General features: G+C 51.7%; 49 protein-coding genes (2 of these 49 cut by a window edge). 14 read left to right on the top strand and 35 right to left on the bottom strand.

Translation table 11 applies throughout. The annotated features are described in order from the left end of the window. The 25 genes from J2Z70_RS20570 to J2Z70_RS20450 all read right to left on the bottom strand — a co-directional run. Nucleotides 1–2,111, bottom strand: partial view of an S-layer homology domain-containing protein gene (locus J2Z70_RS20570; protein ID WP_209876323.1) — the 5' portion only. It extends 418 nt beyond the left edge of the window; the window shows 2,111 of its 2,529 coding nt (coding positions 1–2,111); it begins with the start codon at nt 2,109–2,111; its stop codon lies off the left edge, out of view. 159 nt (nt 2,112–2,270) lie between these two features. Then, nucleotides 2,271–3,365, bottom strand: a complete 1,095-nt coding sequence (locus J2Z70_RS20565; protein ID WP_036723538.1) for a toxic anion resistance protein — start codon at nt 3,363–3,365, stop codon at nt 2,271–2,273. A 13-nt stretch (nt 3,366–3,378) separates the two neighbouring features. After that, nucleotides 3,379–4,095, bottom strand: a complete 717-nt coding sequence (locus J2Z70_RS20560) for a hypothetical protein (protein WP_209876321.1) — start codon at nt 4,093–4,095, stop codon at nt 3,379–3,381. A 36-nt stretch (nt 4,096–4,131) separates the two neighbouring features. Then, entirely contained in the window at nt 4,132–5,187 is a 1,056-nt protein-coding gene (locus J2Z70_RS20555; RefSeq protein WP_209876319.1) for an ATP-grasp domain-containing protein, read from the bottom strand. Further along, a complete protein-coding gene (locus J2Z70_RS20550; protein ID WP_209876317.1) occupies nt 5,184–6,020 on the bottom strand; it encodes an HAD family hydrolase in 837 nt (278 codons plus the stop codon). Before J2Z70_RS20550 ends, J2Z70_RS20555 begins: the two co-directional genes overlap by 4 nt. After that, complete coding sequence (locus J2Z70_RS20545; protein ID WP_209876316.1) at nt 6,017–7,171, bottom strand: cysteine protease StiP family protein; 1,155 nt, start codon at nt 7,169–7,171, stop codon at nt 6,017–6,019. The genes J2Z70_RS20550 and J2Z70_RS20545 overlap by 4 nt, the downstream gene beginning before the upstream one ends. Next, nucleotides 7,168–8,460 carry a phosphoribosyltransferase family protein gene (locus tag J2Z70_RS20540; protein WP_209876359.1) on the bottom strand — a complete coding sequence of 431 codons (1,293 nt, stop codon included), beginning with the start codon at nt 8,458–8,460 and terminating at the stop codon, nt 7,168–7,170. The genes J2Z70_RS20545 and J2Z70_RS20540 overlap by 4 nt, the downstream gene beginning before the upstream one ends. Before the next feature lie 76 nt (nt 8,461–8,536). Then, complete coding sequence (locus J2Z70_RS20535) at nt 8,537–9,745, bottom strand: HpcH/HpaI aldolase/citrate lyase family protein (RefSeq protein ID WP_051477877.1); 1,209 nt, start codon at nt 9,743–9,745, stop codon at nt 8,537–8,539. Nucleotides 9,746–9,978: 233 nt separating this feature from the next. Beyond that, a complete protein-coding gene (locus J2Z70_RS20530) occupies nt 9,979–10,722 on the bottom strand; it encodes a TerC family protein (protein WP_036695602.1) in 744 nt (247 codons plus the stop codon). Between the two features lie 27 nt (nt 10,723–10,749). Continuing rightward, entirely contained in the window at nt 10,750–12,072 is a 1,323-nt protein-coding gene (locus J2Z70_RS20525; RefSeq protein ID WP_209876313.1) for a TerD family protein, read from the bottom strand. Nucleotides 12,073–12,166: 94 nt separating this feature from the next. Continuing rightward, nucleotides 12,167–12,748, bottom strand: a complete 582-nt coding sequence (locus J2Z70_RS20520) for a TerD family protein (protein WP_036723550.1) — start codon at nt 12,746–12,748, stop codon at nt 12,167–12,169. Between the two features lie 50 nt (nt 12,749–12,798). Continuing rightward, the gene (locus J2Z70_RS20515) at nt 12,799–13,374 is read right to left on the bottom strand and encodes a TerD family protein (protein WP_209876311.1); all 576 of its coding nucleotides are present in this window, start codon (nt 13,372–13,374) and stop codon (nt 12,799–12,801) included. A gap of 29 nt (nt 13,375–13,403) precedes the next feature. Further along, nucleotides 13,404–14,000: a TerD family protein gene (locus J2Z70_RS20510; protein ID WP_209876309.1), complete on the bottom strand. Its 597-nt coding sequence runs from the start codon at nt 13,998–14,000 to the stop codon at nt 13,404–13,406. A 111-nt stretch (nt 14,001–14,111) separates the two neighbouring features. Beyond that, nucleotides 14,112–14,558: a tellurite resistance TerB family protein gene (locus tag J2Z70_RS20505; protein WP_209876307.1), complete on the bottom strand. Its 447-nt coding sequence runs from the start codon at nt 14,556–14,558 to the stop codon at nt 14,112–14,114. A gap of 257 nt (nt 14,559–14,815) precedes the next feature. Next, nucleotides 14,816–15,547 (bottom strand): amino acid ABC transporter ATP-binding protein, encoded by a 732-nt coding sequence (locus J2Z70_RS20500; RefSeq protein WP_209876305.1) that lies wholly within the window; start codon nt 15,545–15,547, stop codon nt 14,816–14,818. Between the two features lie 5 nt (nt 15,548–15,552). After that, nucleotides 15,553–16,200: an amino acid ABC transporter permease gene (locus J2Z70_RS20495; RefSeq protein ID WP_209876303.1), complete on the bottom strand. Its 648-nt coding sequence runs from the start codon at nt 16,198–16,200 to the stop codon at nt 15,553–15,555. Nucleotides 16,201–16,297: 97 nt separating this feature from the next. Next, nucleotides 16,298–17,113 (bottom strand): transporter substrate-binding domain-containing protein, encoded by an 816-nt coding sequence (locus tag J2Z70_RS20490; protein WP_209876300.1) that lies wholly within the window; start codon nt 17,111–17,113, stop codon nt 16,298–16,300. Between the two features lie 213 nt (nt 17,114–17,326). Beyond that, nucleotides 17,327–18,202 carry an N-carbamoylputrescine amidase gene (gene aguB, locus J2Z70_RS20485; RefSeq protein ID WP_036695594.1) on the bottom strand — a complete coding sequence of 292 codons (876 nt, stop codon included), beginning with the start codon at nt 18,200–18,202 and terminating at the stop codon, nt 17,327–17,329. Between the two features lie 21 nt (nt 18,203–18,223). Further along, nucleotides 18,224–19,252, bottom strand: coding sequence for an agmatine deiminase family protein (locus J2Z70_RS20480; RefSeq protein ID WP_209876357.1), 1,029 nt, complete (start codon nt 19,250–19,252; stop codon nt 18,224–18,226). A 153-nt stretch (nt 19,253–19,405) separates the two neighbouring features. Then, nucleotides 19,406–19,957: a phosphodiesterase gene (yfcE, locus tag J2Z70_RS20475; protein ID WP_209876298.1), complete on the bottom strand. Its 552-nt coding sequence runs from the start codon at nt 19,955–19,957 to the stop codon at nt 19,406–19,408. Between the two features lie 496 nt (nt 19,958–20,453). Then, the gene (locus J2Z70_RS20470) at nt 20,454–21,938 is read right to left on the bottom strand and encodes a glutamate synthase subunit beta (RefSeq protein ID WP_036723565.1); all 1,485 of its coding nucleotides are present in this window, start codon (nt 21,936–21,938) and stop codon (nt 20,454–20,456) included. Nucleotides 21,939–22,231: 293 nt separating this feature from the next. Then, a complete protein-coding gene (locus J2Z70_RS20465) occupies nt 22,232–23,227 on the bottom strand; it encodes a permease prefix domain 1-containing protein (protein WP_209876296.1) in 996 nt (331 codons plus the stop codon). Between the two features lie 5 nt (nt 23,228–23,232). After that, nucleotides 23,233–23,559 carry a PadR family transcriptional regulator gene (locus J2Z70_RS20460; RefSeq protein WP_036723569.1) on the bottom strand — a complete coding sequence of 109 codons (327 nt, stop codon included), beginning with the start codon at nt 23,557–23,559 and terminating at the stop codon, nt 23,233–23,235. A gap of 312 nt (nt 23,560–23,871) precedes the next feature. Beyond that, entirely contained in the window at nt 23,872–24,039 is a 168-nt protein-coding gene (locus J2Z70_RS20455) for an aspartyl-phosphate phosphatase Spo0E family protein (RefSeq protein ID WP_245368397.1), read from the bottom strand. A gap of 273 nt (nt 24,040–24,312) precedes the next feature. Then, entirely contained in the window at nt 24,313–25,704 is a 1,392-nt protein-coding gene (locus J2Z70_RS20450) for a helix-turn-helix domain-containing protein (RefSeq protein ID WP_209876292.1), read from the bottom strand. A gap of 353 nt (nt 25,705–26,057) precedes the next feature. Here J2Z70_RS20450 and J2Z70_RS34015 point away from each other — a divergent pair, with 353 nt between their 5' ends. Together J2Z70_RS34015 and J2Z70_RS20440 are read left to right on the top strand one after the other, a co-directional pair. Continuing rightward, nucleotides 26,058–26,390 (top strand): helix-turn-helix domain-containing protein, encoded by a 333-nt coding sequence (locus J2Z70_RS34015; protein ID WP_209876290.1) that lies wholly within the window; start codon nt 26,058–26,060, stop codon nt 26,388–26,390. Between the two features lie 470 nt (nt 26,391–26,860). After that, nucleotides 26,861–27,355, top strand: coding sequence for a hypothetical protein (locus J2Z70_RS20440; RefSeq protein ID WP_209876288.1), 495 nt, complete (start codon nt 26,861–26,863; stop codon nt 27,353–27,355). A 68-nt stretch (nt 27,356–27,423) separates the two neighbouring features. Here the strand turns inward: J2Z70_RS20440 and J2Z70_RS20435 are convergent, their stop codons facing one another. Next, nucleotides 27,424–27,912, bottom strand: coding sequence for a hypothetical protein (locus J2Z70_RS20435; protein ID WP_209876286.1), 489 nt, complete (start codon nt 27,910–27,912; stop codon nt 27,424–27,426). Nucleotides 27,913–28,391: 479 nt separating this feature from the next. Between J2Z70_RS20435 and J2Z70_RS20430 the strand changes: the two genes are divergently transcribed. Both J2Z70_RS20430 and J2Z70_RS20425 read left to right on the top strand, forming a co-directional pair. After that, nucleotides 28,392–28,913, top strand: a complete 522-nt coding sequence (locus tag J2Z70_RS20430; RefSeq protein WP_209876284.1) for a TetR/AcrR family transcriptional regulator — start codon at nt 28,392–28,394, stop codon at nt 28,911–28,913. Between the two features lie 119 nt (nt 28,914–29,032). Next, nucleotides 29,033–29,875, top strand: a complete 843-nt coding sequence (locus J2Z70_RS20425) for a hypothetical protein (protein ID WP_245368385.1) — start codon at nt 29,033–29,035, stop codon at nt 29,873–29,875. A gap of 199 nt (nt 29,876–30,074) precedes the next feature. Here J2Z70_RS20425 and pulA read toward each other — a convergent pair whose 3' ends face one another. The 3 genes from pulA to J2Z70_RS20410 all read right to left on the bottom strand — a co-directional run bounded on the left by pulA (nt 30,075) and on the right by J2Z70_RS20410 (nt 36,796). Continuing rightward, nucleotides 30,075–32,030: a type I pullulanase gene (gene pulA / locus J2Z70_RS20420; protein WP_209876282.1), complete on the bottom strand. Its 1,956-nt coding sequence runs from the start codon at nt 32,028–32,030 to the stop codon at nt 30,075–30,077. Nucleotides 32,031–32,699: 669 nt separating this feature from the next. Next, entirely contained in the window at nt 32,700–33,326 is a 627-nt protein-coding gene (locus J2Z70_RS20415) for a C39 family peptidase (RefSeq protein ID WP_209876279.1), read from the bottom strand. Further along, nucleotides 33,323–36,796, bottom strand: a complete 3,474-nt coding sequence (locus J2Z70_RS20410; RefSeq protein ID WP_209876278.1) for a PAS domain S-box protein — start codon at nt 36,794–36,796, stop codon at nt 33,323–33,325. The genes J2Z70_RS20415 and J2Z70_RS20410 overlap by 4 nt, the downstream gene beginning before the upstream one ends. 303 nt (nt 36,797–37,099) lie before the next feature. Between J2Z70_RS20410 and J2Z70_RS20405 the strand changes: the two genes are divergently transcribed. The 3 genes from J2Z70_RS20405 (at nt 37,100) to J2Z70_RS20395 (ending at nt 39,745) form a co-directional block, all read left to right on the top strand. Beyond that, nucleotides 37,100–37,924, top strand: coding sequence for a hypothetical protein (locus J2Z70_RS20405; protein WP_209876275.1), 825 nt, complete (start codon nt 37,100–37,102; stop codon nt 37,922–37,924). A gap of 104 nt (nt 37,925–38,028) precedes the next feature. Beyond that, a complete protein-coding gene (locus J2Z70_RS20400) occupies nt 38,029–39,135 on the top strand; it encodes a glycosyltransferase family 4 protein (RefSeq protein WP_209876273.1) in 1,107 nt (368 codons plus the stop codon). A 283-nt stretch (nt 39,136–39,418) separates the two neighbouring features. Continuing rightward, the gene (locus J2Z70_RS20395; protein WP_036723574.1) at nt 39,419–39,745 is read left to right on the top strand and encodes a P-II family nitrogen regulator; all 327 of its coding nucleotides are present in this window, start codon (nt 39,419–39,421) and stop codon (nt 39,743–39,745) included. A 234-nt stretch (nt 39,746–39,979) separates the two neighbouring features. Here J2Z70_RS20395 and J2Z70_RS20390 read toward each other — a convergent pair whose 3' ends face one another. Beyond that, nucleotides 39,980–41,221, bottom strand: coding sequence for a DUF445 domain-containing protein (locus J2Z70_RS20390; RefSeq protein ID WP_076077524.1), 1,242 nt, complete (start codon nt 41,219–41,221; stop codon nt 39,980–39,982). A 297-nt stretch (nt 41,222–41,518) separates the two neighbouring features. On the opposite strand from J2Z70_RS20390, the gene J2Z70_RS20385 reads away from it, so the two are divergent. The 3 genes from J2Z70_RS20385 to J2Z70_RS20375 all read left to right on the top strand — a co-directional run bounded on the left by J2Z70_RS20385 (nt 41,519) and on the right by J2Z70_RS20375 (nt 45,578). Further along, complete coding sequence (locus J2Z70_RS20385) at nt 41,519–42,394, top strand: Cof-type HAD-IIB family hydrolase (protein ID WP_036723577.1); 876 nt, start codon at nt 41,519–41,521, stop codon at nt 42,392–42,394. Nucleotides 42,395–42,668: 274 nt separating this feature from the next. Beyond that, nucleotides 42,669–43,139, top strand: a complete 471-nt coding sequence (locus tag J2Z70_RS20380) for an Imm30 family immunity protein (protein WP_209876271.1) — start codon at nt 42,669–42,671, stop codon at nt 43,137–43,139. A 93-nt stretch (nt 43,140–43,232) separates the two neighbouring features. Further along, a complete protein-coding gene (locus J2Z70_RS20375; protein WP_209876269.1) occupies nt 43,233–45,578 on the top strand; it encodes a UvrD-helicase domain-containing protein in 2,346 nt (781 codons plus the stop codon). A gap of 88 nt (nt 45,579–45,666) precedes the next feature. Here the strand turns inward: J2Z70_RS20375 and J2Z70_RS20370 are convergent, their stop codons facing one another. Then, nucleotides 45,667–46,995 carry a 6-phospho-beta-glucosidase gene (locus J2Z70_RS20370; RefSeq protein WP_209876268.1) on the bottom strand — a complete coding sequence of 443 codons (1,329 nt, stop codon included), beginning with the start codon at nt 46,993–46,995 and terminating at the stop codon, nt 45,667–45,669. A gap of 273 nt (nt 46,996–47,268) precedes the next feature. Here J2Z70_RS20370 and J2Z70_RS20365 point away from each other — a divergent pair, with 273 nt between their 5' ends. After that, nucleotides 47,269–47,985: a GntR family transcriptional regulator gene (locus J2Z70_RS20365; RefSeq protein WP_036723582.1), complete on the top strand. Its 717-nt coding sequence runs from the start codon at nt 47,269–47,271 to the stop codon at nt 47,983–47,985. 92 nt (nt 47,986–48,077) lie between these two features. Here the strand turns inward: J2Z70_RS20365 and J2Z70_RS20360 are convergent, their stop codons facing one another. Beyond that, on the bottom strand, nt 48,078–50,621 hold the full coding sequence (locus tag J2Z70_RS20360) for a hypothetical protein (RefSeq protein ID WP_209876267.1): 2,544 nt from the start codon (nt 50,619–50,621) through the stop codon (nt 48,078–48,080). Nucleotides 50,622–50,644: 23 nt separating this feature from the next. After that, nucleotides 50,645–52,657, bottom strand: a complete 2,013-nt coding sequence (locus J2Z70_RS20355; protein WP_209876266.1) for an S-layer homology domain-containing protein — start codon at nt 52,655–52,657, stop codon at nt 50,645–50,647. A 617-nt stretch (nt 52,658–53,274) separates the two neighbouring features. Between J2Z70_RS20355 and J2Z70_RS20350 the strand changes: the two genes are divergently transcribed. From J2Z70_RS20350 to J2Z70_RS20340, 3 genes are all read left to right on the top strand, one after another. After that, the gene (locus J2Z70_RS20350) at nt 53,275–54,570 is read left to right on the top strand and encodes an ABC transporter substrate-binding protein (RefSeq protein WP_209876265.1); all 1,296 of its coding nucleotides are present in this window, start codon (nt 53,275–53,277) and stop codon (nt 54,568–54,570) included. A 173-nt stretch (nt 54,571–54,743) separates the two neighbouring features. Beyond that, nucleotides 54,744–55,538: a carbohydrate ABC transporter permease gene (locus tag J2Z70_RS20345; protein ID WP_209876262.1), complete on the top strand. Its 795-nt coding sequence runs from the start codon at nt 54,744–54,746 to the stop codon at nt 55,536–55,538. 41 nt (nt 55,539–55,579) lie between these two features. Continuing rightward, a complete protein-coding gene (locus J2Z70_RS20340; RefSeq protein WP_209876260.1) occupies nt 55,580–56,521 on the top strand; it encodes a carbohydrate ABC transporter permease in 942 nt (313 codons plus the stop codon). Nucleotides 56,522–56,648: 127 nt separating this feature from the next. On the opposite strand, the gene J2Z70_RS20335 is transcribed toward J2Z70_RS20340, so the two are convergent. After that, the gene (locus J2Z70_RS20335; protein WP_209876258.1) at nt 56,649–57,233 is read right to left on the bottom strand and encodes a 50S ribosomal protein L25; all 585 of its coding nucleotides are present in this window, start codon (nt 57,231–57,233) and stop codon (nt 56,649–56,651) included. An 84-nt stretch (nt 57,234–57,317) separates the two neighbouring features. After that, nucleotides 57,318–57,671: the 3' end of a DUF1861 family protein gene (locus tag J2Z70_RS20330; RefSeq protein WP_036723585.1), read on the bottom strand. It continues 594 nt past the right edge of the window; the window shows 354 of its 948 coding nt (coding positions 595–948); its start codon lies off the right edge, out of view — the gene reads right to left on this strand; it ends in the stop codon at nt 57,318–57,320.

Below are 57,671 nucleotides of genomic sequence, written 5' to 3'. Positions count from 1 at the left end.
TTAAAATAGACCACTGTAACGTAATTCTGTCCGCTCTTATCTGTCACCGGAAGAACTACTGAATGAATGTCAGCAAAATCAAATTCCCCATAAGGGCTTGGTTGTGCTAAATCCTCTGCACGAACAGGATTGGCTGTAATGTAATACGAGAAGCTGCCTATGCTTCCCTTCAACTCATCCGGGAAACCCATCCAATTCATACTTATTGTCTTGCCGTTGAATTGATTATACCCATCAATAATTACGGATTGAACCAGATCCATATTTTGAAGTGGTCCCGATCTCTTGGCGTCCATAAGAGCTGATACAGCATTCTTAAGCTTAGTCTTGCGTTCTCCCCAATTGAAAGAATCATCAAACGGCAAGTAGGCTCTATAAGCCCTGTTAACTGCATCTTCATCCATTAAAGTTACATTCAAAGGAAGCTCGTCAATTCTTTTCATGGCTGCTTCTAATTTCAGGTCTGTGCTAAGCATCACCTTGCCGGTGTAATAACCCAATGGCTTCATCTCGGAATCGAGGAAAATAATGGTGTATTCATCTTCGTTATATGTTTTGAAATTATATAATGTGTCATAGGCAAACGGGATATAGCCCGGTGATGAAGCACCTACTGCTGTATTAGAGGATACTGTGGCATCAACCACACTGACCCAGCCGTCTCTGTACACTTTACGCGAAGCATGAATGATATCATTCAATTCCAAATTCAGGTTACTGTCCATATAGTACTTCGGGGTAATTGTATATCCCACTGCTCTTCCGCCAAATTGCAAAGCAGCATCTTCCACATCAATAGTATCCCGATAATATACTTGGGAAGACACTGTGCTGAATTTCTCCTGGGTAATAGTCACACCACTGTTCAGTAACATTATACTGCTATAAGCCTCAGTAACTGAGGGCTGCAAATTCACCTTTTGAGTATAGAATCCGGTCACTTCATTAGATGAATTCCGTACCACAACTGAGACATATTTATCGCCTGCTGTGCCAATCCTGCTCTTTGGAATCGAAACACCGGTATATGTCAGCGTCTTCAACGAGTATCCCGTACTAATAGAAGCGTACTGGAGATTGGTAAGCTCCCAGCGGAGATCTCTAGAGCTGATCGGCTTCGCTGTTACATAATAAGTTATCTGGTCATTTAGACTGATAGTGCTTCCAATCACCCTGCTATAATCAACTTCTAGATAAACAGCATTCGTAACTGAATCGTCAGGGCGAGAGGTGATGCTGATATCCAGCGCCGGAAGCTCCTTGACCGGTAATTCATTAACAGGTTCCGGGCTTGGTGTCGGTGTCGGTGTTGGAACCGGCGTTGGTGTTGCCGCCGGAGCCTGGGTTGGTGTCACCTGAGGACCACCGCCCCCGCCACTACCGCCGCCACTTCCTCCCGCAGCTGCAGCAGCAGTTGCAGTTGGTGCAGCTGTAGCTGCGGGAGTAGCCGATGGTGTTACGGCTGGAGCAGGCGTCACCGCTCCCTGTGCAGATTGACCCGTTCGGGAGACTGCCGCATCGATCAGCGCTAAGGATTCTGCACGGGTCAAGGCTTTGACAGGCCCGAAGGTTCCATCCGGATACCCTTTAAGCACCTTCGCTGTGACTGCGGCAGCAACACTCCCTTTACTCCAGTATGCAATCTGGCTTGCATCACTGAATACTTCCAATACCTCTATACTGCCCGCGTCCAGCTTCAGCAGCTTGCTGACTATAACTGCTGCTTCCTGGCGGTTAATCGGAGCATTCGGGCGCATCTCATTGTTGAAGCCCTGGATATATCCAGCCGCTATAGCCTTCGCAACCTCACTATACGCCCAGCTGGTAGACGGCACATCGGAGAAATTCACCTTACTCTGTTCCGTAAAATGATAAGAACGGTTAATGAGCGTCATGAACTCCGCTCTGGTTATGGTCTGGTTCGGTTTAACCGATCCATCCCCGAAGCCTCTAAGCAAGCCGTTATCCAGCCAGCTCTGAATCGTCTGCTGCGCCCAATGTCCCTCATAATCCTTTGTCCCTGCTGACTGGGCTGCCGCTGTCCCCATAGAACCAAACAGCATCCCCGCTCCGACTATACCTGCCAATATTCCCGTTAACTTCCTGATCATCAATACTCTCCCCCTGAATGTACGACTGAACCCATCTCATAATATCTTACCGGAATATATTAGTAAATTAGAAATTTAACAACAAAAAAAGCCCGCCGAATCCATATCAGCAGGCTTGGTGCATTATTCAAGTTATTTTACCGGCCCAGAAGCAAACCCTTAATTCAAAAAGCTGCTCAGCCCGCTCTCCGCCTGCTTCAAAGCCTGCGGCTGTGAGCCTTCGTTAAGCCCGAGCCGGTTGTTCAGCTGGGTGTTGATGGTGGTCATTTTGGACGTATAGTCCTGACAGCTCTCGATGATCCGCCGGTTGGACTGCTCTGAGGTATCCAGGGCGCTGAGCAAGTCGCCAATAGCCTGATTCACGGCTTCCAGCGACATGGACGGCTTGGAGAGCAGCTCCGTTGTCTTCTCTGTCGTCGTGCGCAGCAGCCGCGCATTCTCCTTGAACTGGTCCTCGATGGTCTTGTTGGTGGCTTCGACCGCATTGATGACATTCTCCTGATCGGCCAGGGACATGGCAATCATCGCCGAGACGGTGATCAGGTTAGAGGTCTTATCGATCGCGTTGTTTACGGAATCAATCAGCTTGTCATTATTGTCATTGATGATATCCGTTGCCGCAATCGCCTGATTGTAGAGCAGAATCATCTCAGTCATGGACTGAATCCGCACCATGACCTTGCGCAGCCCCCGCTCCAGATACGCTTTGCGGAATTCATTCTCGGGCTTGGCGATCTCCACCTCGAACAGCTCCTTCAGCTTGTTGCCGAAGGCGATCTTGGTCTGGAGGTTATAGATCTCCTCCATGGAGGTACGCTTCAACTGGCGCATGTTAACGATGCTCTCCTCTAGCGTATCCCGGCCGTCACGCAGACCGGTGATAATGGCATCAATGTTGGTGCGGACCGACTGATATTTGTATACATAATTTTTAAGCGGGCTTTTGCGCAGCATTTTGCCGAAGAAGCTGACATTTTTGCTCTGCTGAAGGGTCTCGCACTCATTGCGCAGCTTCATAATCATATTGGGCACTTCCACCCGCTTGCCGCTCATCAGGTCATTGACGGGGCGGTCCAGCAGCTTCAGCGTCTGGCCTGCCTTCTCCTGCGTCTTCACCCCAAGCTTCCCGATATCATCCATCAGGGAATCCAGTGCCACCGTGTCAGTCTTGGCCACCTGCTCAATTAACTGGGAAGCCTCCTGGACTACCTTCTGCTCATCTTCTTTTCTAAGCTCAATTAACTGCGTGGACATGGCTATCCTCCTCCTATAATTCGGAACTGCTGTAGCGCTGATGAATCAGTTCCGCCTTGGTCTGAAGTTCCATCAGGTCTTTGTGCTCGATCGTCGACGCAATATCGGATATTTTGGCATCGACATCACGCAGACCGTTCAGCAGCATTCTCCGGTTTCTTGTCTTGGCTTCGCCGCCCAGGCGCAGGAACGGGTTGATTACTCCATTAAGGTCCTTCAGCACCAGCCTGCGGACGGTATGGTTAATCTCACCGTTACCCAGCTCCTGCAGCAGCGGAATGACGCGCTGCAGCCTGGCGAACAGCGCCAGCGACTTCTCGACAATTTCATTGTCCAGCGTATCCTTCTGCCCTTCGGAGATGATCATATCCTCCAGGATGCCCAGATACTCCACCACCGGAGCGAACTCTGCTCCGATCTGTATGTCCTCCCTGTGTCCGGCACCCGAATGGGCCGGGGAGGCCTGTCCCGCAGCAGCAGGAGAGGCAGTGGCAGCAGACGAAGCCTGCGGCGCGGCGGAGGATGCCGCCGGAATGGCCTGCGGCTCCTGTCCGGCAGGAATCACCTCTACCGGGAGATTCACTTTGGTGCGCCTGAGCTCCGGCACTGCAAGTGCTGCCCCGATTACCGGAAGCAGCAGCGAGACCAGCTCAGGCAGGAAGCCGCTGGTCAGTACGGCTACAACATAACCGGCACCGGCATACGCCAGTACTTTGAATTTAGCTTGCATTCCTTCTCACCTCTTATGAGCGTGAATGCTACACGCTCAATTCACGGAATCCGTAATGACGGATTCTCCGTTTATTCTCATGATCAGCGGCTGCTCGACATGGCTGGCCAGGACGTTATGCTTGAACGATGCAGGCAGAACCTCGCCGCCGAGCGCGCTTTTGACAGCAAGATAAGGGAAATTGATTCCGGACAGACAGGAGATATGCAGGCCGCCGGACATCCGCGGGTTAATCTCCAGCAGCTTGGGGACGCCACCGCTGTATTTCATCTGGATATTGAAATTGAACGGAATCCGGTACGTCTCAGCCACCCTGCGGGCCACCTCCGCAAGCTCCGGGATATACTCCATCAACCGCAGGCGGCCGCCTGCCTTACGGCGGGGAACTGCGGCCAGCAGCCTGCCCTTCTCATCTGACAAGCAATCAATACTATATTCATATCCCTCCAGCAGCTCCATCACCATCAGGTTAGGGAAGCTTCCGGCTTCATCAAGGATGCGGTAAGCCTCCTCGAAGGAGATCAGCGGAGTCACATGGCCGAACAGCTCCTCCACGGGACTGCGGTCATTATCTATGATCCGGAATCCGAGTCCGCCCTCCGTCTCGGTAGGCTTGAAGCAGACCTTGTGTCCTTTGGCTGCGAGATCTTCATAAGCTTCCCTGAACTGCTCCGCATTACTAACCACATGATAATCAGGAATCGTCATAATCCCGGTGGTCTTCACGCTCTCATAGAACTTGCCTTTGTCCATGATCATCTCCAGCAGATCCAGATCACGGCAGACCAGCACCTTCGTTCCGATCTCATCGAACAGCGAAGCATGCAGCGCGATATCGAGCATATGCAGCCGGGGGATGAAGATATCTATCTCGTTCCGGCGGCAAAAATCAACACAGAACTGCACATATTCAATGCCTTCGAGCGCCGGCTCGGTTCCGGCCACATCCGCGCCTTGCAGCGACATATGGTGGATATCCGGGTGGGTGGCGAAGATTTGCACCGGAATCCCGTCTTCGTTGCTCCGGATGAGATTCATATAGTGATAGGCAACAGAGAACCAGCGGTTGAAATATATATTTACCTTTTTCATGGTGGCGGTCCAACTCCCAATGCTGTCAAATGTGTATAAATCCTGTGAACATACTGCATAATCTCATCCGCGGCAAATACCCCCGGCCGCTTAGTAAACGGATACTCTAAGTGTACTAAACCCGCCTGCTGCTCGGCAAATATTTCTCCGTGGCAGGGAGCTATGGCATAGTCGGCGGCGGCGAGCAGGCTCTTGTCCAGAAGAGAGTCACCGGAGGCGACCATCGGCTCTGAATGCACGGTGCGGCGGACATGAAGAATGGCATCGCTTTTGTTCACCGCCTCCGGCACGATATAGAGCTTGCGCCCCTGCAGGGATACTCTCCAGCCAAGCTCACCCAGCCGTTGAGACATCCGGGCAACCTCCTCAAGCGGCAGCGAATCCCGGTGAACCACGAACGTATAGAACAGCTCATCGCAGTACCGCCGGCTAATGATCCATTCTTCCCGGACAACAGCACGCACGATGCTCTCGGCCTCTTCCGCCGCAGCGGAGCCGCGTTCCACCGCTCTGCCGACAGCCGTCCGCCAATCCTGGTCCACTATCCCGTTCACAAGAATATTGCCGCCATTGCTGGTAATGGCATAATCCGGAATGACCGTCTCCTGGAACAGGTTAATCCGCCGGTACTGGGCAATGGTACGTGTAGTCACCGGCATGAAGACGATCTTCGCCGCCAGCTCTTTCAGTGTAGCCAGAGCCTGCTGTGAGATATACGATACCACCTTGCCGTCAACAACCTCTGCCGGAACCAGACCCGGGGTATCCTCAGGAACGCCTATCGCGCTAAGAGAGTAGATCAGCGTGCGGTCCAGATCGCTGGCGTAGATCATTCACTCTCCCCTTTCAGCGGCTTGATGATTCCGCAGCAGGAGTAGGTCAGCCCGGGATAGACCTCTACCGGCACGCCCCGGTCCTCCGCCAGCAGCAGAATATGCCGCAGGTTGGGATTGTCCAGCCTGTCAACAAGGATTCTCCAGGGCACTCTCCGCAGCAGCACACGTGTCGTCTCCCCCACTCCTGGCTTCACCAGATTGATATTATCGATGCCGAAGGTATCCTGGATACTGCGGATATCGGCCAGCCCCTGCCAGGTAATCTCCGGCGGATGCTCCAGCATCTCCGCAGCCTGCGCAAGTGCCTCTGCTGCTACTTCCGCGAAATACGGGGTAATCGCTTCAACGAATACGTTGGACAGATCACTGTCCAGCCATTCCTTGTAGAATTTGGCCCCGTGGAATTCCTCTGGCCCGATCAGATCATCACGGAGCACTGTACGGCTCATCAGGCCGGACACCGTGGAGTTCAGGCAGGCGCTTGGAATCAGATAATCCTCCCGGGTGCCGTAGGTTCCCGAGCAGTGCCCGGGATCTGCGAGTACCGCCAGATCATCATTTAGCGTAATGCCATATTTCTTATGCATACTCTCACAGGCCTCTATCAGCACCTGCCGGATGGCCCCCTTGCCGGTCCAGCCATCGATGAATTGCAGTTCGGCATCCTGTCCATGCTGCTGTAGCATATAGAGCACCGCATTCTCATCAATCCCCTTGCCGCGGATAATCGAGATGCTGTAATGCGGCAGATCCGCTCCATATTTCTCAAGAATATAACGTTTGATCAGCACCCCGATAGGTGTGCCCGCTCTCGCCAAAGAGACCAGCACCGTATTCGCCGTTCCCCGCCGGGCTACAATCATCTCAGACACCACAGCTACAGCCAGCGCCACCTTCTTCGCGGTCTGCTGCAGCGTCTCATGAAACAATTCGATATACTGCTCTGTCGGCTGGTACTCCACCGGAAGCATCTCCGAATAATGCACACCGGACTGGATCGCTTCCTCCCGCTCGGCTGTTCCCCGCTCCAGGGATACATTGCTTAGATCCTTGAGCAGGAAGGTAACGTCGGAAGCAGGATAGCTGCCCAGTGCCACCGGAGGGGATATTGTTCTATTGTGAATGGCTTCGATATCTATTCCCTTCATAGCCCTGAGCCTCCCGTATCTGGTTCTGAGCTGAGCACAACAAGATGTACCTTATTGCCCGCCAGCCTCTGTAAAATATCCGTCATCGGCGCAATCCGCTGCCGGGGCACCTCTCGCTCCAGCAGGACGAAGATATCATCATACTGTCCAGGTTCAACATTATAGATGAAATTCAAGATCTCCGTATCCCCTGCGGATGGATACGCGGACGCGCTGTGCACGCCGTAATCCGCACGCCGCTCGGGATGGATCGGACTGCGGGTGGAGGACTGATGAGACACGCCTTCACCCATCTCCGCCGCAATCCGCATCGGCAGATACATGAACTCGCCTACTCCCATCACCAGGGCACGGGCGCCTTCCCGCAAGCTCCGGAGCTGCTCGGCCACGCGGCTTACACCGGCATCAAGCTGCACATTATCCTCAGATTTCAGGCCAAAGCGGCCGCTGAGCTTCAGATATGCCGCCGGATTGATCACGCCTTGTGCATCCACAGAGGTTACAGGCAGCCGCTCCAGGCCGTCCCGCACATAAGTAGTTACAAGCTCTGCACCTGTGGTAGCAGCGGCTCCGTTATCAGCTGCAGGCTGCAGCAGCGGAACCCCCTCAACCTTAATGCTTCCCTGCAGCAGGGATAGAGCGGTAATCCGTATCCCCAGCTCCTGCTCCAGCTCACGGTTCGCCTGAATATTCGCCTCGCTCCGCCAGTCGAGGAGCGAAGCCACTACATATTCGCGGCGCGGGAATTTCGACTGAATGTCCCGGATGATGTTGACCGCCGTATTGCCGGTGGTAATCTCATCATCCACCAGGATGACCGGTTCAGTCCCTGACAGCAGGCTGGCATCCAGCGCGTAACAGAGGTGGTCCATCGCATGGGAATGCTCCTCCACGAAGGTCACCACCGATTCCAGCTCAGGAATCATCTCGCGCGTGGTATGAATATAAGACGCGCCGCCGGCGAATGCATTATACATGCTGTGGCCCAGGGCGGTAGCGGTTTCGGCGAACCCGATAAACAGAACCGGCTCAGGCAGAGCCAGACGTGCAGCAAGCAGCGCATGATAAGCTTCTTCCGCATACTCAGGATGGATCAGGCCATGAACGGCCTGGTTCATCAGCGGGTCCATAACCTCCCGGTCAGCGGTATCCCCACTCATCTCCAGATACAGGAGCAAGGCGAGTGCCGCTCCGCTAAGCAGCGGGGTATAGGGCCCTACGGGAATGTGCTTGCCAAGCACTTTGCTGACGAACAGGAAGGAGCGCTTCTTATTGATTCGTGCAGCCATGGAGAACAAGGACTCCACAGGCATATGAAAAGGATTGGAGGTTTCTGTTACCGTAACCTGCAGATTCTCGACGATATTAAACGTGTGTGTATTCGTTCTCGGGCAGTAATCCGACAAAATGCTGTTGTTCATGTAACACCCCGTATATTTGAGATCGTAATAAAATTCGTCTGGCCCAGTTCAAATGAGGCTTGATTTCATTCATTTTATTATAGTATTCACTCTTGAACACGCCGCGGCTGCCATCGTTGCTGTCTACAATACTTAAGGCATCCACATACTCTTCATGCATTACGGTATACATCGCCTGCACAGGTCTGAGGTGGGAAGGGTGGATAATGGTTTTGCCCACAATGCCGTTCTCCTTGTCCAGAATTACTTCCCGGATCAGCCCGTCCATCGAGCTTGAAATGAAGCTGTTGCGCATCTCGCGGCCATGCTTGCCGTAGGTATCCTCGAAGGGCGTCTCCCGCAGCTGCGGGCGGAGGACCCGGTGTCCTTTGCTGGCAAAATACTCCCACACAGGACCCGAGATCACGTATCCTTCCTCCACACGGCCAAATACGTTAATGATATCCGACATGCAGTCGCGGATCGGCGTCAGGTCATAGATGCTGATATCCGGGCTGCGCCGCAATCCGAACAGACTGGAGAAGTCTGTAGCCCCAATCCGGACATTCAGCACATACTCGCGGTATTGCCCCAGCAGATCCCGGACCCCAAGCAGAGTGTCCATCCGGCTCTCCCGGTAGATGATCGGTGCATTCTCCAGAATCGGCATCCCGTACAGCACCGGGGCTGAATAGCTGCGTGTGTCATTGTAATCGGCAATGGCCTCGAAATAATCCGTACCGTTCTCTACGGAGAACTTGGGGAAGACGAAGCCGGTCAGCATGGTGATTAATGATCCCAGCCGAAAGATCAGATCCCGCAGCTGTGCAGGGTTACGTACGCGGATGAACAGCAGCGGAAGACTGCCGCGCTGGTCCGGCTCATTCTCCGCATAAGCGGACAGAAATGCCAGATGCCTGACGATGGATTCTTCGGCATAATCCACTTCACCGTCCCCGATGGCATCCTCCAAATCTATGATTACCGTGATAAGCCCCGAGGCTCTCAGCTTAATAATATCTTCGGCAACACTGGCACGGGTGGCCGGCATATAAAGGGCTGCTCCGACGGCATAAGCCAGTAAATCCTTGCGGGTAGTATGATCAAATGAAACCGGCGGAACATGGAATAATGAGGCTTCCTGTTCTTGTGTGAGGTAATCGAAATATCTCAAGGCCCTTCCCCCTTAATGTTGTGCCAGCACAATCCAAATGGCCTTTGGCTGCGAGCAGAACCAGCTATGCCGTCCTCTCGGGGACGGTATCCGGCTTGCTTAGAACCCAAGCAAAGGCCATGCTATAAACCTGTTACGATTACCCGAAAGGCGTGCCGGAGTCCACCCTTCCCGTGAACCCCGCGCCTTCCTGCACAGCTATAAAGGATAAAAAGATGAAGCACGCACAACCATCAGGCCTTGTGGTTCTCAGCCTTCTTGCGTTTGCTTGCGCTGTACACGATAGTACCTGCAAACACCGCAATTAGAATACCGAAGAAAATTACATGCGGCAATTCATAGCCGAAGGCTCCGGCAAGCATTTTACCGGCAATCAGTGCAATAAGCAGGAATGCTGTCTGTTCCAATTCAGGATATCTGGCAATCAGCTTGAGGAACACCTGTGCCACTCCGCGCATCATCAGCACGCCGAGAATACCGCCCAGGAAGAGTACCCATACTTCACTGCTAAGACCAAATGCGGCTACCACGCTGTCAATACTGAAGGCAATATCCATTAATTCAACGAGGAGTACCGTCTTCCAGAAGGATGCGCCTTTATTCTTAATCTCGCCATCTTCACCGCTGCCCTTGAACAACCCTTTGTAGGCAATGTAGAAGAGATACAAGGCTCCAAGCACCTTAACCAGCGTAAATTTGACGAGATAGGTCCCCAGACCAATCGCCAGGAATCTAAATAAATAAGCGCCGAGTATCCCGTAGAACAAAGCCTTACGCTGCTGCTCTTTCGGCAGGTGCTTAACCATGACCGCCAGTACAAGCGCGTTATCAGCAGACAACAGACCCTCCAGCAGAATCAGGCTTCCGATTATTCCCCAGCTGACAGGGTCGGAGAGCGTTCCTGCAATATCACTCCATGAGAAGAAATGCCCATAATTCTCACCGATACTCCTAAAAAAATCACTGAACCAGTCCATTCCACTTGCGCCTCCGGTAATATCAAATTATTTACTTCCCGCTACCCAGCGAAGCCCCCAGCCATAAGCCTCATCCATCTCCCGGTGACCGCTGAAATATTGCACGAGTCGTTCAATACTGAAGGTCTCGTTATCCACATTCCGGATCAGCGCGATGGCGCACATGCCTTTACGGTTGTTATGCTCGTCCAGATTCACGATAATATCCGGTCCTCCATCCTGCTTCAGGGTAACCACCCCATCCGCCTCAGACCAGTTGGTAACTCCTTTGTAAATAAAGGCAAACACCAGAATCCGTTCGATCTGGGCTACCTTACTTCCGTTTATACGCAGATTCTCGCCGGATGTTACGGAGCCGGTCCGGTCATCTCCATCAAGCATGATGTAAGGCGGCTGCTGGAGGTTGCCGAACGCATTGCCCAGAGCCTGCACCACGCCTTTGCTGCCGTTCTTCAGCTCATACAGACAAGCCAGATCGAGATCTACCCCGCCCTTGTTACGGCTGAACAGCCCTCCGCCCTGCTTCTGATTCCAGTTCAGGTTAATGAGCAGCTCACCCAGGCCGGAGGCGGATTTCTTCAGGTTAATCGAATCACCCTTCTTCTTCAGCTCAATCTTCTTCAGATTGAGATTCAGCGCCGGTGCGGGAGCTGCCTCCTGCTTAGGGGGTGCCGGTGCAGGCGGTGGCGGAATCACAATATTCGGTCTGGATGACTCTGCGCGGGGCGGCGGCACTTGAAGCGGCGGGCGTGCCGGCGGCGTCTGTTCCGGCGGCTTCGCTGCCGGTGCAGGCTCGTCCTCTACTTCTATGCCATAGTTGCCGCAGAGCGCCTTAAGCCCGCCCGAGAAGCCCGCAACAATCGCACTGTATTTCCATTCTTCACCATGTCTATATAATTCTCCAACTACAACAGCCGTTTCCACAGAGAACTGATTTCCAAGGTTACACCGCAGAAGCTGCGCACCTGTCGCCTGATTCACGATCCGGCACTCCGCTTCACTCATTTGTCCGAACATCTGCTTGCGGTTTTCTCCGTCATACAGAGTAAGCGTGAAGGCAATCTTCACTATGTTTGCCGGAATCCGCTCCAGCGAGACCTCGAACTGCTTCAGTCCGCCCGAAGCTGTACCCGGTACATCTTTATAGGTGATAAAGGGAGTAGACGGGTTATTGTAAAAGATCAGATCGTCATCACTGCTCACTTTACCGCCAGCTCCAAGCAGGAATGCGGAAGCATCAATATCCATGGAAGACGGAGCTTTCCACCCGATCTCAACCGTAATGCTGCGGAGCCCCGGGTTCCCTTTGGTCAGATCTGCTTTCTGTCCTTTGACTACTTCTGTATTCATTCTTACGCCACCTTTATACATGGATAAGAGCGCAACTTATCAGATTTTGTGTATAAAAAGGGCAGGATCGATGATGATCCCGCCTTTGAAGCTCTTATTGCGCGTCCAGCCCGTAGTTTTTGCATAATGCGCTTAGTCCGCCAGCGAAGCCGCTGCCAATCGCCTGGAATTTCCAATCCGCCCCCTGGCGGTAGAATTCACAGAAGACCACAGCCGTCTCGGTGGAGAAATCCTCGCCCAGATCGAACCGCAGAATCTCACGGTCACTGGATGCATCAACTACACGGACGAAAGCGTTGGAGACTTGTCCGAAGTTCTGCGCCCGGGCCTCATAATCATAGATCGTGACCGTAATCCCGATCCGCTGAATATTGGCAGGCACCAGACTGAAGTCTACGACGATCTGCTCATCATCCCCGTCGCCTTCACCTGTGCGATTGTCCCCTGTATGGGTTACAGAGCCTGTACCGCCGCTCGGATTGTTATAGAATACAAAGTCATTTTCGCTTTTGGCTTTGCCGTCCTCATGCAGCAGGAATGCTGATGCATCGAGGTCGAAATCCTTGCCGCCGCTGTACTTGTTTGTATCCCAGCCCAGTCCTACAACTACTTTGGTCAGACCCGGATTGGTCTTGGTAAGATCAATCCGCTGTCCTTTGGAAAGACTGATCGTCACTGTCAAAAACCCTCTTTCCTTACAGATTTAATTCCCGTAATGTCAGAGTCTTATTGCAGACCGTAATCACGGGTCAAGCCGGAGAGACCGTCCTTGTAGCCGCTGCCAATCGCGTTGAATTTCCATTCTGCGCCGTTACGGTACAATTCGCCTACAACTACGCCTGTTTCAACGGAGAAATCTTCACCCAGGTCAAAGCGGATCAGTTCCTCACTGTTCGCATCGTTGACGATACGTACATAAGAACGGGAGACTTGTCCGAAGTTCTGGCTTCTGGATTCTGCTTCATAGATGGTAATGGTGAAGGCAATCTTGTCCACATCTGCAGGAACATTAAGCAAATCGACTTGAACCTGCTCATCGTCTCCGTCGCCTTCCCCGGTACGGTTATCGCCGGTGTGAACAACAGAAGCGTTCTCGTTCTGCTTGTTGTTGAAGAAAATGAAGTTGGTTTCTTTATCGACTTTACCGTTCGCATTCGTCAGGAACACGGAAACGTCAAGGTCAAAGTCCTTACCGCCATCATATTTATTCGTATCCCATCCGAGACCGACTGTGATTTTGGACAAGCCTGGATTTGTTTTGGTTAAATCAATTTTTTGTCCCTTGGATAAGTTAATAGCCATGAATAGAGCCCTCTTTTCTCAAATTGGATTTAGATATAGCGTTCTGCCAGCTGATTGATATGCGCGGCGTGGGCCGCTTCACCGATGGCTGCGAATTTCCACTCTTCGCCATGACGGTACAGCTCACCGCAGATCAGTGCCGTGAAGCCTGTATAATTGTCTGTTAGATTAAACTTAACCAATTCTGCATTCCCTGCCGCATTAATAATGCGGATATACGCAGATTTGATCATTCCGAAATCCTGCTTGCGGTTCACCGCATCGTAGATGTTAACTACAACAAGGACCTTATGGACATCGGCAGGAATCTGCTTCAGATTCACCATGATCTGTTCGTCGTCCCCGTCGCCCTCACCCGTCAGATTATCCCCCGAGTGGACTACAGAGTTATTCGCATTCTGTTTGTTGTGAAAGCAGACAAGGTTCAGCTTGTTCGTCAGCTTGCCGTTCTCATTCAGCAGCAGCGCTGAAGCATCGCAGTCAACATTCGCCTGTTTTTTAACCCCAAAGAATCCCCTTGCCGGTTCGGCAGGGTCCCAGCCCAGTCCTACGATTACGTTAGACAGTCCGGCATTGCCTTTGGTTAAATCGATCTTCTGACCTTTTACCAGATTAATTCCAGCCAACTTGAAGTACCTCCGTTTCCAGATAGAAGTGTGCTTGCGGGTGTTACATCAGTGATACGGCGGTCCATCGCCTAAAGTTTCAGTAATTAGCAAATGAAATCCAGCCTGTACTTACAGGCTGAATTCGCTTGGGCTAAGTCCCAGTACGCTGCAGATATTCCGCACAACTGCCTTCTCATGCTCGTCGAAGTCACCGTCTGCTGCACCAATCGCCGAGCATACGCCCACGATTAACCGTCCAACCTCCGGTTTGCCGTTAAACTTACCGATAGCCTTCAGCGCTTCCTGCTTACCGATCTCCGGCGAGAATTCGAAGTTGCTTACATAGTAATTGAACTGGGCAATGACGTCCCTCATGTCAAATACCTTGAGTTCATTGCTGAGATTCATATATCCCGCCATTTTGTTCTTCTCAGCTTCCTCAATCTTGCCGTCAGCAGCAGCGACCAGCGCGCAGCCCGCCACCACCGCGTTCATAAAGTCTTTATTTTTAAATTTCTTCACTTGATCCGTCAGTCCGTTTTTGGTGGTATTCAGCCAATTCTTGAATGTGCTCATCGTATTCTCCTTCTATCATTATGGAATTATGACCAGCAGAAAGCCTATGCCGTCTTATTAAGCACCCTATCCTTTTCTGCCGGAAATATAAGGATAAATCATTATGCAGAACCGCTGTCATCCTTATACTTTAAAAAAAGATATCGCCGAGCCTCCTCCCCGCCACCCTGGGCAGCTATTCACGCTTGGACTTATTGCCTATTTCTTACTCTTCTAATATAACCGATTAAATAACAATATTCTACTTTGGGCGATTCTTACAGCACCTTGGACAGAAACTCCCGTGTACGCTCATGCGACGGGCTGCCGAACAGCTGCTCCGGTGCACCCTGCTCCACTATGGCCCCTTGCTCCATAAAAAGCACCCGGTCCCCCACCTCACGGGCGAAGCCCATCTCATGAGTCACCACGACCATGGTCATCCCCTCACTTGCTAGCTCCTTCATAACCGCCAGCACCTCGCCCACCATCTCGGGGTCCAGGGCCGAGGTCGGCTCGTCGAACAGCATGATCTTCGGCTCCATCGCCAGTGCCCGGGCAATCGCCACCCGCTGGGCCTGACCGCCGGAGAGCGAGGCCGGATACATCTCCGCCTTCTCGCTAAGCCCTACCTTCTGCAGCAACTCCAGCGCCTTCTGCCTCGCTTGATCCTCCGTCCATTTCCGCACCTTCATCGGGGCCAGCATGATGTTCTCGATCACCTTACGGTGCGGAAACAGATTAAACTGCTGAAAGACCATCCCCACCTCGGTACGGATATCGTTAATCCTTGTGCTTTTGGCCATCAAGGAAGTGCCTTCAATCATAATATTGCCCGCTTGCGGCTGCTCCAGCAGATTAAGGCAGCGCAGAAAGGTCGATTTGCCGGAGCCCGAAGGCCCGATGACAACCACAACCTCCCGGCTGTGAATATCGACGCTGATATCCGTCAGTACCTGATGGGCACCGAATGATTTGTGCAGATGCTTGACTGAAATAACCGGTTCCATAGGGGCTACACCTTCCGTTCGATATAATTAAGCAGCTTGCTGAGCGAATAAGTAAGAATGAAGTAGATCAGTGCAGCGGTCAGATACGGCTCCCAGATCCGCAGGTATTGGCCTTTCATGGTATTGCTCCAGTACATAATCTCAGGGGCGGCAATCAGCGCCAGCAGCGAGGAATCCTTAACCAGCACAATGAATTCATTCCCGAAGGCGGGAACCATCCGTTTGATGGCCTGGGGCAGAATAATGAAGCGCATTGCCTGCTGCCGGGTCATTCCAAGGGATAGGGCCGCTTCCCGCTGACCGGGGTCGATGGACTGGATACCGGCGCGGAAGATCTCCGCAGAATAGGCAGCGGAATTGAGCGACAGCGCCACGAATGCGCTCATCAGCGCATAGGTTTTGCCGTAGAACAACGGGATCAGCCCGAAGTGGACGATCAGAATCTGCACATAGAGCGGCGTACCGCGGAAGATGTTGATATAGGCATGGAACGGCCAGCGGAAATACCATCTGGGCGCCATTTTACCGAAGCCGATAATCAGCCCCAGCAGGGAGCCGCACAGGATGGAGACCAGCGATACGCCGATGGTGAACAAGGTCCCTTTTAGCAGAACCGGTAAATAATGAATGATGATGTCGAATCTGAAATCCATAGAATTCTTCCCTTCTCTTCTGCTTGTGGCTTGCTAAAAAAAAGAAGCACGCGCAATAGCAATCATTACGCATGCTTAATTGTTGCTGGCCCTCATACTACTTCGCGTTCATAAGCGCCGCCGTGTCCGGCTCTTCGCCGAACCATTCCTTGTAGATCTCCGCATATTTGCCGTTCTCGATGACCTTCTTGATCGCCGGGTCCAGCTTCGCCTTCCATTCACTGCCCTTCGGATACAGGATGCCGTAGTACTCGGAGCCGAAATTCTCCTTGTCGATAATGCCGGTCAGCTTCTCCTTCGGATTGTTCTTGATGTATTCGTTCACGATGGCGATATCCGCGACCACCGCATCCGCCCCGCCGCCGTTCAGCTCCATCAGCGCTACCGCATTGCTGTCGAACCGCTTCAGCTTACCGTTGTCGACGCCCATAATGCCGCTCATCAGCTCATCGGCTGTCGTGGCTGCCTGAACCGCAACCTTCTTCCCCTTCAGGTCCAGGGCGGATTTGATATCGCTGCCTTCCTTCACCATGATCATGTTCGTAGATTCGAAATAAGGGATAGAGTAGTCATAGGTTTCCTTGCGCTCATCTGTAATTGATACCGAGGATACACCCGCCTGATATTCAGTGCCCTGCTTCACACTGGTCAGCATGGTATCCCAGCCTGTGTTGGTGACCGTGTAATCAATGCCGGCCTCCGCCATCACAGCCTTAATGAAATCAATGTCAAAGCCCTTGATCGTATCGGTATCCATATACTCCATTGGTGCATAGCTGGCATCGGTAGCGATTTTGAGGCTTTTCCCGTCCGCACTGCCGCCTTTCGCATCATTACCAGAGCTACAACCCGCCATTGCCAAGACCAGGAGTGCCACCATACCTGACATCGCCCATTTTTTCCGGATTCCCATTCTCCAATCCCCCTACTTATTTGTAAAATAACTTAAGGAGATTTTATCAGATTAAAGTAGTGATGACAATTAACTTTATCCTTTCGTGTAATATAATATGACATTATTATCGATATATTGTAACATCTCATGCAAAAAAAGCAGCCAAAATGCCCCGGAGAGAGCTCCGGCAGCTTCTGGCTGCTTAATGGTCTATACATATTAGCGCATAAGTTAGAAGGTCAGATCGCCATCATAGGAAGCAATCATCCGGTACAGCTCCGGACGGCGGTCACGGAAGATCCCCCATTCAATCCGGCCTACCTCAAGCGCATCCAGGTCGAATTCGCTGACCAGCACGGTCTGCTCATCCCGTCCGGCTTCGACAATCTTGTTGCCCTGCGGACCAGCGATGAACGACGAGCCGTAGAAATCAATGCTGGAATCCTCGTCAGTCTCCTTGCCGATCCGGTTGGAGGCCACGACAGGAATCAGGTTAGCGGCAGCATGACCCAGCATGCAGGTCTGCCAGTGATCCTTGGAATCGATTGACCCGTCCTGCGGCTCCGAGCCGATGGCTGTAGGATAGAACAGAATCTCCGCACCCATCAGGCTCATCACCCGGGCAGCTTCCGGGTACCATTGGTCCCAGCATACGCCGACTCCGATTTTGGCATAGCGGGTATTCCACACCTTGAAGCCGGTATCGCCCGGGTTAAAGTAGAACTTCTCTTCATAGCCCGGACCGTCAGGAATATGGCTCTTGCGGTATTTGCCCATCACGGTTCCGTCCGCATCAATGACCGCCAGCGAGTTGTACCGCGCATAATTCTTCTTCTCATAAAAGCTGATCGGCAGCACCACCTCAAGCTCCTTGGCGATGGCCTTGAAGTGGTTCACCGCCTTGTTCTGCTCAAGCTCCGTAGCATAGGCATAGTAATCCGACTTCTCCTTCTGGCAGAAATACGGCGTCTCGAACAGCTCCTGCAGCAGAATAATCTGCGCGCCTTGGGCTGCCGCCTCTCTAACCAGAGTCTCCGCCTTGCGGATATTCTCATCAATGTCGCCGGAACAGCTCATTTGCGTCGCGGCTACTTTTACTTGTCTCATGGTTGTTCCTCCTTGTATAGTCTAATTCACCGCAGGCATCTGCTGGGTGGTGCAATGCACGTTCCCGCCTTCGCCGATCACGGCCATTCCGTTCACCGTGCGGATTCTGCGGCCTTGGAACAGCCCGGCCAGCTTCTCCTCGGCAAGCTTGTCCGTCTCAGCCGCCGTACCGCCGAAGACGGGCAGGATAATACCGCCGTTCACAAAATAAAAGTTCAGATAACTCAGCGTCAGGCGGCTGCCCTCGAAGTCCACGCGGGGCGGCTGCTGAATACGGATAATCTCCAGCTTCCGGCCTTTGGCATCGACGGCCTGCTCCAGGATGCGCAGATTCTCCTGCGTAATCGCATAATTCTCATCCTGCGGGTCCTCGCAGACCTGAATAATCACCTTGCCCGGTGCCGCGAAGCAGGCGATGTTATCGACATGCCCGTCCGTCTCATCCCCGCTGAGGCCGCGCTTCAGCCAGATGATGGACTCCGTCCCGGTATATTGCTTGACATAACCGGCAATCTCTTCGCGGCTTAGCTCAGGATTACGGTTCGTATTGAGCAGACATTCCTCCGTGGTTAGCAGGGTGCCCTCGCCATCCGTATGAATGGAGCCGCCCTCCATCACCAGCGGAGCATCGAACGCGCTGACCTCCAGGTGCTTCAGTATCCGGGGAGCTACCTCATCATCGAGATCCCAAGGCGAGTATTTGCCGCCCCAGGCATTGAATTTCCAGTTGACCCCGGCCAGCTTCCCGTCAGGACCCGTGAGGAAGGTCGGTCCGTTGTCCCGCAGCCAGGCATCGTTGTGCCGGATGGGGAGCAGCGTTACATTGTCCCCAAGCGCCAGCTTCTCTACCGTATCCAGCTCATCCGGATTGACGATAACCGTCACCGGCTCGAATTCGGCAATCGCCCGGATAATCTCAGCATAGCCCCTACTAACCGCTTCATGATTATCAGGGTGTACCATAGAGTCCTTCACCGGCCAGGAAATGAAGGTCCGTTCATGCTTGGCCCATTCGGCCGGCATTGTATAGTGTAAATCACGTGGATGCATCATTTAGTTACCTCTGCTGTTTAGTTTTTGAAGCCGGGGATCTGCCCGCAAGCTCCTCACCCATCATACATGAATATGCCGGCAGGCTCAATTGCCGCGCAGCAATAATCCCTCTGGAAATATCCAGAGGGATTAGAGTGTGAAGCTGACTTGTTACAACCCGATCTGCTTGATGATATTGCCACTGAAGTCCTTAATGAGAAATTCCCCATTCTCCAGAACGCCGTAGGAGTTCGGGTTGTTCTCCTTCGGCAGCGCAATCGATCCGGGGTTGAGCACAGTAATGCCGTCCTTCACCTCTGCCACCGGCAGATGCGTATGCCCCTGAATGAACACATCCTGCGGGGATAGCGCCGGTAAGTGGTCGATGCTGAATCCGTGCCCGTGCGTCGCATAGATCTTGCGGCCCTCGTGCAGAATTAGCACATAATCGCCCATCATCGGGAACTGCAGCAGCATCTGATCCACCTCGGCGTCACAGTTACCTCTTACCGCCGCCAGCGATTTGCCCGATTGGCTGTAGGCATTCAGCTTATCGGCGACCCCCTGCGGGTTGTACCCCTCCGGCAGCGGATTCCTAGGTCCGTGATACAGGAAATCCCCCAGAATGACCAGCGTGTGCGGCTCCTCCTCCTCCGCCTTCGCCAGCGCCTGCTCCAGCCAGTACAGGGATCCGTGAATATCGGAAATAAACATCAGCTTCATGTGAGTGCTTCCTTTCTGTTGGTATAGTTTATTGGTATAGTTTAATGCCTGACTGCTGCTTATACACTAACTTCTACTATAACGCCTTGTGCCACTCCAGCTAAGACTCTCAGCCAAAATCCTGCCCAAAATGCAACATTCCGCTCAGCACTCCAGTCCCAATCCACAATTGTTGTATAAAAGGCAGTATTCCTTCTCCTCCGGGCGAAATAGCAGGCTGAATCCTGCATTCTGTGCAACAATACCGCGTAAAGCCCGCATATTGCCAGGTAGAAATTGCATTATGTGCAACATTAGATGCGAACACTGAACGCCACACCTGCATCCTATTATAGATGATCAGCCGGGGCGGGTGAACGCAAAGCAAGACGCCCGTGAGGGCGTCTCTTGGCAGACATCGCTTGGCAGAACACGCCGTATCAGGCGTTCCTTAACATGACGTCTCATAATGGAGCGAGCGCCAAACTCAAACTCTCTCCCCTTACTCCGTCATGCCTCAAGGCAGATTGGACGAGCCCATCAGGAAGCGGTCTACCTCGCGGGCAGCCTGGCGGCCCTCGTTAATCGCCCAGACCACCAGACTCTGGCCGCGCCGCATGTCACCTGCCGTGAAGACTCCCTCCACATTCGTTGCCTGCGCGCCGAACTCTGCCTTAACGTTGGAACGCTCATCGCGCTCCACGCCAAGCTCTCCCAGCACTGTCTCCTCCGGTCCAGTGAAGCCCAGAGCCAGCAGCACCAGCTGCGCTCGAATGACCTCCTCGCTGCCCGGCACTTCTACAGGGGCCATCCGTCCGTCCTCTGTGCGCTTCCATTCAATACGCACCGTGTGCAGCTCCTGTACATGTCCGCTTGCATCGCCGATGAAGCGCTTGGTGTTCACCAGATAGCGGCGCGGATCTTCCTCATATAGAGAAGCAGCCTCCTGCTGTCCGTAGTCCACCTTCAGCACCTTCGGCCATTCCGGCCAAGGATTGCCCGGCTGGCGGGTCAATGGCGACTGCGGCATAATCTCCAGCTGGATCACGCTGCGGCAGCCGTGGCGGATCGAAGTGGCTACACAGTCCGTCCCCGTATCTCCGCCGCCGATAACGACCACATCTTTGCCCGCCGCCGACAGATACTCTCCATCCGCCAGTTCAGAATCCAGCAAGCTCTTCGTGTTCAGCGTCAGGAACTCCATCGCCTGATGGATACCGCGCAGCTCCCGGCCTTCCAGCGGCAGGTCGCGCGCTTTGGTCGATCCGCCGCAGAGAACCACTGCATCGTTCTCCTCCTGGAGCTGCGCAGCAGTAATGTCTCTACCGATCTCAGTCCGGGTGACGAAGGTAACGCCCTCCGCCGCCAGCAGATCCACCCGGCGCTGTACCTTCTTTTTATCCAGCTTCATGTTTGGAATGCCATAGGTCAGCAGACCGCCGATCCGGTCCGCCCGCTCATACACCGTTACACTGTGTCCCGCCTTGTTCAGCTGGGCGGCACAGGCCAGCCCGGCAGGGCCGGAGCCTACGACAGCCACCTTCTTGCCCGTACGGGTAAGCGGCGGCTCAGGAACGATCCAGCCTTCAGCGAACCCTCTATCTACAATCGCTTTTTCGATCGATTTAATCGTTACCGAATCGCCGTTCTTCCCTACTGTACAAGAGCCTTCGCATGGCGCAGGGCAGACGCGTCCCGTGAATTCCGGGAAGTTATTCGTCTTATGCAGGCGCTTCAGCGCGACCTGCCAGTTCCCGCGGTACACCATGTCATTCCACTCTGGAATCAGATTATGCAGCGGACAGCCGCTCGCCATCCCTGACAACATACGCCCCACATGACAGAACGGTGTCCCGCAATCCATACAGCGGGCACCCTGCTCACGCAGCTGTTCTTCCTCCATCGGAACCGAGAATTCATTCCAGTTCTTAATCCGCTCCATTGGCTCGCATTCAGCAGGCGTCCGCCGCTGATATTCTATAAATCCGGTTGTTTTACCCATCCCTGTCATCCTCCGAGTCTCTCTGATTGGCCGCCGAAAGGTAATAGACGGCATTCATGCCCACACCCGGCTCCAAAAAGAAACACATTCTTCTGTCACCGTCCGTTATTCTGTCACTGTAAAGCAGCGAAGCAAGAGGCTATAACGGGGCTTCAAATCACCCCGGTACAGGCTCTTGCACGGTTATCATAAGGGGAATAAATGCCTTCATATTACCATCTATCCGCAGGGAGGGAACATGAGCAATGTCACCTTTTTTATTAACGTTGTGTGGCAAATAATGTACAGCAGACTCAGGCAGCATCTTTTTTCTTGAACATATTGTAGACCGAGCTGAACACCCCGAACAGAATGCCCGTTAACGGGAAGACGATCCAATTGATCTCCCACTGGTCGAACACGAAACCGCTGACCAGAAAAACACAGGTAACCAGCGGCCAGATAATAGCGGCAACCGCACCGACAATCCGATCCTCCTCCTTCTTCTCCTCCTGCTTCTCCTCACTGAAATCGCCGGTCTTCAGCAGTCTCTGATAAGTCCCCCGGATATTCCCGTAATACACGAAGAGGAAAACGGCTACAGCCACTATAATCAATAGAACAGCTACCCCGTAGGAAATGTATTCATCTCCAAACGCGGAAGATACAAAGATGGCAATCGGCGACAATACGCATAAACAAACACCCATGATAAGCGACAGCGTATAGGTGGCGGCAAAAGCGGACTGTCTCTGCTCAATATACGCCTCCAGCGGATACGGCAGACTGAAACCCGACTCCATGTATTTGTATTTCTCCATCTTCGTACCGCTGTAGATAAATAATGCGATAGCCGGACCGAGCAGCAGTAACAGGGGGATCAGCCCGATCATGCTCATAGCATCTTCAGAGAATACATTTCCCATGAACCCGTTCTCCCCCAGACCTGAGATCAGGATAAGCAGAGCAGCACCCAGCATAATTAGCCCAACACCCCAACCTACGAGCAAGCCGGATCTTTTTTTGGCAGCGATAAATCCCTCTACAGCAAGCTCATCCAGCATGGGCAGCATAGATAAACCTTCCTCCTTACGCACTTCTCCAAGCCCCAGCTCGCTGACCAGCTCATCAATGTTGCCGAATTCGGATATGACGATGCCCACCGCCTCGTTCTCCGACTTCCCTTCATGCTTCAGTTCATAGTATTTCTCCTCCATGTTGCCAAGCAGCTCCTGCTTCAGCATCGCCATCTGTTCCGTTTTGGGCAGAGATCCGAACATATTGTTCAAGTATCCAATGATGGTATCCAAGTTCCTCACAGCTCCTTTATGAATTTGTTGATAACTTCCTGCGTGATCTGCCATTCCTCGCATTTGGCCCGGTAGTAGGCAAGACCCTGCGGAGTGATGCGGTAGTAGGTGCGTCTTTTGCCAAACGTCTCATCCAGATAAAAGGAATCAATATAACCGTTCTTCTCCAGCCGGGTGAATGCCGAATAGAGTGTGGTTTCCTTCATAATGTATTTCTCTTCCGATAGCTTCCGTATGTTCTTGGAAATCTCATAGCCGTAAGACTCCCCGTCCAGAAGCATGTAGAGGATCATCGTGTCGTTGTATCCCCTAATCACATCACTGCTGATCAATTGCCTGCCTCCTATACTTCATCTGTCGTAGTAATTAAATTCAGTGTAGCACAATTACTACGACAGATGAAGTAGTGTTTATGATGAATGGAGAATTATTTTTAAAAGCGGGTTTATGGGCGTTTTTTGCTTGCTAAAGTTGGCTCAGATAATCTGTACTACCTTGACAAAAAAGCACCCCTCAGAGAGTTACCTCCAAAGGGCACTAAAATCGGCCTTATTCCTGCCCTTTACTATCCCGTTTTTCGGAATCATCTGATACACTGAAAGGGCGAGCGAACCCGACAAAGTTTCTCGCCCAAAGTCGATTGTTCACCCAATCGGCTTTTTCATTTGCTCACCTATCGAATTGTACTGATTAATCAATTCATCCAATACCATCGATTGTTTGATTACAGCCGGATGCTGAAAATTCTCGTGCTTTGTTGTAAGAGCATGAAGGCGATTCCTGGCACGTTCAATCCGTAACTGTATGAGCATGCTTTTTTGCATCGTAAAGCAACATCTCCTTTCTGTGATATTTTAGGTTTTTATGTCAAATAATTGCACGGCACTTAGATGACAACTGTCCATTTATTGTTAATATTGGTTGCAACAAATTTAAATTGCCGCCTTAATATACGAAAAAGCTTTCCCTCAAGGGAAAGCTTTTTCGTGCAAACCGATGAAGTTGTAATATCTTAGCCCCAACCAACGCCATGCCCCATTGTGGTTAATGTAGTCATAACAGGAGCCACAGTAGCAACAAGACAACTAAACGAAACTAAGAGGAACCATGTTTTTTTCCGCATTGATTCGATGCACCTCACTCACAAGTTTTTTAAATATCCTTTTCGCTTCTTGATCCGCATAATCACGATATTGTTCAAAAAGAGTCATACAGGTGATCATATTCCGTACACTTTTTATATTAACAGAAAAATCCAATCCTTCTAATATAAGATTAATTGCATTGTCCGGATTTTCCGGGCTTTTATTGAATTTATAGACACCCAAGTCACTTAAAAACTGAGCAAACTTTTCTCCTAAAATTGTTTTGTTATATTGGCCGTACTGACCCTCTATAGCTTGAAATGGAATATATGCCTTAAACCGCTCCAATATGTCATCAATGTCGAAACCAAATTGATTAGCCGCTTGAACAATGTTGCTCAAAGCAACAAAGATTTCTTCCGGATGATCGGCCACAAAATTAGCATAATCATATATTGCTTCAGCTTCACCAGACCATATTCGATACAGATATGTATTGGCTTTACCCCACTCAACGAATTGATTCATAAGGAATATAGCTTCCTCGTCATCTTCACGTATCCAAGACTTCCCTGCTGAATATAAAGCGACATATTTCAATGCTCCAGTGTAATCCTTATATTCTTCGCATACAGCGGAACGAACCAGCCAAGCATAAAGGATGTAGAAGTAGATTGGTCGTTCAGACTTCTTTTCACTTTCTCTAACGTTGTGTAAGTCATACTGAATTTGAGAAATCCGAAGCATTTCTTCAGCTAATTCATCTACCCTTTTCCACTTATGTACAGTAACCAGCACATCAATAAGGCACTTTAGTGCTTCCAACTGATCGGCTTCATGCAATCGATTCACGTAATCTTCAAATACCATCGCTGCTCTATAGTTTTTTTCCAAATCATTACCTAGCTCAACTAAAAATAAGCGATAACGGCAAAACGCCAACCGCTCGGAATGCTGAAATTTTTCAGCTTTACTCACATTATCATAGAGCAGTGCTGCTGCTTGATGATACTTACTGGCAAACAGTTCTTCAGCAACATCAAATAGCGCTGGAACATAAGACAAATTGTCAAGTAACCGCGTGACAATCCGCTCAATACAATCCAGACGCCCTAGAACTGCACACTTGATAATAAACGGACGTATTCTACGCATCGATACGAAAAAAGCAAAGCACTCTTCTACATATAAATCAAACAGAGCGACCTCCTCTAATCCCAACGCACCTGTAATTAATTCTAACTGCCTAACGGAGATTGGCCTGCTCCCCTGGAGTATCCGGCTAAGTGATCCAGAATTAATTCCAGAGAATGCAGAAAATTGAGCGTAGTTCATCTTCTTGCTCCGCATGTAGTTCAACAAAATCTGACGTATTGATTGTTCTACATCCAAATAGACACAATCCCCTTTCATGGAAGACCCATATTTTAGGATGTTCATAATAATTATAGTAGTTCTTAATCGAACGGTGGTCAACAATGCAATTTGGTGACTATTTAAATGATTAAAACTACCAAAAACCAGGGTGATTTGTTAAAGAAAACTCAATCATCAGAAGGAACATAGGATTGCCGCTCGCTGGTACATGTTATATGAATGATAACTATTAGTATATACATCTTATAAAATCAATTCAATCATATAAAGTGTATTTTTCTCCTGATTTCAACCATATATCCGTCTGCCTATTTATCCCTTTCTTACCTACACTTTTAGTCAAGCAGTCTTCTGAAAGGAATGAATACATGGTGGATTACTCCCTTACATTAGTACGCATCGGACAACTGGTACGCCAATGCAGACTCAGTCAAAACTTGACTCAAGAACAATTAGCTGAGTTGGTCGGGACCAGCCACACGACCATCGGAGCCATCGAGCGAGGGGAACGTAATGTCACCGTCCGCTCTCTGCATCGAATAGCGGATGCATGCCAAACAGATCTATTCTCCATGCTCTTGGTAGACCAACCTAATAACGAGCAGTTGTCTTCCATCATTGCGCTACTGATTGATCGAAGCCCCAGCGAGTTGCGCACAGCCTTGAAGGTGCTTCAAAGTATTTTTCAGCCACCTTCCTAGATAAAAAGCAAAAAATTATGGAAAGTGACTTTACCTAAATTTCAGAAAGCCGCGTTACCTAATGCGGAAGTAAATGTGATCCGTTTTATGAGCATGGGGCTACTAGTCACGTTATCCGAGGTGCTTGATTTACCAGAAATAAAATAATCCATACAAACGACTAAAGATTGAAGGACGTGCAAGTAGCAAACGGATAAATCTATCTGTTACTGGTTGCACTTATAATATTTATTTATCTATAAATAAATTAAATAGAATAATCTAATCTTGCATACTATTTTCAATGGGTTGATGACATCTGCCGTATCTATTTTAAAGCATGAAATTAAATAAATCACAAAATCCAACATTTTACTTTTTGTTTCTACCTAATTTTTTTAAAAATACAAAAAAAGTCCTATTTACTAACATAAAATGGATATGATAGATTAGTGGTGCAATTACATCTATTTAATGGGAGGAATTTTGTAATGAAACTTAAAAAACTGGCAGTGTCTCTGCTAACAACGGCTTCTTTACTGACATTTATTGTTGTTCCAAGCACTTATGCTGCTGACCCGGTAGTAGAAACTAGCAGCACGTCGTATGCAGTTAGTTCGGTAGTTGTTACTACAAATTCTACAGAAGAAAATACGAACGCAATCGTGACACCATTCGCTTTATTGCAAAACTATACCTTTGGGCCTCTTTCATCTACCGACTATACAACGCTGGATTGGTTCAACCATTACTCTTACGGAAATATAACGGTAAAACTTGCCCAGTATCCCTCTTATGGTGACGGGACTGTATCTATTCAGTATATTTTGAGAGCTTCTGAAAAAAATAGTGTATCAATCGCTGGTAACTATAATAGTGCTACTAGAACATTAACTTGGGAGAATGTTCAAGCGGGAACTTATGCTTTGGAAATAAAAAATATTGGAGTTATAAATGCTAGTGGATACGGATCAATCAATGATTAAGTAAAACAAGAAGGCCAAGAAGGAGCCATTGTCGAAAACAATGGCTCCTTCTTTATGAAATGAAATTACTATTTTGATGAACTTGATGGAATATCAGTATCTGTCGGGTTTTCATCATTCAAGGTTTTACCTAAGAGCAACGAATTGGGATAATTTTTAGAAAATTCTGCTTCATCTACTTTTAAAAAAAACTTGCCTTCAAAAATTAGTTGATTCGTATTAGGCCCGATTTCATCTATAGTTTTTGCTATCTCTGATTCCTTAAAGATACTTTGTTCATCTGCTCGCACGAACATACCATGAGGCGTATAGAATTTACTAGAATCCCCTTTGGCGATTTTTGATTCTACGGATTCTACGTTTTTTACTGGTTCTTCGGATTCATCGGACTTCACGGATTTCACGTTATTTGTTGAAAAATTAGTGTTAACAGGATTTTTAGCTGTCTTATTTACGGTTTCCATTTCTGGATAGGTGTCTGCTTTTGAATTCGATATTAATACCACTCCTGAAATAATAGTCACTGCAAAGGCTATTAAATATATTTTTTTTAACATATTACCCCGCCCTTTCTATACCCATAATTATTTCCTACTTTAAAACATTATATTCACCAACATGTTGAACAAATTGATAAGGTCTGTGAAGGAAAAGATTCAACTATAAAATGCTTCTTTTTCCTAATTTTATTATACTCACTTTTCTGAGCGGGAGCAAAAAAATTCAAAGACCAATTTCCTGATAGTGATAGTGGCTTACGTGACTGTAATGACCGATACAGGTCATAATAACGCACTCCTCGGAGAGTTTCCTTCAAAGGGTGCTAAAATCGGGCCTTGTTCTTAGACTTTAACACCCTGTTCTTAGCATCATCTGACACACTAAAGGGACGAGCAGACCCGACAAAGTTTCTCGCCAAAAAGCTGATTGTCAATCCATTGGATTGCTGTATCAAAGCACAGAGCATTGACAGACAAATCATACTTTTATATGATTCATTTATCGCTCGATAAATAAAAGAATGGAACTGATTGCAATGGCAGCAAAGGAAGATAAAAAGCAAAAAATTATGGAAAGTGCCTTGACCTTATTTGCAGAATATGACTACTACAGGACAACAACTGCAATGGTAGCTAAAGCCGCGGGAGTTACACAGCCCTATATCTTTCATTTTTTTGACAATAAAGAAGACTTATATATAGCTGTGCTAAAACGTGCCTACGATCGGATTCATAACACTTTCATGGAAGTCGAGGCACCTGCTGATCAGCTGGTTGGCGCGATGGGCGCCAGTTTTTTCAACTTAATGGAGACACATCGTTCCGAAGTACTCATGGTCATGCAGGCTTACACCATATCGGAAGCTGGGATCAAACAACATTCTGCTAAGCTCTATACGACTATTTTTGACGAAGTGACTGCCAAATTTCAGAAAGCCGGGGTACCTGATGCGGAAGGAAATGCAATCCGCTTTATGAGCATAGGGCTGCTAGTCACGTTATCCGAGGTGCTTGATCTGTCAGAAATAAAACAATCCATACTGATGACTAAAGAATGAAGGATGAAGTAAATGCAAGCAGCAAGCGGATAGATCTTATCTGTTACTGCTTGCAATTATTTTGGATAATTATTTATTAATCGATAAATAAACAAGGGAGTGAGCTAATCTTGCATACTATGTTCAACGAGTTGATGACATCTGCCGTATCTATTTATAGGCGTGAAAAAGGACTCGTTATGCTTGGAGGGCTCGGGTTTGTTATTGCGGGATGTGCTGCTGTCTTTATGTTCTTTCAAGGAGCAGTTGTTCTACCGGAGGGTAATATAGAAAATGTATTCTCGTTTGCAGCAGCCTTAGGAATTTTTCTGTTATCCATTGCTGCGATCTTACCCTTTGCAGGCTTTACCACTCGCATGAGAAAAGTGATTCGCCGGCTTTTTATTGCTGCTGCTTCATACAGCTATGTAATTGAAACCCTGCAGAATTTCCGGGGCTTCAATCCCCGTTTCTCTAAAGCCGGCGGCCTAGTGGATACCCTTGGGGGAGCTTTATTTGGCGTCGTATCTCTTTCTTTTGTCATCGGGGGTATCCTGCTGGCTGTCCAATTTCTGAAAATGAAGACTCCCTCATCGCGCCCTGTACTAATCAACGGTATCCGTTATGCCTTGCTGGCGGTATTTATAGCTAATCTGGCCGGACTGATCATGATGAGCTTACAAGGACGTTTTATCGGAGCTGGAGGCAATTATATTGTACTACATGGAATTGGCCTCCATTCGCTCCAAACCCTGCTGTTACCCGCCTGGCTGCTGGAACATTCGAATCTAGGGTCCGGCAAACAGCGTCTGCTCCTGCATACAGGTTGTATAGCTTGGCTGATTGCCATTTTGGTAATAGCCGTTCAGACCAGTCTTGGCCGTTCTATGTTTGAGATTAGCTTGTTCCCGATACTTGCCCTCCTCTGTTTACTGGTTTGGCTGCTCACTGTCATTTCGGCTCTAAGGTTTAACAAAAGGTGAGTGTTTGGGCTTAATCCGGCCCCCGCCCCCAGCACATTGTATTCGGTTTTTCGCCTACATTCGGCCCACTCACCCTCCAGCCAGCACATTGTAGTCGGTTTTTCGCTCGTATACACTAAGCATATTTCCGCCACAGCAAAAAGCAGACTGCCCCGGCAGCCTGCTTTTGTGCGATACCTATAATCCCGGTACCTATGATTTAGTTCACAGCAAGTACGATCATTCCTATTCCTGCAGTGGTTAAAGTACCGCTCTCCAGCCGTCCAATATGCGCTTCGCCGAATACAATGTCCCATTCGCCCAGTTCGGGCAGCATCAGGGTTGCACCTTCGGGGTTGGCATTGTACAGAACGTACAGATGCTCCGCAGACTCTCCTCCGGCATGATCGCGGAGCGTGAAGGCCACCGCCTGCGCCGGTGCCTCTTCGAATACCAGATGGTCGCGGATTTCCTCTGCGGTACGCAGCCGGAAGGCGGGATGAGCGGCGCGCAGCGCGATCAGCTGCTTCATGTATGCTACAGATCCGGCATGTTCCGCGCAGCGTTCCCAGTCCAGCCAGTTCACTTCCACTGGCGATTTATAGCTGTTCTCCACACCGTCCTTGGTCCGCAGGAACTCCTGCCCGGCATGAATGAACGGTATCCCCTGACTCGTCAGCACCATAGCCGAGGCCAGATGGTGCATAGCGCGGCGCTGCCCGTCTTCCACTCCTGCCGTAGACAAGACCAGCTTATCCCACAGTGTATGATTGTCGTGGCACTCCACGAAGTTCACACACTGCTGCGGCTCCTGGGCGTATTGCCCGAGGCCGGGCCCGTAGTAGATCGCTCCGGCAATGCCTGCCTTCACATTGCGTTCGAAGCCGAACCCACCGTTGATGAAGCCCTTCTGGTCATGCAGGAATATATTACCCTTCACTGCATCGCGGAAGCCGTCATTGAAGTGGCCAATGCCCGGCATCTGATTGGCCTGGCACTGGTTGGCCCGGAGGTCCTCGGCCAGCTCCGTGTCCATCACCCAGCCTTCGCCAATGGTCATAATCGAAGGGTCCAGATCATCCAGACGACGGCGGATCTCGTTCATAGTCCCTACATCATGAAGACCCATCAGATCGAAGCGGAAGCCGTCGATATGGTATTCCCTGGCCCAGTTCAGCACGGACTCAACGATGAAGCGGGACATCATCCTCCGCTCGGAAGCAGTATCATTCCCGCAGCCTGAGCCGTTCGACAATCGCCCGTCCTGCTTATACCGCAGATAATAGCCGGGAACCAGCTTGGTGAAGTTCACCCGGAAGCCGTCATAGACATGGTTGTAGACCACATCCATAATGACACGCAGGCCGCGGTCATGCAGCGCCTGAATCATTGTCTTCAGCTCCCGGATGCGCAGGCCCGGAACATACGGATCTGATGCATAAGAGCCTTCAGGAGCATTGTAATTCTTGGGATCATATCCCCAATTATAATGAGGCTCATCCAGGCGTGTCTCATCCACACTCTCTGTCGCATAATCATAGATAGGCAGCAGCTGCACATGGGTAACACCCAGACTGGCAATATGATCAAGCCCTGTCGCAATTCCTTCTGGGCCGCGGGTCCCCGCTTCCACCAAACCCAGGTACTGCCCTTTGTGCTTAATCCCGCTGGCAGGATGAACCGATAAGTCACGCAGGTGAAGCTCATAGATCACCGCATCCACCGGGTCCTCCAGCGGCGGCTTATCCTGCGTCCAGCGCGCGGGATCGGTCTTGCGCAGATCCAGTATAGCCCCTCTGTCCCCGTTCACGCCGATCGCGCGGGCGTACGGGTCCACCGCTTCATTCCATAACTCCCCGATACGCACCCTGTAGGTGTAGAACATCCCATCCAGATCGCCCGGAACGCTGAGTCTCCAGGTTCCCCGGACGTCTCGCACCATGGGTATCTGCCGCTGCGCAGGATCCTTCCAGGATGGATACAGCACCAGCTCCGCTTCCTGGGCCGTCGGGGCCCACAGACAGAACGCGGAGCCGGACGCCGAATAGGTTAGGCCAAGATCCTCTCCGTCATAGCTGAACAGCTCATCAAAATTCCGGTCGAAGACGGAGATTCCGCTGGTAGCCGCCGGGTCCCCGTAATCAATCGGTTCCTTCATTTCCTTCTGTACTGACAAGGCATACCGCCTCCTTTACCCTTAACTAAATATACGGCAGGGCTCCTGGGATTTATACAATTCCTCTTTTCTCTATTTGAAATTTTATCCTAACCGCCAACTTTGTGCAAACGTTTGAATCACACTCTGCAAGTGGAAACGGCTTTTCCGTCCTTTTGAAGGACGGTAACGTTTCAGCGAGAAATAGAAGGATAAGTTATCCTGTGCAACATATAAATTCTATATTTCAAAAAGGCCGGGACACAAGAAATATCCGGCCCCGGCCCGGCCATGATCTTGAAGCAGACTGTAGCTCATCAGATTTAAATGCATGAGAAATTATTTTAACTAATTGCTTGTTGAGGCTTTACTGGGCCAAAATTAGGTTGCAAGGGGTAGGCTTAATTGTAATTTGTACAACTAAATCGCCCTATGTGCCGCTTAATCAACGTTTAGTTGTATTTCCTGCAATTAAAATCCCTCTATACCTGGATTTTCGCCCATTCGGGCAAATTTAGTTGTACAGACTACAATTAGAAGAGGGATTCTACCCGTTTCAGTGTTTTTAGTTGCATAGAATACATTTATCTCTGATATGGTTCGCTACGAACTGAATGCCTGCCTCTTTACTCCAAGGAGTTCTTTACTTGCTAAAGGTGGCTTCCTTCCAGAATAGGAGTTGCCCGTCTGTCACGGCACATCCGGCGATTCCGGCAGGTTGAGCGAAACCATTGTAAGTATTTTTTTATTCGCGGAATAGGAGATCTGCCGTTCTCTGCCCGGCGTATAACCGCCGCCAGGATGTTGCACCCCGTTGTCATGGACAATCAGCTTACAGGAGCCGTCCTCCTCAGCCTCATAACCGATTCCCAGCACCCAATGATAGTCATACGCATATCTTCCGCGCCAGCGGAAGCTGAACCACTTGTCGAATTTGAGCGCGACCGGACGCCCGGCATCAATCTCGGCCCGGTAGCGACCGATATCATTGAACACGGATATCTTAATCAGGTCGGAGCGGTTACTTAAAGGCGGCAGGGCTGCGCCGATGTACGCCCGGAGGCCTCTGACAAAGCTGTGTGCACTCATGCCCCAGGGCGTCCCGCCATGATGGGTGTAGATGTAATTGATATGCGCGGCCATGGAATCAAAATGACGGATTCCCGGAATAAACGTCCGGCCCATATGCGAATGCCAATATTCCAGGAGGGCCGCCATGGTCGCCGGCCCGCAGGCTGAGGAAGGCGAGGCTACGCCTGTCTCCCACTGTGTATACGCCTTCGCCTTCAATCGCTCACCAGAAGGCCTCCGGCTCATAGGGATACCCTATGGCTGCAACGCTCCAGCACCCGGTCAATATCGGCAGCCAGGAACGGCTTGCTGACAAAGTCATCCATGCCCGCCGCATAGCAGCGCTCCCGGTCCTCTTTTCTGGCATACGCTGTCACAGCTGCAATATACGGCTGATGCGGGGCAGGCGCCTGCTCGCGGATTCTGGCCGTTGCCGTAAGCCCGCTCAACCCCGGCATCTGTACATCCATGAATACCAGATCATACCGCTCACGGAGCACTGCCTGCACCGCCGCTTCGCCATGATCGACCAGATCGGCGGCATAGCCTCTTTTGTCCAGCATAGTCACCAGCAGCTTCTGATTCACCGGATGATCCTCCGCCACCAAGATACGTAGAGGCCCGAATTCAGCAGCGGATTCGCCTTCTTCCGGGATGCTACTATGTTCAGAGACCGGCGCCGGATCAGAGACAATCACCGTATCCTCACAGCCGCCTTCCGGCTCCAGCTCCATATCTACAGGCAGGATGAAATAGAAATTCGAACCTTCCCCGACTACGCTATCCACAGTGATGGCACCGCCCATCAGCTCCACCAGCTTTTTGCAGATAGCCAGCCCCAGTCCGGTTCCCCCATACTTGCGGTTAATGGACGGGTGCAGCTGCGAGAAGGATTGGAACAACAGCGGCTGCTTCTCAGAAGGGATTCCTATCCCTGTATCGGCCACGCTGAATTTGAGCGTCAGCTTCTTGCGCTCCCTGCTATATTCTCTGCTGAGCAGAATGGAGACCTGTCCCGTCTCGGTGAATTTCACGGCATTGCTGACGAGATTCACCAGCACCTGGCGCAGCCGGGCCGCATCTCCCATGATCAGCTCCGGCACATCCGCAGCCATGCGGCAGGACAGCTCAATATTCTTTTCACGGGCCTTCGGCATGAACAGCTCCGTGATATTGTCGAGTAATTCCACCAGACTTACCGGCTCGTGGGTAAGCGTCATTTTACCAGCTTCGATTTTGCTGAAATCCAGAATTTCATTAAGAATATATAGCAGGGATGCACTGCTCTCGCTGATAATCTGGGCATACCCCCGCTGTTCTTCCGTCAATTCCGTCTCACTTAGCAGATCGGTCATGCCCATAATTCCGTTCATCGGTGTACGCAGCTCATGGCTCATGATGGCGAGAAATTCCGATTTGGCCTGGTCCGCCTTCTCCGCCAGCTCCTTGGCTCTGATAATCTCCTTCTCCCCGGTAATGTCACGGAAGACAACAACCGCTCCCTTGCGCTCACCCTTGTCGAACAGTGGGGTTACCTGGTACTCGGCCAGGAAGCTGGAGCCGTCCTTGCGCCACAGTACCGCATCCAGGCTCTGATGAGCTTCTCCTGCCCGGACTGCCCGCATCAGCGGAGACTCCTCCGGCCGGTAATGGTTGCCGTCAAGCGCGGTCTGCTGGATGGGGTCCAGGTAAGGATGCCCGGTAATCTCATCACATTCGAAGCCCAGCATATGCGCCCCCGCAGGATTAATAAAGGTGACCCGTCCCTCGTTGTCCAGACCAAATATTCCTTCGGACACGGCATTGAGAATCAGGGTATAATCATTGCTCAGCTTCTCAATCTGCTCCGTGTACCTGATATGATCCGTAATGTCGCGGGAGATCCCATATACCCCAACCACCTGATGATCCACAACTATTGGAATATTAATCGTATTGATCTCCACCGGATGCCCGTCTTTGTGGATCAGCGTCAGATCATAGCTCTGCGGCTCCCCCTGGCTGGCCAGGGTGAAATGATGCAGCGTCTTCTGGATATCCTTCTCAGCCACCAGCGGTCCAAAATAATTCCCCAGCAGCTCCTCCAGCGAGTAGCCGCTCAGCTTCTCCAGATTGGCATTCGCCGTCAGATAATCGCCCTGCAGATTCATGGAATATACCGCCGCAGGATTATACTCAAACAGGGATTTGTAGCGTTGCTCACTCTCCTGCAGCTTCGATTCGAATTGCTTGCGTTCAGTAATGTCACGGCCTACGGCAATAATCTCTGTCTTCTGTCCCTGCGCGTCAAAAATATACCGGCTGTTCGTTTCAAACCAGACATAGGTACCGTTCTTGTGGCGGTAGCGGTAGGAGGCCGGCGGAATCAATCCCGAATCCACGCTCTCCGCCATCTGATTCAGAATCATCTCCAGATCATCAGGATGGAGGTAATCGTAGGCACTGGTGCCGATCATCTCCTCAGGCTCATAACCGAGCAGCGAACGGCTGGCCGGTGAGCAATACAGGAAGATACTGTCCTTAATCGCATGGCGCGAGATCAGGTCGAGAGAGTTCTCCGACATCAGCCGGAAATTCCGTTCACTCTCCCGCAGCTGCTCCTCCATATGCATACGCTCCGTAATATCCTGCATCATGCCGAACAGCTGGGCTGGCTGGCCCTCCGGTCCCAGGATGACATCCCACTGGACATGCACCATCAGGACCTCCCCATCCGGCAAAATCATCCGGTAAGCCGTATTCCCCGGCTCCCCTAGTCCCATAGCCCGTTCTACGGCCTCCTGCAGAATCCGGACATCTTCCGGATGGACCAGTGCCAGGAAGGCCTCCTGATTCACTTGGCCTGTCTCCACACTATATTGCAGAATACGCCGCAGTTCGTCGGAGAACGTGATTCTGCCCTTCACCAGATCCCAGCCCCATGAGCCTATTCGCGCCACCCGCTGCGCGGACGCAAGGGCCTCCTCGCTGTGCTTGCGCCGGGTGACGTTACGGCCAATCCCCATAATCCGTGTGATTTCACCCTTATCGCCGCAGACCACATGGAAGGATGTCTCGAACCATAGATAATGGCCCTCCTTATGGCGCAGGCGGCGACTGGAGATATTGTTCTTCAGCAGGCTGCCGGAGCTGTTGATTGCTTCAACATCCTCCAGGTGATAGAATTCGGCGCGGTTCCTGCCGACAATCTCCTCCGGATGGTATCCGATCTGGGAATAGGAGGACGGCGATATGAAGGTTATCGTCCCGTCGGGCAGGGAGAAGGAGATCATGCTCTGATCGTCTTTTATGAATAAATTGTACAGATCGCGGCTGTCTACGGTCAGCTGGTCAGCAATTTTGCGGTCTGTTACATCCTGTGCATATACAATAACGGTCCGGCCGGAAGGCTCCTCTTGGGCCGGAATGAAGGTCAGGGCGAGCCAGAACGGCTGCCCGTCAATGCCGGAGAACCGCTGCTCCACCTGTAGAGGCTGTCCCTGCCGCTGTGCAAGCTCTGTCCCGATTCGCTGAATAGAGAATTCTTCCTGCAGGTCCCGGCCGGCCCCCGATAGAGTCCCTGAGAGAAATTCAGGCTCAGTGCAGCCCAGCATATTGCAAAAAGCAGGATTAATCTTCATCCATCTGCCTCCTTCCGGAGACAATACAGCCATCCCCACCGGAGATAACTGGAAGGCTTGATCGAGAATGCTGTTATTCCTAGCCAGGTTATCCATCACCTAAGGCCTCCTTCATCTTGGGGCTGGCGCTTCTGCTGACCCTCTGTTGTGCTTTACTTGACGTTCTTCCTTCACAGTATACGATAAGACCGTCACGGAATGAAATGAAGGTCCTTCCCCTTGATTCGCATAAGTTAAAATTGATAATATTGACAAAAATAAGATATTATATCTATAATAAAAAGCAAAACTATCTTCGTGACTCATTACGCCGGAAGCACCCGTAATAGAGGCCTGTTGGCCTTTACTGCGGGTGCTTTCTTTGTGTTCCGGGACATGAAGACAAGCGGAGGAATGTTAATGAACAATCTGTATAAGCCAAGTTGTCTGCTGCTGTCCCTCTTGATTGCCCTTGCCCTAAGCTTCCCGGCCGGTCCGGCTTCGGCAGCGGCGACGGTGATAACCTCATCGGTTCAGGCTTCCTTTGACCTGACTGCTGCGAAGGCGGACAGCACTGCCCGCGCCCGGATGAAGAGCCAGTTCACAGAGCTGACCACCCTGTCTGCTGGGTATGACAGCCGGGAGGTGCAGATCAGGACGCTCCATGATCAGAATACAGAGGCGTTGAATGCAGTCCGGGAGTCCATCAAGAATATGGACCAGGCCTCCATCGCCAAGCTGAGCGCCGCCGTCAGCAGTGCCAAGCAGCGTTATCAGCCGCTGTTCGATCAATACAGCGCGCTGAACAAGCGGATCTCCCTGCTCAAGGGACTGAAGGACAAGACGCTGAACTCCGTCCTGAAGGCCCAGTCGGAAGCCATGAAGCTGCTGGTCCAGATTGCCCGCCAGGAGATCCGCGACAAGGAAGCGCTGCTCAAGGCCGCCAAGGATACCCGTACCCGCCGGATGGCCGCTGCCCGTAAGACCCTGGCGGGCATTGACAGACCGCAAAGCTTAATCAAATCACAGAAAAGCGCAGTCTCTGCCCTGAACAAGCGGCTAACGGCAGATTGGAGTGACTTCAAAGCGGCTATCCGCAAGCAGAATCCGGCTCTGGCCGGACAATCCTTATCTTCTATGGTCGCCGGGTACAAGCAGATCGCGGCGGGGAAGCTGAAGATCCTGGAGTATGAGCAGACGATTGCCGGAGTCATTGCAGCTACTCTTAGACAGACAGGCAGCTAGACCGCAGATGGCCGCTCCCTGCTTGCTCCTGTGTCTTCTGCACGCCTGAACGCATATGTTAGGTTAAGAACCCTAACTACTATGCAGCGGGAGGAGCAGCCACAATGCACATCTGCATGATTGCACCGGAGCAGTTCACGGTTCCCGGGGACGGCTCTGTGGAGATTTGCATCTGGAATATCGCACGCAGGCTGACCAAGAGACACAAGGTAACCATTGTGAGCCGCAGAGCCGCCGGGCTTCCTGACACGGATGAGCTCGAGCAGGTCCAGTTCATCCGGCTGCCCTCAGGCACCCCTTCCCGGTACCGCAGCTCCGTTCTTACATTCCTGGAAGCCTCAGAGCCGTTCGATCTTATTCAGATCGACAACCGGCCGCGGCTGGCGGCGGCTGTGAAGCGGCAGTACCCCGGCACTCCGGTGATGATATTCCTTCACTCTCTCACATTCGTGCCGCAGCAGCCCGGCATCGCCCGTTGCCTGGCCCTGGCCGATGCCGTCACGGCCAACAGCAGCTCCCTGGAGCAGCGGCTTATCCGGAGGTTCCCCGGCATCCGCAGCAAGCTTCGCGTGGTTCCTCTGGGAGCAGACCTGTCGCGCTTCACTCCTGCATCTGCGCAGGAGAAGGCGCGCCTGCGCACGCTGCATGGTCTTGGCCCCGGCTTCACGGTCCTGTTCGTAGGCCGGGTCATTCCGCGCAAGGGAGTGCCTGTGCTGCTCCGGGCCATGCACCGCCTGAACCGGCATATGCCCGCACGGCTGCTGATCGCGGGCAAAGGGAAGCCGCCGTATCTCCGGCAGCTGAGAGCCCTTGCCCGGCGGCTGAGCGTACAGGTGTCATTTCTCGGCAATATTCCCCATGAGGATATCCACAGTATGTATCAGGCTGCCGACTGCTTTATCTGCCCCTCCCAGCAGCATGAAGCCTTCGGGCTGGTGAATGTGGAGGCAATGGCCTCGGGGCTGCCGGTAATTGCCTCCAGCAACGGCGGAATCCGGGAGATTATTGATTCGGGCCGTAACGGCTATCTGGTGAAGCAGTACAGGAACCCCGCTGCTTTTGCCAGCCGTATGCTGCAGATCGGCCGCAATCCGGACCTTGCCGCAAGGATCGGACTGCAGGGAAGAAGTGATGCGCTGCAGATGTATGAGTGGCAGCATACCGCAGAGCTGCTGGAGAATATTTATCTGAAGCTGGTTCCTTCACGTTAACCAGAGGAAGCATCCTTCTAGAAGGCTCCTCCGGTTAACGAGGGGCACAACACTTTACCTTGAAATACTTTCCTGGCGGGCGGACAGCGCCGAACTGTAAGTCCAGTCAGGATACGACAATGTGTAATACGGATTTTGTGATCCTTCTCGCAGGATGCAGCCGGAGTTAATAATATACTACACGTGTAAGCGTTGCCATTAAACAAATGCACTATACAGTAAGCCACCGAGATATTGGCAACCCCCTACAACCTATTATTCGCTGTAGAAAGGGTGCATCGTTATGTTAATGATCAAAGCTATCGTAAGACCTGAGAAAGCGGATGAAGTAATGGCCGAATTGCTGCTGGCCGGCTTCCCCTCCATCAGCAAGATGGATCTGCTCGGGCGCGGCAAGCAAAAGGGCATTCAGGTCGGAACCAACCATTACAACCAAATCTCCAAGAAGCTGCTGATGATCGTCATTCAGGATGAAGACAAGGATGACGTCATCAGCATTATTATGCGTACGGCCAGATCCGGTGAGCATGGCTCCTTCGGCGACGGCAAAATCTTTGTCCTGCCTGTACAGGAGGTCTTCACCATCAGTAACGGCAAGAATCAGCTATAGAGAAAGAAAACCTTCGCCCTGCTATATTGACGCATACAAGTGGAGACAGCTTTGCCGTCCTTTTACAGGACGGTACCGTTTTGGCGAGAAATAGAAGGATAATGTATAGCGTGAAACATATACATTATCCTTCTATTTCCATGAAAGAGGCAGCAAAGCATCCCCCCGCTCTCCGTCTTCACGGACGACCGGGGACTGCCTTGCTGCCTTTATGAATTCCTGGTCTTGCGATGATCAGATCAGCTGGATCACGGTAAGTCCCAGCCCGACCACAAAGCCGCAGACGGCCCCGTTGACACGAATCCACTGCAGATCCTTGCCGACCTTCTCCTCCAGCATATTCACCAGAGCGGCATCGTCCATCTGATCGAGGTTCTCCTTGACCAGTTGCCCGATCCGGTAATGATTAGCTTCCACGAAGGAGATCAGTGTACCGCGAATCCGGTCCTCTGATGTCTGAATCCATTCCTTCTCCTGGCTAACCCGCCGGACCAGCGCGGCATACAGCGAGAACAGCCTGCGCCCGCCCCGGCCCCGGTCCTCTTCCAGCAGCGTAACCGCCTTGCCGCGCAGCCCTTGCAGCTGCTGTAGTACAAATGCGGCAGCGGCTTCCCCTTGAAGCTCATTCAGCGCCCAATTCTTCAGTGAGGCAATCCGTTCTTCATCGCTCAGCAGCTGGAACAGAGCCACCCGGATCTCCCGGATGACCTCCTCCCGGTAAGGGCTGTCCTCTTCCTTAAAGTCACGGATCGTAGACTGTACCATACCCTGGAGCATTTCCCCTAGCATATCAGCATCCACGAACCCGACGAAGGCCTGGAAGGCCATTCCCTTCAGTCCGCCAAGCTTAACCTCGGCCAGCTTCTCACTGGCGATCTTGCCCAGCATGGCCCGCGTCTCCGGGCGTCCGCTCCAGGCGGAGATCCCCTCCAGCGCAAAATCAAGGGCTGCAATATCCTTGCCCTCATTCATCAGGCTGGTTGCTATGGTATCTGCTGCGACTCCGAGCTTAGCTTCACGCAGATAGCTTGCTGCTGCCGATTGAATATATGGAACAGCCTGCTCTACCGGAAGCCGCAGCACGAAGCCCTTCAGCTGCTCCAGCACTTCCTGCCGCGCTTTCTTTCTGGAGAAGAACCGGGTCAGTACGCCAGCTCCAAGCGAGACTATATTGAAGGTGCGCAGCTTGTTCTCAATGCTCTCCTTGTTCAGCAGTTCATTCTCCATCGCAGAGATCAGGGACTGGATCAGCTTATCCCGGTTCTTCAGCAGCAGCGAGGTATGAGGAATTCTAAGGCCCAGCGGGTGACGAAACAGCGCTGTCACAGCAAACCAGTCGGCGATTCCTCCGACCAGACCTGCCTCGAAGCCGCCTCTCAGCAGAATAACTGCCAGATTCTCCGGCAGAAACAAGGTGAACAGAAAGCCGCAGGCCATAATAGCCAGAGAGATCGTAGCTAAATTTCTGGATTTCATCAGTATCTTTTCCCCCTTACATAGCGACCCCATGCCGCTTGCATCCCGGTCATCATCCCTTGCTCATGCAGAAGACGAACCAGGCTGTCAGGTTACAGGTCTGCCTTACATTGTACCACGGGAGCACTCTTTTCTGAAAATCCGTCAAGCTGCATGCAGCGGCCAATCTATACTGCAATACTATAGATAAGCACTTTCATTTCGAATCTGCTCGTCAATCATGATAAAATACAGGCAAAGCCTGCGCGCCCTTACAGGGGAACCTAAAATAAACAGATAGAACAGGAGAACAATCACATGCTTATTGCACTGGATATGGACGGAACACTGCTCAATGCGGAGGGTGAAATCAGCAACGAGAATAAAGAGGCTATTCTTCAAGCACAGCGCCTGGGGCATATCGTGATTATCGCTACGGGCCGTTCCTACATGGATGCTGAACGGCAGCTGCGGCTGGCTGATCTGGAGTGCCCTGTGGTGAGTCTTAACGGTGCTGTGATCACGCTGGCTGACCGGACGGTGGCGGCAAGCACTCCACTGAACAAAGAGGATATTATCCCCGCACTGCGCTGGATGAATGAAATTCCTGAATTGTATTACGAGGTATACACTGAGGATAACGTATATGTAGAGCTGGACAAGCGGGTACAGCTGGAGAAGCTGGCTACTCTTAAGGATACTGAGGTACCCGAGGAATTAGCCTGGCTGCTCCAGGCGATGGTAGACCAGCAGTTCCAGCAGGCAGCGGTAACCTACGTGGAGAAGATGGAGGACGTCTGGAGCAAGGAAGAGAATCTGATCTATAAGACTCTGGTCTTCTCGCTGAACCGTGAACTGCTGAAGGAAGCCTCTGTGCGGTTCGCCGCCATTCCCGGGCTGATTATTACCGCATCGCATGTCAACAATATCGAGATCAACCATAAGGAAGCGAATAAGGGCACCGGTGTTAGCATGCTCGCAGCCCATTACGGGATTCCTGCGGAGCAAGTGGCGGTGATGGGCGACAGCTACAATGATCTGCCTATGTTCGAGATGGCGGGGTACAAGATTGCCATGGAGAATGCCGCCCCCGTGCTGAAGCAGACCGCCGACTTCATTACGTTGAGCCATACGGAGAACGGTGTTGCGGCGGGACTGCGGCATCTTCTGAACAGCAAAACAGCCTTCAAATGAAGGCTGTTTCCGCTAGCGGCGGTCGGTTCCCGAGCGCCGAAAGCATAATAATGAGATGGCGCCCAGGTTGACTGCCAAATATAGAATGAGCGTCAACCGTTCGGCATTGGTTAATTCCATAAGCACCGGAATAAACATGATATCCCTCCATACCTCACTTCTATTTGTCTATCTGTTATAATCAGCTAGTCCTTTGTTCAATATATTAGTATTATCTGTCAAAAAGTGGACTTTATGATAAATGGCGTTATTTTCTGCTGGGAGGAATTACTCTATGAACCACCTATACCCCGGGATTGCCCGGTTATATGAGAACCGGCTGCTGCGCACCGAGCTGGAATGCGAGCAGTTCGATCAGGCACTGGAGGGTCTGGCCGGTGATACGGAGGATGCCGTCATTCACCAGATTTTCAAAGTATTCGACGATGATACGGAGCAGGAAGAGGTGATGTTCAGCCTTGTTCACTTTGTAGAGAGTATCCAAATGGAGATGTATCTGACCCAGCTGCTGGAGTCGCTGCCGGAGATGCTGGAGCATGCCCGCAACTGGGCGATTGTGCTGAATCAAAGAATTCTCCAGGACGACCGCTACCGCAAGGATTACGCCGAGATCGCCGTCCGTATGCCGCCAAGAATCCGGCAGTGCCTGGCCTTCCTGCTGGAGGAGATCAAGGAGGACCAGCCCCGGCTGTACGAGCGCAAGGTGAATTCTTTTCTGGCCAAGCTGAATGCATCCGGGAGATAGCCTCGTGCAGAATAGAGTGCGGAATGGTATAGTGTATACTGGCCAAAACCGCATGACTGATTACGCATTCAGAAACAAACGAAGGTGAACATAATGAACAAGCTCTTATTTCATAATATCCCGCTGGGAGCCAGCGGTGAGGATATCCCCCAGGCGAAGGTAGCCTCAGCCCGGACAAGCCGGGAGACGGTACAGCCGGGGGACAGCGATGCCGCTTATTTCAGGCGGCTGGAGGCAGGCGGCATTCTGCTCAATCCGCCGCAGATCTCGGCGGTACGCCATCATCTCGGGCCGCTGCTGACACTGGCTGGAGCCGGCTCCGGCAAAACCTCGGTGCTGATCTGCAGAGCCGGGTATTTGCTGTCTGTGCGCGGCATCGCCCCCGGACGCCTGCTGCTGCTGACCTTCTCCAGCAAGGCAGCTGCAGAGATGCGCGAGCGGATCGCCCTGCTGCCCGGGGTGAACGAGGGGGATGCTGCGCGCCTGCAGGCGCGTACGTTCCACTCGTTCTTTCTTTATTTCCTGCGGCGGCAGGGACTGCGGCAGGATATTTTCAGCGAGACCCGCCGCCAGCATATTCTGCTGAAGCAGATTATGCGCGAGCTGGGACTGCCGAAGGATGCTTATCCGCCGGAGAATCTGCTCAGCATGCTCTCCGCCTGCAAGATGAATATGGGCTTGCCCGGGCAGCTGCCGGAGACTACCGAGGCAGAGAAGGAGATGAAGGCTATCCTGGCTCAGTATGAGCAGTGGAAGACCGATCATTTCAAAATCGATTTCGACGATGTGCTGCTGCTCGCCTACCAGATGCTCCGCGAACAGCCTGCGCTGCTGCGGGAGCTACAGCAGCAGTATCAATATGTGATGGTTGATGAGTTCCAGGATACGAATGCGCTGCAATATGAGCTGGTGAAGATGGTGGCTGCTCCGCAGGATAACCTGATGGTGGTCGGCGACGATGACCAGACGATCTACTCCTTCAACGGCGCCCGCAGCGAGTTCATCCTGGAGTTCGAGAAGCTGTATCCGCAAGCCAAGGTGATCACACTGGATATCAACTACCGGTCCGGTCCGGCGATCATCGGGCTGGGCAACGGCATTATCCGCTATAATTCGCGGCGCCGCGCCAAGACGTTGCAGGCAGCCCGCAGCAGCGGCCTGCCGCCCCGTTATCTGCGTCCGCAGACGGCAGATGACGAGGCTGTGCAGATTGTGGAGCATATTGAGCGTGAGACTCAGAGCGGGACCCGGGAATTCCGTGATTTTGCCCTGTTATACCGCGCGACAAGCAGCAACCGGGCGGTCCTGGAGCTGCTGCTGCTGCACGATATTCCTTATATAGATTATGGGGAAGGCCAGCTGCTCTATGAGCATTGGCTGATCTCTCCGGTGCTGGATCACCTGCGCCTGTCGGTGAACCGCCGTGACTTCGCCGCCATGGAGAACATTCTGCCGACACTCTACATGAACCGGGACAAGGGAATGGAGCACATCCGGCGTATGGAGGCGGTGCAAGCGAAGCAGGGCCCGCTGATTCATCTGCTGTCCATGCCGGGCATGGAGGATTTCAAGGGCGTCAAGCTGCGCGAGCGGCTGGACCTGATCCGTGGCCTGCGGGAGCTGACACCGCTACAAGCGATCCGCCAGATCCGCACAGTATTCTACGATTATTTCATCGAAGGCAGCGAGCGGCATCAGGCTACGCTGCACCGGGAGACGCTGAAGGAAATGCTCGATGAGCTGGAGTCCTCAGCAGAGCGCTTCGCTACGATTCCATTGTTCCTTGAATTTATCGACAATGTAACAGAGCGCAATGAGCAGAACCGGCAGCCGGGGCTGAAGGAGCAAGGCAACCGGGTGGCGCTGATGACCATTCACAAATCCAAGGGGTTGGAGTTCCCCGTAGTCTTCCTGATCGGAGCCTCCGAAGGCATTCTGCCGCATAGCTCCGCTCTGGAGGAGGGCGGTGCGAAGGACCGCAAGCCAGCAAAGGCCTCGGTCAAAGTGATCAGCCCGGCGGCTGCAAAAGCCGCAGCCGAAGCGGGCATTGCCGCATTGGAGGAGGAGCGCCGGCTCGCCTATGTGGCCGTTACCCGGGCCAAGGAAGAGCTGTTCATCAGCTCGCCCGCCCGGCATCGGGGCAAGAAGGCGGAGGTCTCGCGCTTCATGCTCGCGGCCTTCCGCTCGGCGGCCCGCCCACAGGCACCGGCTCCAGCCGCCGGAGCCAGCAGCCCGAACAGAACGCATGTAACACGCAGCGGCACACACGGTTCAGCCGCAGTGAGAACACATACTGTTCCGGTCTGGCAGTGCACCGGCAAAGCCTGTCCGGGCTGGACCCGCAAGAAGGCGGGCGGCGCAGAGGATCACCTGACCTCGAAGCCGTGTCCGCTCTGCAGCTCCCCGATGGAACCTAGCACCCGGGAGGTCCCGGTATAACAGGACGCACGGCTGCCATGCATAACATCAGCCCCTTTCAGCAGCTAATCGGCGCTGCAGAAAGGGGCTGATGCCGTTATTCCCGGGTTTATCTTGCCCGCACCTGGAATTGGGGCAGGTACTCAGCATTCTGCTCCAGAATGTCGGCCAGTACTTCCTTGGCGATCCGCTCGTCACCCACCAGCGGATGGATCGTCAGGGCCTGCAGTGCAGAGGCATAATCTCCTCTTACTGCAGCATCTATGGTCAACTCCTCGTAAGCCTTCACTACCTGCAGCAGACCTCGGATCTGCGGGGGAAGTGGCTTGCTTGGTGCAAGCGCATGCGGCCCATCGGATTTGATGACACAGTTGATCTCAATGGAGACATCACCCGGAAGATCCGGAATAACCCCCTGATTACGCACATTGACGGTCTGAATATCGCCGGTATCATTATAGATAGACTTCATCAATTGAACCGCCGCTTCCGAATAGTAGGCACCGCCGCGTTTCTCCAATTGAGCCGGCTTACTGTTCACTTCAGGCTGCTTATAGATCTCGAACAGCTCGGCTTCTACTTCCTTCACATCATCGGCACGTGTCTTGCCGCTCTCCTGATAATGCTCAGAGATCTCCCGGTACATCTCTTCCTTCATATAGTAGTAACGGTGATACGGGCAGGGAAGTGCACCTACGGACTGAATGAACTCCGAATCCCACTCCAGATCGGGGATGTTGGCCATCGAAGGCCCCTTGGCTCCCGACAGCTTATTGAGAAAGTCCTCCGTCATGTCCTCCCCTTCAATCAGCACCCGGGTCGTCCAGTTGAGGTGATTGATCCCGACAATCTCAATGAACATTTCCGATTGCGGAACCCCGTACAGCTCAGCGATCTGCATCTTCGTGCTTATCGGAAGATTGCATAGCCCCACAGACTTGACCCGGGAATGCTTCGAGACGGCTTCCGTAATGATACCGGCCGGGTTGGTGAAGTTAATCATGAACGCACCCGGAGCCAGCTCCTCGATATCCCGGCAAATGTCCAGAATGACCGGAATGGTGCGAAGCGCCTTGGCGAACCCGCCCGCGCCCGTCGTCTCCTGGCCGATTAAATGGTGGGCCAGCGGGATCTTCTCATCTCTGGAGCGTGCATCCAGCATGCCGACACGGATCTGCGTAGCGACAAAATCCGCACCGCGAATCGCTTCGCGCCGGTCCAGTGTCGTATGCAGCCTGATAGGCTTCCCGCTTGCATCAATCATACGCTGCGCCAGTTCGCCTATGATTCTCAGCTTGTCCGCCCCTGCCTCGATATCTGCCAGATACAGCTCAGCAACCGGAAATTCATCATGATACCGGATCAGCCCTTCAACAAGCTCCGGCGTATAGGAGGAACCTCCTCCGATGACTGCGATTTTCAAGTGTTTCTTCTTCATTTGTGATTTCCTCCGTCTCTCTTGAAATGCTCTATTATTGCCCCGGTTAGATGTTTATAATAACAATTCTATTTATTGTTCCTACAAATACATGTCCTTTTTTAACCTTTTTTCTCCTCATTGGATTTTCTAATCGCTCAAATGATTTGTCAATCTCTATACCCGGCAAAGGGTGCACACATTATGGATTCAAAATCCCGTCATTTCCATATGGTTTCTCCTGCTCTTTTTCCGTGATATAATATAACAAATTGGCATCGGAGGAAACTTGTAATGACAAAGAGAACAAATAATACATTATATTTCAATATTAAAGAACAACTGCTCAAACAGATCCAATCCGGCTTCTATGCTGTCGGAGAGAAGCTTCCCACCGAAGCCGCGTTATGCGAGATGTTCTCCGCCAGCCGGACCACCATCCGCCTCGCGCTCAGCGAACTGGAGGTTCAGGATATTCTTGAGCGGCACCAGGGTAAGGGCACCTTTGTCAAACGTAAGGAGCTCCAGCTTAACCAGAAACGAAGCTTCACTGAAGATGTGCTGATGAGCGGCAAAGAGCCGACCAGTACAATTATTGAAGCCAAAGTGACACCTGCGGAAATCCCGCTCAATGAATTCCTCAATATTCCGTTGAAAGCACCGGTAAACCAGCTATTGCGGCTCCGCTATGCCGATAATGAACCGCTCTTGTATGAGACTACTTATATTGCCTGGGATCTCGCCCCGGGGCTCATTAATGAATATAAGGATGGATCGCTCTTCTCCTTCCTTGAGTCAGAGTATAACCTGAAGGCGCACCGCTCTGTGGAGCAGCTGAAGCCTGTACTCGCGGACAAAACAGCCAGCAGGCTGCTTGGTGTCAAAGAAGGCTCCCCCTGCCTGCAAGTGAGAACTTTTACGTATTTGGCCGACGGTTCCCCTCTGGAATACAGCTTCGGCGTATTCCGGGGTGATTTCCCCAGCTATACTATCGAGAGACAGTTTGGATGAAGGAAGGCCGGGCGACCGTCAGCGCAGAGAGCATACGGAGCACCCCTGGATGGGGCGCTCCGGCTCCGTTACCTTCAGTTCAGTAAGCCCTGTTACTCCTTGATGATCTCAAAATAGCGCCCCAGCCAGTAGGGCAGTGTGAATACCGAACCCGCCTCAATGCTGCCTGTATGGTAGTTATACCCCGGATTGGCCCCGGTAGTCTGGCTGTCATTTTCAAACGGATTCGAGTTATGCTTAATGATGCGCCGCTCATCCGGAGCCAGTGCGTAGTTCGTCTGTTTATAATCATCGCGGTCACCCGGTTCAATATACAGCACATCCTGACGGTCCCACTGTACCGGGAATTCAATCTGGAATTCAGGGAAACGGTACAGGAAGCGGACCGCCGACTGCAGATCGACATCGGTTTTGTCCGGATGCGCAAGCTGGTAGAGGAAGGTGTAGAACGGATTCTCCTCCCGCACCTCATTGGAGTACCATTGATCATAGGCAGCTACAATCTGCGCATGTCTGCCTGCATCCTGCTCAAGCGTAACAAGTATGAATACCGGGAACCAGCCCAGCTCTTCATCCGAGTAATTGATATATTGGGTCCAGTCATTATGAAGCGTCGCATTGGTGTTCGTGCCATCGCCTGCATTATCCATAGTTACCGGCTGGTTGTCGTTCTCGCTGTAAGCATTGGTAGCCTGACGCACCAGTCTGCGCTCAATATAGTCCTGTGCCATGGCCATATAGCCCTTGCCGTTGATATACGGCTCTTCCTTACTGTAGCTGCCTGCAAAAGCCTGCTCATATGCCAGCTCATACTTGGCCGAATCAGCCGGATAGCTCGCTGCGACAATATAGCTTGCTGATTTCAGCGCAGCCATGACCTGAAGTGCGTTAAGCGGGCCGTCTTCGTAACCGTAGGACAGCGCATCATCCCCTTTTTCGTCAACGCCGATCTTGGACTGCCACTGTACCTGCTGCTCCATAACGCCAAGGCTGTCGTTGAAGTATTTGGCGAACCATCTGGACCACTGTGTTGATTTGCCGGTGGCATCCTCAATATAATAATGGTCGTCCTTCAAAATCAGCTCTGTCATGCGGTGCGTGGTTTCTTCAATGAGGGATTTCAGCTCAAGAAGTTCAGGATCGGTGCTGTCACCAACCAGATATTTATAAGCTGTATAGAACATGGCATAATGGCCATCCACTTCATCTGCAGAAGTATCTGCCTTATACACAATCTGGTTCATGTCGATATGGCCGTCCACAATTGCGCTATCCGGGAACAAATCATTAAAGAATTCCGGAATCTGCTCATAGACGGGAGCTGTCAGCTGAAACAGCGGCTTATTATTGATGCCCGTTGTCTTATCTTCCTTCGCGTCATTGTTGTTAGTGGCGGCTGTAATGACAGGCAGCACCTGATATACTGCGCCGGTTACGGTAGTTCCAACCCGTGTCTTGATATCAATCCCCAGCTTCTGGCCTTCAGGACGCGTCAGGTTCAGCTCGTCAATGGCAGCTTGACTAAGCCCAAGCCCATTGTAATTGAGCACATCGGTACCTCCGCTCGGGAACAGCGTGGAGCCTTTTTTGTTCTCTGCGTCTTTGGTTACCCTCACCATGGAATAGCCGATAGTCTCCACCCCGTCGTTACGCTGCATGCTTGGAATGATTCCATTCGGGTTAGTCATGTCCGGCCCGACAAAGTTCTGGAACCAGAAGCCGTTCTGAGATTGGTAGCCGTACACTGAATTGCCCACTGTAGCCGCACTCGCTTCGCTGGTCAGCATATAGGAGCGTGCCGGAAATCCGTTTCCGCGTCCGGAGACATAATCGAGCAGCAGAACGGCCTTGGTCGCTCTAAGCGCCGCCGCTCTTGCATCAGCAATTTCCGCCTGCTCCCCGGAAGCCGGGCTGGCTCCGTACTGCTCCTGCAGTGCTTTATAGCGGAATATTTCTCCCATTGCATACATCGCTGTCCATAGACCGTCATTGTCACTGGTGGTAGGTGTGGAGGTGAATACTCCGGTCTTAGAGTTGTAATTGACCGCATCCAGCGTGCTGTCCGTCTCCGTAAATGTAAAGCCTGCGCCATGAACCATACCGCGCCGGTCAAGAATCGACTCCACAAGATCTTCATAGATAAACGATTTGTCATGCAGCGTCTTCTCCGGCATGGCGATATGGGTCACACCGCTTGCCGTCCGGACCCAGATGCCGCCCTTCCCGTCGCTGGCAAGCCCTGTCACATGATCGTCGCCGCCGTACAAATACCTCGGTCCGGCCATATACTGAACGATATCCTTAGTGTCGCTTGCGCCGAAGTCAACCCGCTGCAGGCCGGTCTCCGTTCCAATCCAGTAGACCCCCCCGTCCAGAACTACACTGGTTACATCACCGGTTACCGAGAGCGGCAGGAATTTGAGCGCAGCAGTACCGGTGACCCATTCAAGGGTGCCCGGGATGGAGGCAGATCCGGTTTTGTAATAGGTCATTTCCTTGGTCTGCACAGCCTCCAGCTGAACAGGAGAGTAGCCCGCACCCGGCAGCTTCTCCGCAAGCACGGTCGTTGCCGGCAGTACGAACAACGATAAGGCAAGCAGTGCACCCGTGATCTTCACGCCATTTCTTTTCATCATGTACATGGTAAGCTCCCCTTTCCTTATTGGTAGATATGCGATACGCCGGTTTGTGTAATAACCAGTACACCCGTACTTTCATCCGGTAAAAGCAGAAGCACCTTGTCATCGTACAATTGCTTGCCTTGTGCGGAATAACTGGTCATTTCATTCGTGACGAGATTGATTTTGGTGACTCCGCTGTCTGTTCCGATCCACAAATAAGTCCGAGTTTTGTCCAATACAGAGGTGTTAATCCCCCGCATCGAAGCGAATATGGAAGGTTTGATATTAAATTCATAATTTACAAAGGTTATTGCATTCACAAGGTTCGGCATGGTCACATCCTTGTTCGCTATCGAAGGCGTGTATGAAGGGTCCTGAAGGAAGGTCAAGTATTGCTTGGCTAATCCTTCTGCTCCTGTGGATCTGAAGGAGCTTAAGGCTTCGGCATAGGTATACAGCTCCGGAGCTGTGGGCTCAGGTGTTGGGGTTGGCGTCGGCGTTGGGGTAGGTTTCGTTGTTGGTGTTGGTGTCGGTATTGGTGTTGGTTTCGTTGTTGGTGTTGGTGTCGGTATTGGTGTTGGTTTCGTTGTTGGTGTTGGTGTCGGTATTGGTGTCGGTTTCGTTGTTGGTGTCGGTGTCGGGGTTGGCGTTGGACTCCCTGTACCCGGGCTTGAGGTTGGAGCCGGAGTAGGAGTAGGGGCCTGGCTTCCCGTGCCGCCGCTTGAACCGGTTCCTCCCGAATGGCCGGCCGCTGAAGTGATCAGTTGACCTGAAGCATCAAAATCTTGTCCGCCTATGCTTACCTTCGCAGCATTTATAGTCAGCTTGTCCGGCTTGACAGCGAAAGACACGCCTTCTCCATTGACCACCGCTTCCGTGATTGTCCCCTCGCCGGTTACGGCAGCAGCGCTGTTCAAGGTCAGCTTCTTGACCACTCCGCCTTTATTCAGCTTAATAGCTGAGCCGCCTGCTTTGGATGAAACGTTGAAGCTTCCAATCTGGCCGCCCTCCAGCGTGAAGCTTGCCGGTGCAGCTACATTCAATTCATTAACATCCCCTGATACAGAGACAGCATCGGAAGCCCGCGTAAGCAGGTTAACGGTACTTACCGTCTGATCCGATTCATTGACAATCCGGGCAGCAGAAGTTACATCAATCTTCCCGGCTATCGTCTTTCCCTTCAGCAGAACCCTTACCGGAGATGCGGGCTTGCTGATTACAATTCTGCCCACATGACTGTCCGTTAAGGTGATGCTGTTCATACCGCCGCCGTTTATGTAAACGGTGCCTCCAATCTTAGCATTGATGAAACTCAGATTACCTTCGCCAACGCCGGGAGTAATATATACATTCCCTGAGAAGTTCAGATCCGATAGCGTGCCTCCAGCTGTGTTAACAATCAGGTTGCTGCCGGAGGTTCCCGAATGATCTCCGCCGTCGGCAACCAAGAGGCCCATGGTGTTATTCATCATCTTCACGGCCTCGGCCCGCGTCAGTGCCTTCTTGGGCTGGAACGCGCCTTGCGGTGTGCCCGCCACATAACCAGCTTCCTTCATAGCATAGACCGCTTCCTTGGACCAGCCGGCAAGTTGAGCATCATCGGTAAACGGGACGAAGGAATTCCCGGAGGCTGCAACATTAAATACTCTGCTGAGAATCAGCGCCGCCTGCTCACGGGTCAGGACCTCCAGTGGATTGATCCTGCCTTCGCCGTTACCAATAAGAGCACCGGCAGCAACCGCTTTACTGATGTCAGAGGCGTACCATGCCGTCTTAGGGACGTCAGTAAAGCTCTGGCCGCTCTCCTCACTGAAATGAAAGATCCGGTTAATCAGGGCGACGAATTCTGTTTTTCTGATTCCTTCATTCGGCAGAACGAGACCTTCCTGATTGCCTTTGAGCAGCCCCATCTCTTTCCACGAGGCTATTTCCTCTGCGGCCCATGCAGGAATCTTCTCCGCTACTTCTGCAGATGCTGCGGGCATGCCCGTAAACGCCACGGATGACACTACGGCGAATACTCCAAGCGTCTGCTTCCATTTGAACTTCATATGCACTCCTCCTCAAGGTTTTGTTAAGCGGTACTTCAGCTGATAACTTCGTACACAACTGCTTCGGAAGCATGTGCTGCATAATCTCCAGGGGTGACATCCTTTTCAGGTAATCTTTTCAAATTGGCAGGTTTTTTAATGTCACCTCCATGTCATATTATCAATGTTATTGTAGTAACATTTACCCACATTCTATTTTTAATCATAACAAATTGTCAATACATTTATTAATTAGAGAGATATTCTTCCTCCCTTTTCCACAAACTCCCATAACATCGTAATTTTCCATGTAAAATCAATGTTGTTTGCGCTTACAATAATCCATTGGTCAAAAATACTTACTGCTTACTTTCTGGATAAAATGATTTTTATATGTCTTTTTGCATGAAAAAACAATTGACAGGCTTCTTGCTATCATGAATAATGAAAGCAATATTGTTACTACAAATTTTTATTACTCAATCAATCTCACACAAAAATCAGAAACACCTCACTCAGATGAGTCATATAACATAACATTTAGGAGTGTGAACGCGTAGGGGAAAGTAGGGACTAAGGATAAAGAGCGTAGTCGCGTCAACTTATTTGCCAATACCAATCAAAGGAGCGATTAACGAATGAACAAACGGATGATTGCACTGATCTCAACGATGCTGGTTACCGCCTTAACGGGCTGCTCTTCTGCAGCTTCTAATAACAGCCCGGCCAATAACGGAGGCTCCGATGCCAAACCGGAAACACTCCGTATTGCTATGGGTTCGCCCGGCGAAGGATTAATCAAGGTCTGGGAAACGATCGGCAAGGAGTTTGAAGCGCAGCATCAGGGGATTAAGGTGGAATTCAGCTATCAGGACGATGATACCTATCAGACGATCGGGTTGCCAAATCTGCTAAGCGGCAAGAACGCTCCTGACCTGTACTTTGAATGGGCGGGGCAGCGCCTGCAGACAAGAGTAACGGATGGTTATGCGGCGGATATTACAGAGCAGCTCCAAAGCTCAGGACTGAAGGATATGTTCGCGGAGGGTACCTTCAATGGTATGGTGATCGACGGCAAGACGTATATGATTCCAACTGCGGGCGATGTGACGAACGTAATCTTTTACAATAAAGCGGTATTCAATGATCTGGGTCTTCAGCCGCCGGCCACCTGGGAGGAATTCCTTAAGGTATGCGAGACTATCAAGCAGGCAGGCATCACCCCGCTCGTGATCGGCAACTCCGATCTGTGGACGGCAGGCAACTGGGTCGCCCATATCATTTCCCGGGTTGTGGGCGAGGACGCCTACAGTGAGGCTATGCAGCTGAAGCAGCCGTTCAATTCGCCTGATTTTGTCAAAGCCTACGGTTACGTGCAGGAGCTCTGGGATAAAGGCTATATTAACGAGAATGTAACTGCCGCAAGCGACAGTGAGGCGGACATGCTGTTCCTGAACGGCAGCGGTGCCATGCACCCGATCGGAAGCTGGCTCGCTCCAACCGCAGTCGAAGAGACGCCGGAACTTGAGCTTGGCTACTTCAATACTCCGGCCATACCGGACGGCAAGGGCAATCAGGACAGTGTAATCGGCGTGTTGAACGGAATGGTGGTCAATAAAAACTCCAAGCTGATCGACGAGGCTATTGAATTCATGAAGCTCTACAGCTCCCCCGAATCCTCCAAGAAGCTGTCCGATGCCGGAGCTGTTCCGATTACCAAAGACGGGATCGACAAGGAGACCATGCTTCCGCTCTCGCTGGAATTGAACGATCTGATGGAAAATGCTCCAGCGCTTGTGTCGCCGCCCGATACCGGCTATTCCATCGAAGTTGCCAACGCGCTCAATATGGCCACCTCTGAAGTTATCGGCGGCGCTAAATCACCTGAAGAGGCTCTGGCTGAGCTGGAGACAACTATCGCCCCTCTAAAGTAACGATGAGTACGTCCATAAGGCGGCTTCATCCGGAAATCGAAGATTACGCATCCCCCCTTATACCTTAAATTGGAGGTGGACCCATGTCCGGCCGAAGCAATAAGTTCTCTCCCTACCTATTCATATCTCCAGCCCTCCTGCTCTTTGGCTTTGTTGTACTTGTCCCCGTCCTTATGACCTTCGTATTCAGCTTCTACGATTGGAACGGGATCGGCACTATGAAATTCACCGGCTTCGACAACTACATCCGGGCTTTTCAGGACCGTGTCTACATGAACTCCTACGGACACACGCTTATCTATATTGTCGCCACTGTCTTTGTTGAAGTCATTGCCGGACTCGGGCTCGCAGGCTTGATCACGATGGGCCGCAAGGGAAGCGGACTCTTCCGGCTCGCCTTCTTCGTGCCCGTCATGCTGCCGATGATAGTCGTCTCCTACTTATGGAAATTCGTCTATAATTCCGACTTTGGCCTCATCAATATCCTGCTGGAGAAGATCGGCCTGGAGAGCTGGACCCGTGTCTGGCTGGGCAACCCCGATACCGCGCTTTATGCCATCTGCATCGTATCCGGCTGGGTCTACGCAGGCTTCTATATGACCATCTTTTATTCAGGAATCCAGCGCATCTCTAGAGAAGTCTATGAATCGGCCTATCTGGACGGCGCAGGGGAAGGACAGATCTTCTTCAAGATCAAGGTGCCCATGATCCGTAATCTGGTGGAGACAGGCATCATGCTGTGTGTACTTACCGGCTTCCAGTCCTTCGATCTGTTCTATGTAATGACCAACGGCGGACCGTATAATTCAACCGAAATCGTTACGACCTATCTGGTCAAAGTAGTCTTTACCCATATGAGCATCGGCTACGGCTCCGCACTTGCCGTCATCATGACAATTGTGATCGCAGTGATCGGGCTTGTGGCCGGCAGACTGAATAAGAAAGACTCCAGTGTACTGGAGTATTAGGAAGACACGGCTTCGCAGTCCTCTGAAAGAGGCTTCGGGTGATGACTCAGGTACTTTGCGGGGACCCCGATACATGTACATTATACGAAAGTGAGGTGTACCGCTTGACGACCACAGTCCTGGATCTCAAGAAAGACGCTTACAGCGGCGGGGAAGCGGCCAGCCGCAGAACGTTCTCGCATATTCTGTATTATCTGTTCATGATCTTCATTTCCTGCTTCTATTTCTACCCGATTCTCTGGCTTATTCTCTCCTCCTTCCGTGAGAACCGGGAGATCTTCTCCGCTCCATTCGCACTGCCGGAACAGATCAATCTCCAGAACTGGTCCAAAGCCTGGACCGTCGGCAATATGAGCACCTACGCCGGCAACAGTGTAATTGTAACCTCGGCCACCGTTGCGGGCATTCTGCTCTTCGCGAGCCTTGCAGCCTTCGCCTTCAGCAAGCTCCGCTTCCGCGGCAGCAGCTTCCTGATGCTGATGTTCGTATTCGGACTGTTTATGCCGCTGCAATCCTTTTTCATTGCCCAGAGCTATATTTTTGAGCAGCTGAATTTGAAGGATTCCTATATGGGCTTAATCCTCCCTTACATTGGAACCGGCCTTCCGCTGGCCATATTCCTGCTCAAGGCATACTTGGATTCTATACCGAAAGAGCTGCTGGAGGCTGCCCGGATAGACGGCTGCGGCAACTGGAGAATGTACAGCAGGATTATCCTTCCGCTGCTTATTCCGAACATGGCCACCGTCGGGATCTTCTCAGCGCTGAATGCATGGAATGAGCTGCTGCTGGCCATGCTGTACATCCAGAATGATGCACTGAAGACGATACCGGTTGGTCTGCTGGCCTTCTCCAGCCGGTATATGACCGACTATAAGCTGCTGTTCTCAGCACTCTCGATTATTACGCTCCCAATGATTGTCGTATACCTCTTCTTCCACCGCTATATCGTTGCCGGCCTGACAGAAGGGGCGCTGAAATAACCTCCCCCTGACTTCCTTCCTGTCCCCCACAACAACAAAAAGCCCCTTCGGGCAGACGTAGCGGAATCATGATATATCATGAGCTTCCAAGACGTTCTGCCCGAAAGGGCTATGCGTCATACTGTATTTAAGCCGGAGTAACTACTACCGGTTCTTCAACTTCTTCATGTACAGTCTTGATCTGAATCATGACAGTACTTGGATCGGTCAGCACTTCAATGCCATCCTGGAAAATGAGATCCGACACCAGCAATTGGTCGCCGATGGCAAGGCCGCTGATATCCACTTCCATGGAAGTAGGCAGATCGCCCGGCATACAGCGGACTTCTACTTCATAGATTTCCACCTGCAGTACGCCGCCTTCTTTGACGCCAACAGCTTCGCCTGCAAAATGAATGGTCACCTTGCTGTCCATGCTGATGCTCATGTTCACATGCTGGAAATCAATATGCAGCACTTTACCGGACATGGATTGCTTCTGGATGTTCTGAACCACTACCGGAACGGTTGTACCGTCGGTCAATTTCCCTTGCAGGATCGCCCGCGGATTCGTTCTCAGCACTTCCAGCAGTTCCTTCTCGTTCACTTCAAGACTAAGAGTATCTTTACCATTTCCGTACAGTACAGCCGGGATGCGGCCCTGCTTTCTTGCCACATTCAGGTTGGACTTCGTGTCAGACGTACGATTGCTTAGTTGAATAAATTTACTCATTGCTTGGTTCCCGCTCTCTTCGACCATAAATTCTTGTCATCTCAAGTGTAACATGACCATAGAATCTAGTCAAACCTGCGGCAATCAGACTTCATATTCGGCAAAAGGATCAGGGATCTCGATTCTATAGGCTTCCGCATCGCTGACGCCTACAGACAATACCGCCCGGCCGTCCGCTCCGCGTACCAGTCCGCCGCTGAAGATGACATCCTGCAGATCAGGACGTTTGCCCGGACCGATCGGGAAATCGCTTCTGGCTGCGATGATTTTAACCGGGGTAGTCTCCAAAGTGTCCGGATTAAGCGAGAAGACCATAGAGTAGTAATGCTTCTTCCCCAGACGGTCGAAGCAGGCAATATGCCCCAGCACACCTATATGGCCATTGCGCAGCAGATGGGCTTCATTGGCTCCGCCCCACTCTTCCGGCACGAACTGATG

The sequence above is a fragment of the Paenibacillus silagei genome (assembly GCF_017874735.1).
GTDB lineage: Bacteria > Bacillota > Bacilli > Paenibacillales > Paenibacillaceae > Paenibacillus_AQ > Paenibacillus_AQ silagei.
This window is presented reverse-complemented; position numbering and strand designations above follow the sequence as displayed.

Bases quoted from the DNA above. Each gene is read 5' to 3' on its own strand.
- aguB (WP_036695594.1), bottom strand. From the start codon at position 18,202: ATGAGACAAGTAAAAGTAGCCGCGACGCAAATGAGCTGTTCCGGCGAC.
- J2Z70_RS20545 (WP_209876316.1), bottom strand. From the start codon at position 7,171: ATGAAGGGAATAGATATCGAAGCCATTCACAATAGAACAATATCCCCT.
- yfcE (WP_209876298.1), bottom strand. From the start codon at position 19,957: ATGAAGCTGATGTTTATTTCCGATATTCACGGATCCCTGTACTGGCTG.
- J2Z70_RS20560 (WP_209876321.1), bottom strand. From the start codon at position 4,095: ATGCAAGCTAAATTCAAAGTACTGGCGTATGCCGGTGCCGGTTATGTT.
- J2Z70_RS20370 (WP_209876268.1), bottom strand. From the start codon at position 46,995: ATGAAGAAGAAACACTTGAAAATCGCAGTCATCGGAGGAGGTTCCTCC.
- J2Z70_RS20565 (WP_036723538.1), bottom strand. From the start codon at position 3,365: ATGTCCACGCAGTTAATTGAGCTTAGAAAAGAAGATGAGCAGAAGGTA.
- J2Z70_RS20505 (WP_209876307.1), bottom strand. From the start codon at position 14,558: ATGAGCACATTCAAGAATTGGCTGAATACCACCAAAAACGGACTGACG.
- J2Z70_RS20350 (WP_209876265.1), top strand. From the start codon at position 53,275: ATGAACAAACGGATGATTGCACTGATCTCAACGATGCTGGTTACCGCC.
- J2Z70_RS20375 (WP_209876269.1), top strand. From the start codon at position 43,233: ATGAACAAGCTCTTATTTCATAATATCCCGCTGGGAGCCAGCGGTGAG.
- J2Z70_RS20340 (WP_209876260.1), top strand. From the start codon at position 55,580: ATGACTCAGGTACTTTGCGGGGACCCCGATACATGTACATTATACGAA.
- J2Z70_RS20335 (WP_209876258.1), bottom strand. From the start codon at position 57,233: ATGAGTAAATTTATTCAACTAAGCAATCGTACGTCTGACACGAAGTCC.
- J2Z70_RS20490 (WP_209876300.1), bottom strand. From the start codon at position 17,113: ATGGGAATCCGGAAAAAATGGGCGATGTCAGGTATGGTGGCACTCCTG.
- J2Z70_RS20440 (WP_209876288.1), top strand. From the start codon at position 26,861: ATGAAACTTAAAAAACTGGCAGTGTCTCTGCTAACAACGGCTTCTTTA.
- J2Z70_RS20480 (WP_209876357.1), bottom strand. From the start codon at position 19,252: ATGCATCCACGTGATTTACACTATACAATGCCGGCCGAATGGGCCAAG.
- J2Z70_RS20455 (WP_245368397.1), bottom strand. From the start codon at position 24,039: ATGCTCATACAGTTACGGATTGAACGTGCCAGGAATCGCCTTCATGCT.
- J2Z70_RS20415 (WP_209876279.1), bottom strand. From the start codon at position 33,326: ATGAGCCGGAGGCCTTCTGGTGAGCGATTGAAGGCGAAGGCGTATACA.
- J2Z70_RS20395 (WP_036723574.1), top strand. From the start codon at position 39,419: ATGTTAATGATCAAAGCTATCGTAAGACCTGAGAAAGCGGATGAAGTA.
- J2Z70_RS20430 (WP_209876284.1), top strand. From the start codon at position 28,392: ATGGCAGCAAAGGAAGATAAAAAGCAAAAAATTATGGAAAGTGCCTTG.
- J2Z70_RS20525 (WP_209876313.1), bottom strand. From the start codon at position 12,072: ATGAATACAGAAGTAGTCAAAGGACAGAAAGCAGATCTGACCAAAGGG.
- J2Z70_RS20550 (WP_209876317.1), bottom strand. From the start codon at position 6,020: ATGATCTACGCCAGCGATCTGGACCGCACGCTGATCTACTCTCTTAGC.
- J2Z70_RS20435 (WP_209876286.1), bottom strand. From the start codon at position 27,912: ATGTTAAAAAAAATATATTTAATAGCCTTTGCAGTGACTATTATTTCA.
- J2Z70_RS20425 (WP_245368385.1), top strand. From the start codon at position 29,033: ATGTTCAACGAGTTGATGACATCTGCCGTATCTATTTATAGGCGTGAA.
- J2Z70_RS20470 (WP_036723565.1), bottom strand. From the start codon at position 21,938: ATGGGTAAAACAACCGGATTTATAGAATATCAGCGGCGGACGCCTGCT.
- J2Z70_RS20540 (WP_209876359.1), bottom strand. From the start codon at position 8,460: ATGGCTGCACGAATCAATAAGAAGCGCTCCTTCCTGTTCGTCAGCAAA.
- J2Z70_RS34015 (WP_209876290.1), top strand. From the start codon at position 26,058: ATGGTGGATTACTCCCTTACATTAGTACGCATCGGACAACTGGTACGC.
- J2Z70_RS20495 (WP_209876303.1), bottom strand. From the start codon at position 16,200: ATGGATTTCAGATTCGACATCATCATTCATTATTTACCGGTTCTGCTA.
- J2Z70_RS20345 (WP_209876262.1), top strand. From the start codon at position 54,744: ATGACCTTCGTATTCAGCTTCTACGATTGGAACGGGATCGGCACTATG.
- J2Z70_RS20530 (WP_036695602.1), bottom strand. From the start codon at position 10,722: ATGGACTGGTTCAGTGATTTTTTTAGGAGTATCGGTGAGAATTATGGG.
- J2Z70_RS20385 (WP_036723577.1), top strand. From the start codon at position 41,519: ATGCTTATTGCACTGGATATGGACGGAACACTGCTCAATGCGGAGGGT.
- J2Z70_RS20555 (WP_209876319.1), bottom strand. From the start codon at position 5,187: ATGAAAAAGGTAAATATATATTTCAACCGCTGGTTCTCTGTTGCCTAT.
- J2Z70_RS20500 (WP_209876305.1), bottom strand. From the start codon at position 15,547: ATGGAACCGGTTATTTCAGTCAAGCATCTGCACAAATCATTCGGTGCC.
- J2Z70_RS20400 (WP_209876273.1), top strand. From the start codon at position 38,029: ATGCACATCTGCATGATTGCACCGGAGCAGTTCACGGTTCCCGGGGAC.
- J2Z70_RS20380 (WP_209876271.1), top strand. From the start codon at position 42,669: ATGAACCACCTATACCCCGGGATTGCCCGGTTATATGAGAACCGGCTG.
- J2Z70_RS20515 (WP_209876311.1), bottom strand. From the start codon at position 13,374: ATGGCTATTAACTTATCCAAGGGACAAAAAATTGATTTAACCAAAACA.
- J2Z70_RS20390 (WP_076077524.1), bottom strand. From the start codon at position 41,221: ATGAAATCCAGAAATTTAGCTACGATCTCTCTGGCTATTATGGCCTGC.
- J2Z70_RS20405 (WP_209876275.1), top strand. From the start codon at position 37,100: ATGAACAATCTGTATAAGCCAAGTTGTCTGCTGCTGTCCCTCTTGATT.
- J2Z70_RS20355 (WP_209876266.1), bottom strand. From the start codon at position 52,657: ATGAAGTTCAAATGGAAGCAGACGCTTGGAGTATTCGCCGTAGTGTCA.
- J2Z70_RS20360 (WP_209876267.1), bottom strand. From the start codon at position 50,621: ATGATGAAAAGAAATGGCGTGAAGATCACGGGTGCACTGCTTGCCTTA.
- J2Z70_RS20410 (WP_209876278.1), bottom strand. From the start codon at position 36,796: ATGGATAACCTGGCTAGGAATAACAGCATTCTCGATCAAGCCTTCCAG.
- J2Z70_RS20365 (WP_036723582.1), top strand. From the start codon at position 47,269: ATGACAAAGAGAACAAATAATACATTATATTTCAATATTAAAGAACAA.